The organism is Paenibacillus sp. 2TAB19, from assembly GCF_052115185.1.
In the GTDB taxonomy this organism is placed as follows: domain Bacteria; phylum Bacillota; class Bacilli; order Paenibacillales; family Paenibacillaceae; genus Pristimantibacillus.
This window is the reverse complement of record NZ_JBFRGE010000045.1, coordinates 1-51380: the sequence shown is the minus strand read 5'-3', so window position 1 is coordinate 51380 and position 51380 is coordinate 1. Positions and strand designations below refer to the sequence as shown.

General features: G+C 49.9%; 52 protein-coding genes and 1 other annotated feature. Of the genes, 13 read left to right on the top strand and 39 right to left on the bottom strand.

Translation table 11 applies throughout. From position 1 onward, the window contains the following. Both AB4Z33_RS19705 and AB4Z33_RS19700 read left to right on the top strand, forming a co-directional pair. Positions 1-1033: ABC transporter ATP-binding protein (locus AB4Z33_RS19705; protein ID WP_442051538.1), on the top strand; the 1033-nt coding region annotated here is incomplete at its 5' end. Beyond that, positions 1017-1655, top strand: a complete 639-nt coding sequence (locus AB4Z33_RS19700) for a metallophosphoesterase (protein ID WP_442051537.1) — start codon at positions 1017-1019, stop codon at positions 1653-1655. The genes AB4Z33_RS19705 and AB4Z33_RS19700, both read left to right, overlap by 17 nt. Positions 1656-1733: 78 nt before the next feature. Here AB4Z33_RS19700 and AB4Z33_RS19695 read toward each other — a convergent pair whose 3' ends face one another. From AB4Z33_RS19695 to AB4Z33_RS19650, 10 genes are all read right to left on the bottom strand, one after another. Next, positions 1734-2861, bottom strand: coding sequence for a Ger(x)C family spore germination protein (locus AB4Z33_RS19695; protein ID WP_442051536.1), 1128 nt, complete (start codon positions 2859-2861; stop codon positions 1734-1736). Continuing rightward, complete coding sequence (locus tag AB4Z33_RS19690) at positions 2858-3934, bottom strand: GerAB/ArcD/ProY family transporter (RefSeq protein WP_442051535.1); 1077 nt, start codon at positions 3932-3934, stop codon at positions 2858-2860. Before AB4Z33_RS19690 ends, AB4Z33_RS19695 begins: the two co-directional genes overlap by 4 nt. Before the next feature lie 14 nt (positions 3935-3948). After that, complete coding sequence (locus AB4Z33_RS19685; protein WP_442051534.1) at positions 3949-5388, bottom strand: spore germination protein; 1440 nt, start codon at positions 5386-5388, stop codon at positions 3949-3951. 128 nt (positions 5389-5516) lie between these two features. After that, entirely contained in the window at positions 5517-7472 is a 1956-nt protein-coding gene (locus AB4Z33_RS19680; RefSeq protein WP_442051533.1) for an FtsX-like permease family protein, read from the bottom strand. Then, the gene (locus AB4Z33_RS19675; protein ID WP_442051532.1) at positions 7447-8223 is read right to left on the bottom strand and encodes an ABC transporter ATP-binding protein; all 777 of its coding nucleotides are present in this window, start codon (positions 8221-8223) and stop codon (positions 7447-7449) included. Before AB4Z33_RS19675 ends, AB4Z33_RS19680 begins: the two co-directional genes overlap by 26 nt. Before the next feature lie 137 nt (positions 8224-8360). Beyond that, complete coding sequence (locus AB4Z33_RS19670; protein ID WP_442051531.1) at positions 8361-9452, bottom strand: sensor histidine kinase; 1092 nt, start codon at positions 9450-9452, stop codon at positions 8361-8363. Continuing rightward, on the bottom strand, positions 9449-10195 hold the full coding sequence (locus AB4Z33_RS19665) for a response regulator transcription factor (protein ID WP_442051530.1): 747 nt from the start codon (positions 10193-10195) through the stop codon (positions 9449-9451). Before AB4Z33_RS19665 ends, AB4Z33_RS19670 begins: the two co-directional genes overlap by 4 nt. 66 nt (positions 10196-10261) lie before the next feature. After that, entirely contained in the window at positions 10262-10477 is a 216-nt protein-coding gene (locus tag AB4Z33_RS19660; protein WP_442051529.1) for a hypothetical protein, read from the bottom strand. 202 nt (positions 10478-10679) lie between these two features. Then, positions 10680-11066 carry a hypothetical protein gene (locus AB4Z33_RS19655; RefSeq protein WP_442051528.1) on the bottom strand — a complete coding sequence of 129 codons (387 nt, stop codon included), beginning with the start codon at positions 11064-11066 and terminating at the stop codon, positions 10680-10682. A gap of 139 nt (positions 11067-11205) precedes the next feature. After that, positions 11206-11568: a HesB/IscA family protein gene (locus AB4Z33_RS19650; RefSeq protein ID WP_442051527.1), complete on the bottom strand. Its 363-nt coding sequence runs from the start codon at positions 11566-11568 to the stop codon at positions 11206-11208. 219 nt (positions 11569-11787) lie between these two features. Between AB4Z33_RS19650 and mqnE the strand changes: the two genes are divergently transcribed. Together mqnE and AB4Z33_RS19640 are read left to right on the top strand one after the other, a co-directional pair. Beyond that, entirely contained in the window at positions 11788-12891 is a 1104-nt protein-coding gene (gene mqnE / locus AB4Z33_RS19645) for an aminofutalosine synthase MqnE (protein ID WP_442051526.1), read from the top strand. Positions 12892-12953: 62 nt separating this feature from the next. Then, entirely contained in the window at positions 12954-14024 is a 1071-nt protein-coding gene (locus tag AB4Z33_RS19640) for an NAD(P)/FAD-dependent oxidoreductase (RefSeq protein WP_442051525.1), read from the top strand. Positions 14025-14036: 12 nt separating this feature from the next. Here the strand turns inward: AB4Z33_RS19640 and AB4Z33_RS19635 are convergent, their stop codons facing one another. Continuing rightward, positions 14037-14297 carry a YuzB family protein gene (locus AB4Z33_RS19635; protein WP_442051541.1) on the bottom strand — a complete coding sequence of 87 codons (261 nt, stop codon included), beginning with the start codon at positions 14295-14297 and terminating at the stop codon, positions 14037-14039. 97 nt (positions 14298-14394) lie between these two features. Here AB4Z33_RS19635 and AB4Z33_RS19630 point away from each other — a divergent pair, with 97 nt between their 5' ends. Next, positions 14395-14640, top strand: a complete 246-nt coding sequence (locus AB4Z33_RS19630) for a NifU family protein (RefSeq protein ID WP_442051524.1) — start codon at positions 14395-14397, stop codon at positions 14638-14640. A gap of 400 nt (positions 14641-15040) precedes the next feature. On the opposite strand, the gene AB4Z33_RS19625 is transcribed toward AB4Z33_RS19630, so the two are convergent. From AB4Z33_RS19625 to AB4Z33_RS19545, 17 genes are all read right to left on the bottom strand, one after another. After that, positions 15041-15817 (bottom strand): SDR family oxidoreductase, encoded by a 777-nt coding sequence (locus AB4Z33_RS19625; RefSeq protein WP_442051540.1) that lies wholly within the window; start codon positions 15815-15817, stop codon positions 15041-15043. A gap of 34 nt (positions 15818-15851) precedes the next feature. Further along, entirely contained in the window at positions 15852-16556 is a 705-nt protein-coding gene (locus tag AB4Z33_RS19620; protein WP_442051523.1) for a Cthe_2314 family HEPN domain-containing protein, read from the bottom strand. A 40-nt stretch (positions 16557-16596) separates the two neighbouring features. Next, positions 16597-17532, bottom strand: coding sequence for a COX15/CtaA family protein (locus AB4Z33_RS19615; protein ID WP_442051522.1), 936 nt, complete (start codon positions 17530-17532; stop codon positions 16597-16599). Between the two features lie 158 nt (positions 17533-17690). After that, positions 17691-18038 (bottom strand): thioredoxin family protein, encoded by a 348-nt coding sequence (locus AB4Z33_RS19610; RefSeq protein WP_442051521.1) that lies wholly within the window; start codon positions 18036-18038, stop codon positions 17691-17693. 58 nt (positions 18039-18096) lie between these two features. Continuing rightward, positions 18097-19698 (bottom strand): copper amine oxidase N-terminal domain-containing protein, encoded by a 1602-nt coding sequence (locus AB4Z33_RS19605; protein WP_442051520.1) that lies wholly within the window; start codon positions 19696-19698, stop codon positions 18097-18099. A 165-nt stretch (positions 19699-19863) separates the two neighbouring features. After that, the gene (locus AB4Z33_RS19600; RefSeq protein WP_442051519.1) at positions 19864-21504 is read right to left on the bottom strand and encodes a putative polysaccharide biosynthesis protein; all 1641 of its coding nucleotides are present in this window, start codon (positions 21502-21504) and stop codon (positions 19864-19866) included. A gap of 62 nt (positions 21505-21566) precedes the next feature. Beyond that, entirely contained in the window at positions 21567-22049 is a 483-nt protein-coding gene (locus AB4Z33_RS19595; RefSeq protein ID WP_442051518.1) for a DUF456 domain-containing protein, read from the bottom strand. A 6-nt stretch (positions 22050-22055) separates the two neighbouring features. Continuing rightward, positions 22056-22808, bottom strand: coding sequence for a Cof-type HAD-IIB family hydrolase (locus tag AB4Z33_RS19590; RefSeq protein WP_442051517.1), 753 nt, complete (start codon positions 22806-22808; stop codon positions 22056-22058). 186 nt (positions 22809-22994) lie between these two features. After that, positions 22995-24494, bottom strand: coding sequence for an ABC transporter substrate-binding protein (locus AB4Z33_RS19585; protein WP_442051516.1), 1500 nt, complete (start codon positions 24492-24494; stop codon positions 22995-22997). Positions 24495-24667: 173 nt separating this feature from the next. Next, complete coding sequence (locus AB4Z33_RS19580) at positions 24668-25540, bottom strand: metal ABC transporter permease (protein WP_442051515.1); 873 nt, start codon at positions 25538-25540, stop codon at positions 24668-24670. Next, entirely contained in the window at positions 25537-26478 is a 942-nt protein-coding gene (locus AB4Z33_RS19575) for a metal ABC transporter permease (RefSeq protein WP_442051514.1), read from the bottom strand. Before AB4Z33_RS19575 ends, AB4Z33_RS19580 begins: the two co-directional genes overlap by 4 nt. Before the next feature lie 3 nt (positions 26479-26481). After that, positions 26482-27276: a metal ABC transporter ATP-binding protein gene (locus tag AB4Z33_RS19570; protein ID WP_442051513.1), complete on the bottom strand. Its 795-nt coding sequence runs from the start codon at positions 27274-27276 to the stop codon at positions 26482-26484. A gap of 55 nt (positions 27277-27331) precedes the next feature. After that, positions 27332-28300 carry a metal ABC transporter solute-binding protein, Zn/Mn family gene (locus AB4Z33_RS19565; RefSeq protein WP_442051512.1) on the bottom strand — a complete coding sequence of 323 codons (969 nt, stop codon included), beginning with the start codon at positions 28298-28300 and terminating at the stop codon, positions 27332-27334. A gap of 643 nt (positions 28301-28943) precedes the next feature. Then, positions 28944-31058, bottom strand: a complete 2115-nt coding sequence (locus AB4Z33_RS19560; RefSeq protein ID WP_442051511.1) for a peptidoglycan D,D-transpeptidase FtsI family protein — start codon at positions 31056-31058, stop codon at positions 28944-28946. Positions 31059-31172: 114 nt separating this feature from the next. Beyond that, on the bottom strand, positions 31173-33263 hold the full coding sequence (locus AB4Z33_RS19555) for a peptidoglycan D,D-transpeptidase FtsI family protein (protein WP_442051510.1): 2091 nt from the start codon (positions 33261-33263) through the stop codon (positions 31173-31175). 33 nt (positions 33264-33296) lie between these two features. Beyond that, positions 33297-34466, bottom strand: coding sequence for a transglutaminase domain-containing protein (locus tag AB4Z33_RS19550; RefSeq protein WP_442051509.1), 1170 nt, complete (start codon positions 34464-34466; stop codon positions 33297-33299). A 69-nt stretch (positions 34467-34535) separates the two neighbouring features. After that, positions 34536-34985, bottom strand: coding sequence for a hypothetical protein (locus AB4Z33_RS19545; RefSeq protein WP_337098117.1), 450 nt, complete (start codon positions 34983-34985; stop codon positions 34536-34538). 160 nt (positions 34986-35145) lie between these two features. Here AB4Z33_RS19545 and AB4Z33_RS19540 point away from each other — a divergent pair, with 160 nt between their 5' ends. After that, positions 35146-36324 carry an MFS transporter gene (locus tag AB4Z33_RS19540; RefSeq protein WP_442051508.1) on the top strand — a complete coding sequence of 393 codons (1179 nt, stop codon included), beginning with the start codon at positions 35146-35148 and terminating at the stop codon, positions 36322-36324. Positions 36325-36709: 385 nt separating this feature from the next. Next, positions 36710-37081: a toprim domain-containing protein gene (locus AB4Z33_RS19535; protein WP_442051539.1), complete on the top strand. Its 372-nt coding sequence runs from the start codon at positions 36710-36712 to the stop codon at positions 37079-37081. Between the two features lie 23 nt (positions 37082-37104). Here the strand turns inward: AB4Z33_RS19535 and AB4Z33_RS19530 are convergent, their stop codons facing one another. Then, the gene (locus AB4Z33_RS19530) at positions 37105-37707 is read right to left on the bottom strand and encodes an SCO family protein (RefSeq protein WP_442051507.1); all 603 of its coding nucleotides are present in this window, start codon (positions 37705-37707) and stop codon (positions 37105-37107) included. 39 nt (positions 37708-37746) lie between these two features. Further along, entirely contained in the window at positions 37747-38613 is an 867-nt protein-coding gene (gene cyoE, locus AB4Z33_RS19525) for a heme o synthase (RefSeq protein ID WP_442051506.1), read from the bottom strand. Positions 38614-38886: 273 nt separating this feature from the next. Here cyoE and AB4Z33_RS19520 point away from each other — a divergent pair, with 273 nt between their 5' ends. Both AB4Z33_RS19520 and gerQ read left to right on the top strand, forming a co-directional pair. After that, positions 38887-39309 (top strand): cell wall hydrolase, encoded by a 423-nt coding sequence (locus AB4Z33_RS19520; RefSeq protein WP_442051505.1) that lies wholly within the window; start codon positions 38887-38889, stop codon positions 39307-39309. Between the two features lie 130 nt (positions 39310-39439). Continuing rightward, positions 39440-40039, top strand: coding sequence for a spore coat protein GerQ (gene gerQ / locus AB4Z33_RS19515; RefSeq protein ID WP_442051504.1), 600 nt, complete (start codon positions 39440-39442; stop codon positions 40037-40039). Here the strand turns inward: gerQ and AB4Z33_RS19510 are convergent. Beyond that, positions 40036-40332, bottom strand: a complete 297-nt coding sequence (locus AB4Z33_RS19510; protein ID WP_442051503.1) for a hypothetical protein — start codon at positions 40330-40332, stop codon at positions 40036-40038. The genes gerQ and AB4Z33_RS19510 overlap by 4 nt on opposite strands. A gap of 83 nt (positions 40333-40415) precedes the next feature. Here AB4Z33_RS19510 and AB4Z33_RS19505 point away from each other — a divergent pair, with 83 nt between their 5' ends. Next, positions 40416-41402, top strand: coding sequence for a metal-dependent hydrolase (locus AB4Z33_RS19505; protein ID WP_442051502.1), 987 nt, complete (start codon positions 40416-40418; stop codon positions 41400-41402). 333 nt (positions 41403-41735) lie between these two features. Here the strand turns inward: AB4Z33_RS19505 and AB4Z33_RS19500 are convergent, their stop codons facing one another. Then, the gene (locus tag AB4Z33_RS19500; RefSeq protein WP_442051501.1) at positions 41736-41951 is read right to left on the bottom strand and encodes a small, acid-soluble spore protein, alpha/beta type; all 216 of its coding nucleotides are present in this window, start codon (positions 41949-41951) and stop codon (positions 41736-41738) included. Between the two features lie 128 nt (positions 41952-42079). Here AB4Z33_RS19500 and AB4Z33_RS19495 point away from each other — a divergent pair, with 128 nt between their 5' ends. Next, positions 42080-42259: a DUF5325 family protein gene (locus AB4Z33_RS19495; RefSeq protein WP_442051500.1), complete on the top strand. Its 180-nt coding sequence runs from the start codon at positions 42080-42082 to the stop codon at positions 42257-42259. Positions 42260-42304: 45 nt separating this feature from the next. On the opposite strand, the gene trpS is transcribed toward AB4Z33_RS19495, so the two are convergent. Then, on the bottom strand, positions 42305-43294 hold the full coding sequence (gene trpS / locus AB4Z33_RS19490; RefSeq protein ID WP_442051499.1) for a tryptophan--tRNA ligase: 990 nt from the start codon (positions 43292-43294) through the stop codon (positions 42305-42307). Positions 43295-43368: 74 nt separating this feature from the next. Further along, positions 43369-43628 (bottom strand) — a binding site (T-box leader). A gap of 179 nt (positions 43629-43807) precedes the next feature. Between trpS and AB4Z33_RS19485 the strand changes: the two genes are divergently transcribed. Both AB4Z33_RS19485 and AB4Z33_RS19480 read left to right on the top strand, forming a co-directional pair. After that, positions 43808-44872, top strand: a complete 1065-nt coding sequence (locus tag AB4Z33_RS19485) for a permease (RefSeq protein WP_442051498.1) — start codon at positions 43808-43810, stop codon at positions 44870-44872. Continuing rightward, positions 44869-45756 (top strand): TIGR03943 family putative permease subunit, encoded by an 888-nt coding sequence (locus tag AB4Z33_RS19480; RefSeq protein WP_442051497.1) that lies wholly within the window; start codon positions 44869-44871, stop codon positions 45754-45756. Before AB4Z33_RS19485 ends, AB4Z33_RS19480 begins: the two co-directional genes overlap by 4 nt. Here the strand turns inward: AB4Z33_RS19480 and AB4Z33_RS19475 are convergent. From AB4Z33_RS19475 to AB4Z33_RS19450, 6 genes are all read right to left on the bottom strand, one after another. Then, on the bottom strand, positions 45753-46478 hold the full coding sequence (locus tag AB4Z33_RS19475; RefSeq protein ID WP_442051496.1) for an ABC transporter permease: 726 nt from the start codon (positions 46476-46478) through the stop codon (positions 45753-45755). The genes AB4Z33_RS19480 and AB4Z33_RS19475 overlap by 4 nt on opposite strands. Then, positions 46478-47194 (bottom strand): ABC transporter permease, encoded by a 717-nt coding sequence (locus AB4Z33_RS19470; RefSeq protein ID WP_442051495.1) that lies wholly within the window; start codon positions 47192-47194, stop codon positions 46478-46480. The genes AB4Z33_RS19475 and AB4Z33_RS19470 overlap by 1 nt, the downstream gene beginning before the upstream one ends. Next, on the bottom strand, positions 47191-48114 hold the full coding sequence (locus AB4Z33_RS19465) for an ABC transporter ATP-binding protein (RefSeq protein WP_442051494.1): 924 nt from the start codon (positions 48112-48114) through the stop codon (positions 47191-47193). The genes AB4Z33_RS19470 and AB4Z33_RS19465 overlap by 4 nt, the downstream gene beginning before the upstream one ends. 92 nt (positions 48115-48206) lie before the next feature. Continuing rightward, positions 48207-49565 carry a histidine kinase dimerization/phospho-acceptor domain-containing protein gene (locus AB4Z33_RS19460; protein ID WP_442051493.1) on the bottom strand — a complete coding sequence of 453 codons (1359 nt, stop codon included), beginning with the start codon at positions 49563-49565 and terminating at the stop codon, positions 48207-48209. A 59-nt stretch (positions 49566-49624) separates the two neighbouring features. Then, positions 49625-50296 carry a response regulator transcription factor gene (locus AB4Z33_RS19455; RefSeq protein ID WP_442051492.1) on the bottom strand — a complete coding sequence of 224 codons (672 nt, stop codon included), beginning with the start codon at positions 50294-50296 and terminating at the stop codon, positions 49625-49627. A 129-nt stretch (positions 50297-50425) separates the two neighbouring features. Continuing rightward, positions 50426-50830 carry an O-methyltransferase gene (locus AB4Z33_RS19450; protein WP_337098136.1) on the bottom strand — a complete coding sequence of 135 codons (405 nt, stop codon included), beginning with the start codon at positions 50828-50830 and terminating at the stop codon, positions 50426-50428. Between the last annotated feature and the right edge of the window lie 550 nt (positions 50831-51380).

The window sequence follows — 51380 nt, the reverse complement described above, 5'->3', positions numbered from 1 at the left end:
TGATTTCACCTTGGCGCATATCGGTGAAATCATTAGCGTGCTCGGCCCTTCAGGATGCGGCAAGTCGACTCTGCTTCAGCTTGTCGCCGGGCTGGCCAGTCCCGATGAAGGCCACATTAAGTTGGACGGCCGCGTTATTGCGTCTAACAAAAGCATGCTCCCGCCTGAGAATCGCGGGGTAAATATGGTATTCCAGGATTATGCGCTTTGGCCGCATATGAACGTCACCGAAAACATCGTTTATGGCCTTCGGAGACAGCGTATGGATCGCCGCGACATCGATCAGCGGTTGACGGAATTACTGGAGATGCTCCATCTGGAGGGGCTGGAGCATCGGCTGCCCCCGCAGTTGTCCGGCGGTCAGCAGCAGCGTGTTGCGATCGCGAGGGCTTTAGCTACCAGACCGAACCTAATGCTGCTCGATGAACCGCTCTCCAATCTCGATATGAGGCTGCGCGTCGAGATGCGTACCGAGATGGCCTACTTGTTCCGCAAGCTCGGCATCAGCGTCTTCCATGTCACGCATGACCCGGATGAAGCGTTCGCTATGGCTGACCGGCTGCTCATCTTGCGAGCGGGCGGAATCGACCAATTCGGGACGCCGCAGCAATGCTACAGCAAGCCTGCCAGCCGGTGGGCTGCTTCGCTGCTCGGCGCCATTAACGGCCTGCGCGGGACGTTCGTCCATACGCCTCAGGGGGCTGCGATACGGATGGGCGATCGTTTGCTGCATGGCATAACACCTAACGCTGACGAACATTTTATCGAAGGAAGCGAAGCCATTCTGATGTTCCGGCCGGAAGAAGCGACGATCCTTCAAGACGTAAATGTCGAAATCAGCAACGCCTTGCAAGCGGTCGTGCTTCATTGCACTTTCGAGGGCATACGCTGGCGGTCGGTCGTTCAGACCCGGGAGGGGCAGAAGCAGAAGCTGTACGTCTTGCATGAGGAGCCGTTGTCTCCCGGTGACCGCATTGCGGTCAACCTAAGACCAAGCTCCGCTTTCATATACAACTTTGAGGAAGAAAGGTAGACGATCGATTTTGCCCAAAAGCAGACTGCTTGCCATATCCGATATTCACGGACATCAAGACGCTMTTAATCAGTTATTGCAACAAGCAGACTATGACTCTAGCAGTGATCGGCTCATTTTGCTGGGAGATTATATTAACGCAGACGATGAATCCTCCTACGGAACGCTTGATCAAGTCCGTCATCTAGTCTCTCATGGAGCAATCGCGTTGCTCGGCAATCAAGAACTGAGGCTTGCCAAACCACGTAACGGGGAGTTGCGATTCCCTAAGCAATGGTCTTGGCTAAGCTCGCTGCCCCTATATACCATTCAAGATCACTTTTTACTTRTGCACGCAGGAATCCGTCCCGGCATTCCGCTCGAACGGCAGAGCGTCCGCGATCTGACGGAAATTCGCGACGACTTCATCCGATCCAAGTCCGAACGGTTCGGCGAAGAGGGACGTTATACGATCGTGTTCGGACATACGCCAACCCATCGCCTGGGGACCCCGCCAGGGAAACTCTGGTATGGCGACAACCGAATCGGCATCGATACGGGCGCCAAGCATGGCCACCGGCTAACGCTCGTCAATCTGCATGAAGGCATCAGCTACGGCTGCTCTACGGCGCCAGCTTTATAAGCATTGTTGTTAGCAAATGAAAACGAGCCGGAAGCTCTCTTGTTTCCCATAGGAGCAGCTCCGGCTCACGCCTTGTCCTTACATGAATTTTCCGTAATTTTTGATTACAACCTCCGTGCTGCAGCTAACCTCTATCCTCGGGTACACCTCGTCCCAATTCAAGCTTTTCCATTCCGCATAGCTCATGCTGTTCCTGACATGCTTCCCGATGCCTAAGCTGTCGGCTTTATGCTGCTGCATGTTGGCAATCAACTTCTTCGCCTGCAGCGTTACATACTCCGCTACCAGCTTCTCCAGCTTATGGCGGTCTTGATCTTCGCCAATCTTAAGAGCGCCGACGTATTCCAGTACGGAGCCCTTGACGACCATTCGGATTTGAACGCGGGGTACGCCGTCTCCCCCATGAGTGACCTTGATTTTCCGGCTGCTGACCATCGAGCTGAACAACAACCGTTCATTTCCCAATCCGGCTTTTTTCAGATCGATGCTCATCTCGCCGCGTCTGAAGTTCTGGCGCAAAATCGCGAATATTAGCGCGTCGTCAGCGTCGATTCGGCTTACATAGCGATCTCCCTGGAACAGGGCAATGCCGTCCAAGGCAATGTTCTTGCCCTTCTGCTTCAATATGGGCGCAACCGAATCAACGCCGTCGTCATAGAAGTCTCTTGTAAAATCGTACAAGGTGACCGTCGGAATCATCATGACGGAAGCTTCCTTATCCAGCATGCGGTCCATATACTGACCCGGCCTCGGATGCTCCGGATATCGTTTAATGAGCAGCTCATAGACGCTTCCGTTAACGATCGTGATCTTCACGCGCTGAGATATGGCCGGATCGCGCAAGAGCGTATCGATATGCTCCCGAAGCCCTTTCTGGGCAAGCGTGACTCCGAACAGCGTATTGCGGGTTTGTCCGCTGACGAGCGAAAGCTCGGTTTGTCTCGAAAATTCGATTCTCGCTTCCTTGCTCGACGCCACGACGGCCGACATCGTCTCCCGTTTGATTTTTCCTTCCGGATCGGCTTTCGGAACGGCAATCGTCACTCGCAGCTTATCCTTCTCCCCTTCGTTCTCCGCCGGAACGAGATCATATCCCGTGGAATGGATGAAACCCATCTTCTCCAGTATTCTCTCGTCTCCGCAGCCCGTGAGCAGCAGAAGCGCCGTAAACGGCAGAAGCCACGCAAGCTTGCGCAGGAGGGTCATTGCCTTGCTCTCTTGTTCACGAGCAGAATGGCGATCAGCATGAGAGGAAGGCCGAACGCAACACCCGTCTCCGTATATCCCAAATATTGAAGCCACTCTCCTATCTCGGGAATTGTATCCGGTATCCAAGCAACGAAGAACACCGCAATAATGATTATGAAAGTGATCAGATTATCCTTTACTTTCGGCACCATCCGTTTCACCATTTCCTGCGATGCCCACACGTACATAGCTATCGTCGCGACCGTCGTGAACAAGAAGAACGCGAACAGCAGGTTGTCAACGCGTTCAATGAACGGCAGATTAACATACGACAGTAGGTCAAGCATCGGATAGACCATCAGCTTCAACTGATCAAAGCTGTAAAATCCGAAGCATATGAAGCAAATGAGCGTATAAGTAAATGCGGTCATTAAATTGCCGTATTGCACCGCCCTCATAAATTTTTTGCTTTTTTCAACGTAAGGAAACAATAGGATGCAAAGCTCGTATCCAATGAAAGAAGTGAATACGCTCATCCCCCCTTGTACAAAATGCGTCTCTCCGGTAAAGAAAAATGGGGTCAATCTTGCCCATTCGAAGTCTCTTACATAAAATAATAAAATCAAATACATCCATGATGTCACCCAATAGAAGGTCGTAAGCGCCTTGGAGATGTTATAGATGCCTTTGATGACGAGAAAATAAACGAGAATATCGACCAGCAGCTTGACCAGCATGACATGTGTTGTGCTTAACGACACCATTTCGAAGATAGATACGTAGTTTTTGGCGACTATGCAGCCCGTGGTTGCCCATAAGCAAGCCAAAAACGCATACAGCGGATACAACAGAAATTTGGGCAAAGACATTTCTAATATTTGAAAAATRGACTTCCCTTTGCCGAAGCGATATACGAGCGAGATGATGAAGATGTTCAGAGCGGCGACACCGGTGAAACCAAGCAAGGCAGCCCACCCGTTGTACCCGAAATTTTCCGCAAGCATACGAGGCAAGCTTAGGACGACAACACCCGTCTGAGTCATATAGGTAAGGATCATGACGTGAAAAGGATAAAGCTTCTCCTTGGCCAACTCCCGTTCTCCCCCTACTGCTTCATTTTGTTTCTGCGCATATTCGGCGATCTAGATATGGTAGGCCTCTCCTTCAGCCATGCGAAAGGCGCTCTCATGAATACATCCTGCCAATCCTTGATTTTCATAGGCGCAACAGGGGACAAATAGGAGGCCTTCAAGCTCGTTAACCCCGACAAGTGGATAACGATCATGATAAGTCCCATCATGAGTCCAAGATTTCCGAGCAGCCCCGCCAAAATAATCAGTCCGAATCGGATAAGACGAATCGATGCGCTCATCACATAACTCGGAATAACGAAGGAGGCAATGGCCGAAGAAGCTACGGCGATGATCAATATATTGCTTGTAAGTCCCGCTTGAACGGCCGCTTGGCCAATAACGATACCGCCGACGATGCCGATCGTTTGACCGATCTTGGTGGGCAGTCTTGCTCCCGCTTCCCTTAGCAGCTCGATAGTCGATTCAAGCAACAGCGCTTCGTATATTGGAGGAAAAGGCACCCTTGAACGCGATTCCGTTAACGTTAGCAGCAAATCCTCCGGAATCATCTCATAATGAAACGTCGTTACGGATACATACATCGCCGTGAACGTCACCGTTATAATAAAAGCCACAAACCTTAACAGCCTGGTCGCCGTCCCTAACATCCATCGCTGATAGTAATCGTCTGGCGAAGAGAAAAACTCGAAGAAAGAAGCAGGCGCCGAAATAACGGAAGGGCTGCCATCGACGATTACAATGATCCGGCCGGATATAAGCTTCGATACTGCCGCATCGACCCTCTCGGTCGTTGGAATAAGCGGGAATATCGAGTTGGGAAAATCTTCGATATATTGAACGAGCATATTGCCGTCCAATACCGCATCGATCTCGATCTTCGAAATCCGCGAATGCAGCTCGTTAACATACTCCATATTAGCCAAATCCTTAATATAGAGAACATATACGCTCGTTTTTGTAACCTCGCCAACCTCTAGCCTCATCGTTTTCAGATGCGAGCTTTTGACCCTTCTCCTAACCAAAGCTAAGTTGGTCTCCGCGACTTCGTTGAACGAATCATGCGGACCGGTAATGATCGCTTCCGTCTCCGATTGTTCAATCGAACGGGAGTCAGGCTTAGAGACGTCGACCACATAACTGCTGTTCTCAAAGAAGATGGCTACCGCTCCATCTAATATAGCCTTAATGAAAGGTTTGTTTTCATTGATCTCAACATATTGGGAGTGGTTGAGAAGCCGTCTAGCCTCATCGCTGCTCGCATTCGAGAAGGGCACGGTAACATCTCTCGTGAAGTGATCRCTCCCGACCAAATGCTCGAAGAATAACATCTCCATCCCAATTTCGGGAAATGTATAATGCACGAAGTCCACACAATCATTAAACTCTTCCAACGTATGCTGAAGCGTAGGCTTCATGTTGTCCTTATCGTTCTCGGATTTCGATAAAACCATAAGTCGTCAACTCCCGCCCGTATAGCTATTAACTACCTTAATTTGAGCTTCAGGCAGGATATTTATACCAAAGCAAAAAAAACGCACGGAGCAGGATTGCTGCTCCGTACGGTTTTGCAAATGGTATATTAAGCCGTTGCTCCTCGCAGCATGCTCTTCATGTAGTTGCCGCAAGCAAATAGGAAGTAAATCGTTTGCATCGCAATGTAGATGCCGATAACAACGAAAGAATAGATCCAATTGGACGATTCCATTAAGTTGTCGAGCGACTTCATCGCGAATAAAGTATGGACGATGCCGACGACGCATGGGACAAAGAAAACGATGCCGATCTGCGTCACTACGATTTTGCGTATTTCTGCTCTTGTCATTCCGATTCGGGACAACGACTTGAACTGCGCCTGATCCTCCTGCATCTCCGTGAACAGCTTGAAGTAGATCATGCTGCCCGATGCGATAAAGAAGAGCAGCGCAATGAACATGCCGATGAATAAGGTAAGGGAGATCTCTTCCGTAGATGACGCATAACGGATCGAACGATCGAAGTCCGTCTGCGGAAGCAGTTCCTCCGGCACAAGCTGCTGCAGCTTCGCGGCTGTTTCGCCCGCCTTCTTCCAATTGCTAAGTTCGAACGCATAAGTGACAAGAAGCTTGTCATCCGGTACGCCGGACAGCAATTGGGCGAACGACAAATCATCCATGACTACTGTGACATAATTTAGGTTGGTCGTGTTCATGACCGTATTATTGATCGCTTCAGCCATTTCGAAGTTATGCTGAACATCGTTCACCTTGCCGGTCACCGTTCCGCTGCCGAATGGATTGACGTTGTAGATTGGAACGGATAATTTCACCGTCCCTTCTTTTAACGTTTGAATCGGCTCCCCGACGCTTTCGGCCAACTTATTGTAATCGCTAAGGCTAATGATTTGAGCGCCGCCCCAGCTCGAATCATAAGTTCGTTCAACCTCACCGGACTTCACGACCGGATCGATCAGCTTCACCCCTGTGAACTTCGCTTCGCGGGTTACCTTGAATCCATCCTCATGGAGGATATCCTCCATCTTCTTCGGTTCGATAACTTCATGACTGTTCAAGCCTTCTTCGATATAAACGATCGAGTACGGCGACCGCTCCACCATTTGTTTCGTCGTACCGATTTGCAAAATATAAACGGCGCCCAACGCCGTCATAATAACCGCGCTTAACAACGACACCGTGAACAAGATGCGGGCATTATCTTTTATTTTATAGCCTAGCTGCGCAAAGACGATCACATTCGTTCGTTTGTAATAAACACCGTGGCGCTTCTGAATGAATCGTAGAAACAGGACGCTAAGCTGCGTGAACAGAAAATACGTGCCGACGACAACCGAGACAAGAACGATAAGCGGACTCGTCAGTCCCGCGGAGGTCTCCGGGTTCATCGAGAGTGCGACGCCATAAGCCGTAACTAGACAAGCGATTGTCAGTGCGACCAGCCATTTGGAATAGGCAAGCTGTCCCTTCGGCTTACGCGCCGCGTTAAGCAAATCGATAATTTCATTTCGTCCGATCCGAAGCGCCGTCCACAATGAAATGACCATAAATAAGAGGAAGAAGCCTCCTCCCGTCATCCATACGGCCTTCAGCGGCACCGCGAATGGGATCGTCTCGTCCATGTCGAGAAGGACGCCGAGCGCCATAAAGAACAGCTTGCTGAACAGCATGCCTAGTCCGATGCCTACGGCAATTGCCAGTACCGCGATCGCTGCATTTTCGTAGATAACGAGGCGTCTAAGCTGCGCCTTCGTCATGCCGAACAAGGAGAATAATCCGAATTCCTGTTTCCTCGTCTTCAGGAAAGCAGAATTGGAGTAAAGAACGAACAGGAACGAAAAGATAACGATCAAGTATTCACAGAACACCATGCCTCGGCGCACCTTCGCAGCCGCCATAATATTTCCGTTAACGACGTCCGGATGAGCTAGAAACGCTGCATAGATGTAGAAGATCAGAACGGAAAATACGCTGCTAAGGAAAAACGCGCTGTAGGATCGCCAGTTGCCTCTAATATTGCTAAGCGCGAGCGAACGGAACGTCATCGAAGTTACCTCCCAGCACGCTAAGCGCATCTAATATTTGTTGGAAGAACGCTTGGCGATTCGCTCCCCGTCTAATCTCGGAGAAGAACTTGCCGTCCTTGATGAACACGATGCGCTGGCAGTAGCTTGCCGAGAACGGATCATGCGTCACCATCAGAATAGTAGCTTTGTAACGCTCGTTCATATCCTTCAGCGAATCCATGACATCCTTCGCCGCTTTGGAGTCGAGGTTGCCCGTCAGCTCGTCGGCTAATACGAGTGAAGGTTGATGGATGATGGCACGCGCAATCGCGGCACGCTGCTTCTGGCCGCCAGACACCTCGTAGGTCCGCTTCTCCAATATCGATGCAATCTGTAGAAACTCCGCAATCGGAGCCAGCTTTTGTTCGATAATCTTAGGAGTCATTCCTTCAAGTACGAGCGGTAAAATAATATTTTCCTTAATCGATAATGTATCGAGCAGGTTGAAGTCTTGGAAGACGAAGCCAAGCTCGCGGCGGCGGAACAGCGCCAGCTTCTTCTCGTTAAGCCTGCTCGGATTGACTCCATTAATCTCGATCTGCCCGGAAGTTGGACGATCGATCGTAGCCAGCAGATTCAGCAGCGTTGTCTTGCCGCTGCCCGAAGGGCCCATGACGCCGACGAATTCTCCGGCTTCAACCTGCAGCTCAATATCCTCCAGCGCTTTGTATGCCACATTTCCTTTGCTGCTGTATATTTTGCCTAGCCCTTGTGCTTTTAGTACGCTCATGCTTTGTTCCTCCCAGAAACATTATTTTCATTTGTATAACCCAAGTATAGCTGCTGGGAGTGCCCTGACCCATCGATTTACCTTTCATCTAATCGATCTTACCTTACAAAAATGTCATGTTTATCGGCCATTAACGATCACTTATGATCCTGGGCGATCTTATGTATACCTTGCGAAACGAAGCTGACCATGAACGTTGTCCCTTTGCCTGCCTCAGACGATACCGACAGCGTATGCCCTAATCGGGAGCACACCTGCTTCGTCAAGTATAAACCCATGCCCGTCGATTCACCCGTCGTCCTGCCGTTCTCCCCTGTAAAGAAAGGCTCGTAAATACGGGAAATGTCATGCGCCGGAATGCCGATACCTTCGTCTTGGATCGATAGCATCGTCGCATTGACTCCCTTCGGTTCAATCCGAAGAAGCAGCGATTTCGATCCCGGCTTATTTTTGCTGTACTTGATAGCATTGCTTATGAACTGATTCAATACAAAGGTCATCCATTTGGGATCTGTCTCTACCCAGGCCTCGCCATCCAGACGCGGGAAGATGGAATAACGAATGCATAGCCGTTTATGGGCATTCAGCACGGAACGAGCAAGCTCATGAAGCGCCGTCCGCTCGATCCGCAGATCGAATTCGAATTTATCGATGCGCGCGGAATAAAGCATCATCTCCAGCCCGCTCGTAATACGTTCCGTTTCCTCCTGCACACTTGCAGCGAATTGCCGCTGATCCTCCGGTGTGTGCTGAGATTGTATTAGCGCTTCTTGTGACAGCAGGTCAATGACCGATACCGGCGTCTTCATATGATGCACCCATTGCAGCGCAAAATGATTATGCAGCTCCTGCTGGCGGCGATACTTGCCCAGCTCGTCCAAGTAAGCCCGGTGCTGCTCCTCCAATAATTTGGCGGCCAGCCTCTGCTCCTTCGTAACGGCCTCCTGGACAATAGCGGTAGTAAATAGACCATCCGAGCGTTCAATCGCGATTAATAATTGCTTGTAATAGGGGCGCATTCGCAAATAATCGAATACGAGCCATAACGTTAAGAAAAATAAAGCCAGTACGACAAAATAAATAACGGTGTTCAATTCGATCATCTTCAGCTTCGAATAACGTTCCCGTTCCAGCAGCAGCATAAAAACGGATAAAAAAATAATGAATAAATTCACGAGAATATAGAAGAGCCTGTCCTTCAAAAAAACAACCAGCGTCACCCGGTTCATGACGTTACTCCTTCTGTTTCTTCCGGCAACACAAGCTTATAGCCTTGACCGCGGATCGTTTCGATCGCTCTAGGCAGTGACAGCTCCTCCAGCTTCTTGCGAAGACGGGTGACGTTGACCGTTAACGTATTATCATCGACGAATTGAACATCGTCCCATAATGTCTCGAGCAGTTGCTCGCGGGAAGCGATTAGACCGAAATGCCTCATTAAGCACTCGGCAAGCAGCTGCTCGTTCTTGGTTAACTCCACTCGATTCCCGTTCCATTCCAGCTCATTCCTGCTCAGGTGTAATCGCAGACCGTGCACTTCAAGCTCCGCACCGCCGCCTGATGCAGCCGTACCTGCTGTAGAACTGCTCATTCCCGCTGCCGCATATTCACCGTATGCGCGCCGCAGCACGCCTCTCACCTTCGCCATGAGCAAGTCGAGATGAATCGGCTTCGTTATGTAATCGTCCCCGCCGTTCTCAATCGCCATCACCTGATCCATCTCGCCCGCGCGGGCGGAGATGAATACGATTGGCATGCTGGATCTTGCCCTTATTTGGCGACACCAATAGAAGCCATCGAAGTAAGGCAAGTTAATGTCCAGCAATACCAGATGGGGATCGAAAGCGACAAGCTCCGGCAGCAAATCGCGGAATTGCGAAGCGCTGGCGGCTTCAAAGCCGTATTTCTCCATGTTGTTTTTCAAAATCGCGGCTATCTTCGCATCGTCCTCAACGATGAATATTCGGTACATAAATAATCCTCCTGCATCATAATAACTATTACACTTACGATAGCAGGATACATAAAGCCAAGCAAACTATTCCATCCAGCTCGTCTGCGGCTTGAAGACCGCCTCAATTCCTCTGACCGGCGCCGGAAACGGCAATCGATATTCAAAGTTATAGGCGAGCACCGTCACAAGCGACAGCATAAGCACGAACACAACGACCGCCTTCTTCTTCCTTCTTACATAAAGTCTTGGCGCTTCGAACAGCAGCAGGACAACAACCGCGATACATACGAACAACAGCATTAGGGATTCCTCCTAATCTAACGAATTCTGTAGGATGGGTTGCCACCGCATCCGTTCATCCATCAGCATCCATCTATTGGAATATCGTTAGATTGTCCACATTCCCTTGATCTATGCTATTACGCCAAAAAAGCCCTGCACTTACCGCACTTAGCGCGCAGTTTGCAAAGCTTCTCCATGTTGAGTCTGTAGTTAGGCTATTCTATACGGCGTAAACAATGGCTCCAGCGCTTGATGTTTCTTCATCGGCTTCCTGTTGCGTGTTGCCGCTATGCTCCGCTTTATCGGTCTCTAACATGTATACCGTCTCGCTGACGAACATAACGATAATCGCACCGATAACAAGCAGCATCTTAACCGACGTCGATCGGCTGCCGACCCTTTTCACCGTGTAATCAGGGTCGAAGCTCCACTTGCTGTTATCTTTGCCCGCAGTACGGGCCGTTATGCCGCAAGCGCAAGTGACTGGGGATTGGAATTGATAGCCTTCGGCTACGGAAGTGTATTGGCTCTTCTGAACCGTATGTTTCTTACCGCATGACGTACAGCCTACTTCGATAAAATGCCCATAATCCTTAATAAATTTCATTTGCGGTATCCCCCACGATGTCTGAATGTCTACGATTATTACATTAACTTGTCCAATTTATGTTTGTTCAAAACAAAAATCCTCCGGCGCGTGCATCGGTAACGATACACAGCTCCGGAAGATTATTACAGAGCGTCTATTAACATTCTCCTGCAGCTGCTGGCTTGCCTGCGTCGGCTGCCGTCCGGAATGAGCTTCCGCAACCGCAAGTTGCGCTCGCGTTCGGATTCTCAATCGTGAAGCCTCCGCCCATTGCAGACTCCTTGAAGTCAATAACGAGTCCGTGCAAATACTTGACGCTGTCGCCGTCAACAACAACTTTGAGCCCTTTAAGCTCTAGTTCGTTGTCGCCGTCATGGTGTTCATCATCGAAGCCCATGCCGTACGAGAAACCGCTGCAGCCGCCTTCTTTGACTCCGATACGTAGGAACATATCCGGTGTTCCTTCCGCATCGAGCATTTCTTTTATTTTGTCAGATGCCGTGTCACTAATCGTGATCATGCTACATCCCTCCATTTGCTTGTCTGTGCTTGCTTGGCACTTCACTTACTTATCCATAGTATACTCCTATTCATTCCGTTGCTCAAGAGCAACCCGCACAGCTAACATCATTTTGGGATTGCCCGTACTACGTATGAGGTTTATAATAGTTACAGCTTCTTCACCGGAAAATCATGTACCTTTTTTCACAAACCACCTCAAAGATATGGAGGCTATGCAATGAATATCGTAATTCCGTCAGAAAATACGCAAATGCAAAGCATCATCGAAAAAGTGCGTCATGGCCAAAGACTATCGCTGGAGGATGGCGTTTTCTTATATCAATCGGATGATTTGCTCACCATTGGCCAATTAGCGAACGAAGTTGCAATGCGCAAAAACGGCAAGAAAGTGTATTTTATCGAAAACATGAGCCTTTATTTCACGAATGTGTGCGAAGCGCACTGCGCCTTCTGCAACTTCCGCAAGGACGAGGGCCAAGAAGGGTCTTATACGTTGTCCGGTCAGCAAATGATCGAATACGTGGAGCAGCATTTCCATCCCGGTGTCCGCGAATTCCATATTGTTGGGGGACATAATCCGCATGTGCCGTTCCAATATTATGTAGACTCGCTTGCCGCGCTTAAGCAGCGTTTCCCTGAAGTAACGCTCAAAGCCTACACCGCTGCGGAGATCGACTTTTTCTCGCGTATAAGCGGTCTTACCTACAAAGAAGTGCTGCAAGAGCTCATGAAGGTAGGTCTTGAATCGCTTACGGGCGGCGGCGCAGAAATTTTGTCCGATCAATATCGCAAAAAAATGCGCGTAGACAAAGCCGACGTTTCTCAGTACCTGGATGTGCACCGGACTGCTCATCAGCTTGGCTTACGTACGCATACAACGATGCTTTACGGTTCGATCGAGACGAAGGAAGAAAGAATTCGCCATATGATGCACRTACGCGAGCTTCAAGATGAGACGAACGGCTTCCTCGTATTCATACCGCTGTCCATGCAGCCGATTAACCCGCGTGCCGGCATTCGCCGCCGCAACTCGGCTTTCGAGGATTTGAAGACGATCGCGATCAGCCGACTCATGCTGGACAATATTCAGCATATCAAAGCGTATTTCATCAATATCGGCGTGCAGCTTACGCAGGTTGCGCTGACGATGGGCGCATCCGATGCGCATGGCACGATCGTGAAGGAAAAGATCAGTCATGCGGCAGGCGCTCTTACGCCTGAGGGCATTACGCGCGAGGATCTTATCTGGCTCATTAAAGGTGCCGGCCGGATTCCTGTTGAGCGGGACACGTTCTATAACGAAATCAAGGTGTACGAGTAAGGAAATAGACATAAAAGGGCATACTGTATAATCATCATCTAGAAGTGTGGAGATGGAATCATATGAGAAAAATAGTTATTTTGGGTGGAGGCTATGGCGGACTCGCCATAGCTAATGAATTATTAGAGAAACAAGTACCTCATGACGTATCGATCGTATTGGTCGACCGCATGCCATTCCAAGGACTCAAAACCGAATATTATGCATTGGCGGCAGGAACGGTATCCGATCTGGAGCTGCGGGTTAAGTTCCCTGTAGACCCGCGTATATCGTATGCTTACGGAGAAGTGAGTGATGTCGATATGGAGCAGCGTCTTGTGTATATAGACGGACATGATCCCATCGCTTACGAATGGCTTGTGATCGGACTTGGCTGCACCGACAAGTATCATGGAATCGAAGGCGCAGAACAATATTCAACGAGTATTCAGACATTCTCGGCAGCTAGAAGAACATATGCTCAGCTGAATGACGTTAAACCTTATGGACAAGTGACTATTGTAGGCGGCGGACTTAGCGGCGTTGAAGTAGCCGCGGAGCTGCGCGAGAGCCGTCCTGATCTCAACATCCGTATTTTGGACCGCGGACCGAAAGTATTGTCTGCTTTTCCTAGCAAACTTCAATCTTTCGTAGCCGAATGGTTTACGGAGCATCAGGTGGAGATGAGAGGAAATATCGCAATTACGAAGCTTGAATCTGGGGCGTTGTATGATTCCAATACATCGAGCCTTATTTATACCGATGTAACCGTATGGACGGCAGGCATTCAGCCCGTTCCGCTCGTACAGCGAATGAATCTTCCTAAGGACAAGACGGGTCGTCTTCTTATTAACGAGCACCATCAGCTTCCGGACTATAATGACGTATTCGTCGTCGGCGACTGCGCATCGTTGCCACTCTCGCCTAGCGGCCAAGCAGCCGGCGCGCAAGGCAAGCAGATCGCCGAAGTGCTTCAAGCGATCTGGCATGACAAGTCGCTGCCGCATCTCGGCAAGCTCAAGCTGAAAGGCGTGCTTGGCTCGCTCGGCAAGAAAAGCGGCTTCGGCCTCATGGGAGGTACAGCGATTATGGGCCGGGTACCGCGGCTCGTTAAGAGCGGTGTGCTCTGGCGCTCTAAGCGTCATCTAGGTTAATTGCAGCGCCGCTTACAGGTCGTCTAACAGCTTGTCGAGCGCCTCGCGATCGGCTTGCTGTTGCTCCAGCGACTTCAGGATATTGTCATAGAGCTCGTCTACCGTTTCAGCAGATACGATTGTTCCGTCAACCAGTGCGAATGGGTTATTGTAGCATTCACCGCAATTGCCTAAGCAACCGTACTCGATGACCTCGAATGTATCGTCTTCCTGAAATTTTGCCATAATACGATCAGTTCCATGATGCATGTTGCTGGCACAAAATTCAATCATTGGTTTAAACATAATAATCACCTAACTTTACTCAGTTGCTAACCATTTTCAATTGGTTCACTTTGTACTATAATAGGGGAGAAAGGAGATGATTGCAATGAGTGAACAAGTACAAGACACAATGTACGATGAGGTTCTTGACGTATTAGATAAGCTTCGTCCGTTTTTGCAACGGGACGGCGGCGACGTAGAATTGGTCGATGTCGAAGACGGTATCATTAAGCTTCGCCTTATGGGCGCTTGCGGCAGCTGCCCGAGCTCCACGATCACGTTGAAGGCGGGTATCGAACGCGCACTGCTTGAAGAAGTTGAAGGTGTCGTTGAGGTTGTTCAAGTATTCTAGGAATACTTGATCACGTGATACACCCTTGAATGTCGAAGAGTCTTATCCCGCAAGCATGGCCGAGTGTACGCTCGCCGCTTGGTGATAAGACTCTTTTTTTTATTAATTACGGCCCTGCGCCGCGCTGTGTCGTGCTCCGTTCGTTATATTATAACGAATAGAGCGCACCACCGGGTACATGGCTCATTAGTTGCATTTCATCGAACTAATTCGACCGATTCGCCGCCAACACACCAAACTCGCCCGTTTAGATGCTCCAAATCGAACTAAATAGGTCTTCCGCTTCGTACAAGACAAATTAGTTGCCCAGAATGACACTATAGCGTATTAACCAGCTTTTTGGAGCGTACCGCATCATGCCGAGCATTGCTCACTACTGGGTACATGGCTCATTACGCCCTCAGAACATTCCCTTTATATTGGCGCGGATAGGATCGAAGCCTCCCGTTACGTCAATAACATTACCGGTGAGGAAATTCGATTTTGGCTCGCATAGGAACAAAATGACGCGCGCGACATCCTCGCCTGTGCCAGGCCTGCCCATCGGCGATTCCGAATCATGTTCATGTTCAACCTCTTCGATCGACCGTTCCTTGTTCGCGCCGCGAATGTCGCCAGGGCCGATTAGATTGACCGTTATGCCGAATGGCGCTTCCTYGACGGCAAGCGACTTCGTGAATGAAACTAGCCCTGTCTTCGCTGCCGCGTACACCGCTCGGTGCGGCCATGCTCTTGCTTCTCCCGCATGACCGAAGCCGAAATGAATAATTCGTCCCCATCTGCGGCTGCGCATGCCTGGCAGCAAACGATGGTCAAGCAGCATTACGCCAAGCAGGTTGCCATGGAGCAGCCGTATAATCGTAGCTTCGTCGTAATCGCTGAATAAGCGCCGTTCACGCACGAACGGACCGGCGTTGTTGACTAGAATGTCAACGCCGCCGGCCCATCGCTCCGCCTCGCTAGCCAGCTTCTCGACGCCCTCAGCCGACGATATATCGGCTTGCACCGTAATCGCCCTTACGCCAAGCTGCTCGATCTGGCTCTTCACTTGCTCGGCCTCTAGCTCGCTCTCATAATAATTAAGCACGACATTGCAGCCCTGCTCGGCAAGCTGGATCGCCGTTCTCTTGCCTAGGCCCTTCGCGCTGCCTGTCACTAATGCCGTTCTGCCCTTCAGCTCCACGAGTAATCCCCTCTCCCGCTTATGCTTGCTAATTTCTCATCAGCTTACAGCCGTATTGGAACGACAGGCGCATCGATTCCATTGCCAGCGTAACGCCGTCGGACAAGTCGATCGCTTGCTGTTCGATATTCTCCAGCTTCGCTTCTTCCCCGTACATCCGGTGACTTTGGATCAGATCGTCGTGCATCTCCGAATTCATGTAATGAATCTCCGTATTTCTGCGCTTGCGCAGCCGATTCGTCGCTTCCTTGTATTTCTCCTTCACGTCGTTAAGCTTCCACGTCAGTTCAGGATGGGCTTTGCGCTCGCGCATATTGCGAAGCACTGTGAAATACGAGAAATGGGCCTTCAACTTCTCCGTGCGCATATCGAGCAATTCATTCAACAGAGTACCGAGCTTATCCAACAGGGAGAACACCCGTATAAACCCGTTTTTGTCGTAATAGACATACCGGGAATAGTTCATGCGTTCCTCCGGTGACATCTGCTGCACGGAAACGATACGAATTTTTTGCTTATAATGGCTCGCTGCATAAGAACTCTGCTCCAGCTCGTCGAGCGCAGAGCGGAGTCCAAGCGTCCATATCTCATATTTGCGCAGCCTATGGTCGGCATCTTGGCCGGCAGCAATACGCTTCGACACAAGTGATCCGAATTCCTCCATGAGCCGAAGCGTTTCCTCCAGACAGCCCGTCGCTTCCCTTGGAGGCTCGTCAAACAGAAATCGAAGCATATCGGCAGCCTCCTTATTAGCTATTTAGCATTTGTAATGGTTAGCTCGGACGCTCGTCCCTGAATCGCCATGAACGGAAGACGAGATCGAGCAGAAGTCCGAACAAGCCGGTAATAATCAAGTTATGCAATAAGCTTGTGAAAATAAACCAATCCTCATTGCTCACCGTAGCCGTAAGCAAAGCTCCGCTGAATATTTGCGTAATGACAAGAATGAGCGACCATCCGGCAGCTTTCGTAAGACCGGCTTCCGGCTTGCTTACTTTGCGGATGAATACGTACAATCCTGCAATCACGAATCCGAGGACAAGCGCTGCCACCCGGTGGATGAATACGGCGCCCGTAGCGCCTTCGATCTCCGGTACAATCTCGCCGTTGCACAACGGCCAGCCTAGACAGCCGCCTGCCGCTTCGGTATGACGGATGAAAGCGCCTAGATAGACGACAACATAGCAGTATACCGCCGTAGCAAGCGCGATGGGAAAGATGGATGCCGGTACTTTCACAATGCCGGTCTGCCCCCGCTTCGCCCGATACGTCCATACGACAAGCAGCAGCGTTGCAGCGAATGCGATGAGCGATATGCCGAAGTGAATCGCCATGACCGGCGGCGATTGCGGCCACTTCACGGCTGCCGCCCCCATTAACGCTTGAACGATCGTGAAGAGAAGCGCCCCGCCTGCATACAATAGCGGCTCTTTGTAAGCCCCGCTTTGCTTGTCCTTGCGATGCATGCGCAGTACCGCCACATACGTTGCAAGCACCAAGATGCCTTCGAAGCCTGTAACAAGACGATGCGAATATTCGATTAATGATTCCAGCGTGTATGAAGGTACGAATTTGCCATTGCACAATGGCCAGTCATCACCGCAGCCGCGGCCTGAGTCTGTATTCGTGACGAGCGCGCCGGCGAGCAGTACGAGAAGCATTCCGATGCACGTAGCGATAGCTAATGTGCGAAAACGGCCGGTTACCATAATAAAATCACCTTTTTTCAGGAATTAATCACCTTTCAATTATATCGATAACAAATGTCAAAAGCCATGTTGAAAATGTGACACTTACGCATATTCGCCTTACAAAAAAGGAAAGTCCGCGTCGCGGGGCGAACAGCTCCCTTAACGCGGACTTTCTATTATTTGCTTTCTAGCGCGCCGCTAACCGCGATCGCACGATCGACGAACTCTTCGATTTCCTCGCGCGTCTTGCGCAGCTTGCTTACGAACCGCACCAGTTCCTGGCCTTGCCTGAAGGCGATAAAGCTCGGAATTCCCAAAATATGAAGCTCGGAGCATAAATCGGGCAAATCGTCGCGATCCAGCTCAATGAACGTAACTTGCCCCTCATACTTACTCTCCACATCAGGCATAAAAGGATTAATAAAATGGCAATCCCCGCACCAAGTCGTCTTGAATACGGCAATCGTAAGTCCATCGCTCGCTACGGCGGCGCGAAACGCCTCTTCCGTCGTTAACTTCTCCATACTGCCACCTCCGCTTCTTGTGTCCTAATCCAATTAACATTTGTCCCTGTCCGGCAGGTTATACTTCGCGGGCAATCGTCAACGATTTCTCCCCGTAAAAATCTTGCCACGCAAGCTTCGCATTCAGCGCATTGCTTAAGCTTCGAGCCGGAACATAGGCCGTTCCGTCAACACTTGTTACCGGGAATGACCAAGTTGCGCCGACACCGTTAACAAGCACCTTATCGCTTCCGGTCTTTAGCTCAATCGTCGTTTCTGTTGCCTCGTCGTACAGCGTAATCGCTTTTGTCTTCGGATCGTATTGAATTTCGCTGCCTAATGCTTCAGCCGTAGGACGCAGCGGTACAAGCGTAATTCCGCCTTTTACAACGATAGGAGGATTATAATAGCTGTCGACGTAGAAGCTTACGGATTGACGGTTCAAGTGCAATTTGTTTCTCAGTATATCATATACTGCCGAATCCTCCTTGAACAACTTCAAGAGCTGATAGTCACTCAGTTCCAACAGTTGATTCTCGTCAATATACGTTGCCGGAACGACTGCCGGTTCCGCCAACACATCGCCATTAACATTCCAAAGCTCGCTAACCGAAGTTAAAGTGAAACCTTTGACAGGAATGAAAGACAACTCCTCATCTTCTTCAACTGGCAGCGTGTACGATAGCTCGAGACCCTGTTTGCGAATATCCAGCTTGCTGTCAACATAGACGTCGGCTTTCACATTCAAGTTGTCGCCCAGCAAGGTATCGATCAATTCTGGGTCTTCACTTTCCATCGCTTTCAACTCATCCTGCAAATCTTTAAGCATAATAACTGCTTCATCTATTGCTTGTTGAATAAGCTCATCCGTTGTTGGTGCATCAAGCTGTCCGCTCTCCTCGAACGGATTAACGGTGCCGAGCGCTTCCCACACATCCGGATTGCTCGAGAGTACCTCTACGATTCCTTTGATCATTTTTTCCAGACCTGCTTGATCGGCAACAAGCGCATCTACATATTTTTTCACCCATGCCCAAATGGCTTTGCCATCCATCTCGGCATGTACTTGCATGAGTGCGACGGATTCACCGTTAATGGTCTCCGTAACAGGCTTCACATCAATTTTCTCCGGATTAGGCAGGTTGTCGATCGCGTATCCCCCAACCGTATCGATAATCGCATGGCCTAGCGCCGCCAACGATTCTTCTCCGTCTGCACTCGCATTCGCTGCAGTGTCTACGCCAGCAAACTCTGCCGCAAGACTTTCACCCGTCATATCGAGCACGAAAGGCTGCTTGGCGCCTTCAATCTCCACAATCGCATTGGACTCGTTCATTTTCATCGCGAAACCAATCGAAGTTGAATCTCCCAGCGTTAGCTTCCCGTCAAAAGATGCACGCATGCTGTCTTCCATTTTGACATGATCGAGTTGAAGCTCCACTTTAGATAAAAGTTTATAAATAGCAATCTCTTCGTCCAATAAATCATTGAGCGCTTCATCATCAAGTTGCATCTTGAAAGTTAGCGTCTGCTTGCTCTCGCTCGATGTTACTTTAAGCGTATTCTTCAATACCGTGTTCAGGTCGACGCCGCCAATCGCCTGACAACCTGATACGAACACTAATACAAGCGTGAGCAATAGGAGCATCAGCTTGCTTGGCCGTCCCATTTTCTTAATCAATGTAAATACTCTCCTTCATCACTCGTCTATTAAACTTAATCATTATACTAGAGTGTCTATTATATGTAAATGTATGGAAACTAGAACATTTGCATTCTCTATGAGAAAAATCCCTCGCAGTCAGTAGGACCGTGAGGGATTTTGTTTGTTTAAGAAGTCCCATTTTTATAGCGCCTTGCGATAGAACGGCTTCAGTACCTTCGTAAGCAGCTTGCGAAGCGGTCCAGGGAAGGAACGGATATCCTCAGGCGTAATGACGCGAAGCGCAGCCAGCAGGGCGAGATACAGCGCGCCGACGACAGCGGCCGTCACGATGCCGGCTACCATATAGCTCAGCTTGTCCGCCCAGCCGTCCGTCCAAGCGAGGATGCCGTTCTCTGCTCCCCATCCAGCAAGCGCAGATACGGCAACCGCGATGATGTATTTAACCCACCGGCGTCCGAGCACGTTAAGCTTAACAATTCGGTTAATGGTACGAACGTTCATTAGCGTGATGATGATGAAGCAGATTGAAGAAGCGATAATGAGTCCGTATACGCCGAGGAATGGGGCAAGCGCAATGCTGAATACCACTTTAAGCGCCAATCCGAAGAACGTATGATACATCGGTGTCTTCGGTCTGCCAAGTCCGTACAGGATCGAGTTTGTCGTCATCATCGTAATTTGGAATATCGTACCTACCGTAAGCAAAGCTACCGTACTGCTTCCGCTTGGGCTCTGAAACAGAAATCCCGTCACGGAGAATGACGCCACCGTAAGAAGCATAGCAATCGGTACCCCGGTGAAGCAGACAATCCGCATAACAAGCGAAGATTGGCGCTGTACTTCATTCATATTGCCAACCGAGAAGGCGGAGGATATAACCGGAATAATCGATGCTCCAAGCGCAATCGCCAGAATTGGAGGGATGCCGGCAAGCGACATCGCCTTAATCGTATAATCGGCGAATACATGCGTAGCCGTCTCCAGATCATAGAATCTCTCCGTCAGACGGATGAACAGCGTGGAATCGAACGTGTATAGAAACTGTACGGTCATCGCCGTTACGACTGCCGGTATAGACATACTGAATATTTCCTTGTAAATCGAGCGGAAACGCAGCTCCGAACCGCTTCCTTGCTGCGACCGAAGATTCGCGCCGCCCTTCCGAGCTTGTTCGGCCAAGTCCTGACGTCTAAGCTTCCGGCCAAAATAGACCATGACTACGAATGCGCCGATGCTGCCGAACACGCTGCCGAAGGTTACGGCCGCCGCTCCCCAAGCATCTCCCCAGCCCCAAGCTAAGACGATCAGGGCGATTCCGATCCCGCCTATGACGCGAAGAATTTGTTCAATAATCTGCGAAATGCCGCCTGCGGCCATGAACTGTCTGCCTTGGAAATATCCGCGCATCATCGCTATGATCGGGAACAGCAGCAAAGCAGGTGCGATCGCTCTTACCGCCAAGTCTGCTATCGGCTTCTTAACGATGTCGGTATACACGGGTGCAAGGATGAACATCGCCGTCGCCAGCAATAAGCCCGTCACGGCCCCGAACAGAAGCGCAGCCTTATATATTCGTCTTGCTTCCTCCGGACGACCCAGCGCATAACGCTGCGAGACCATCTTGCTTATCGCGCTCGGGATGCCGCCCGTTGCGACAACTAGCAGCAGCAAATACACTTGATTGGCAACGGCGAAAGCCAATTGCCCGTCTTTGCCCAGCATGTAATCGAGCGGCACACGTTGAAACAGTCCGAGAAACCGGGCTGTGAGCGCAGCCGCCGCCAGTATGAGCGTACCTTTAATTAACGAGTCTTTTTTCAATACTTGAGAGGCTATGTCTTTCACTCCTGTCTTACACGTTAGCTTTATTGCTTAATGAAAAATTAAAGGACGAGCCACAATACGAACAATATGATCATGATCGCTTGAAGAATGACTTTCACAACTACGCTGGTAAACAATCCGACCATGGAGCCCCAGCCGGCTTTGAGCGCTTTTTTGAACTCCGTGCCAATAATAAGCTCACCGATAACGGCGCCTGCAAACGGACCGATAATAAGACCGAAGGCCGGAATAACGAAAGGTCCGATAATGATACCGATTGTACTGCCGATTACCGATGCCCGATTTCCGCCGAACCGCTTGACGCCCCAAGCACTGACCGCATAATCGGCTATGAAGAGGACGACCAATATGATCGTTTGGATAATCCAGAAGAAGACATCAAAGTCACCGAACGAGAAGAAGAAGCCATACACGAAAAATGCGGCGTAAATCGCGAGCACGCCCGGCAAGATTGGATATACCGTTCCTGCCATCCCGATAACGAATAATAAAACGACAAGAATCCAACCTAATATTTCCATACTCGATCATCCCTTCAGAACGTAACGTCTAATCACTTCCGCGACCCCATGCTCATCGTTCGTAAACGTAACGGCATCGGCGGCATCCTTGACCGCTTGCTGGGCATTGCCCATCGCTACGCCTAATCCCGCTTCGCGGATAGCCGCAATATCGTTCAGACTGTCGCCTACCGCGACAACCGAAGACATATCAATGTGAAGCAGCTCACATAACTCGCGGAGCGCGCTTGCCTTGGACACGCCTTGCGGATTCATCTCCAGATTCCAAGGTGAGGAGTTCGTAATCTCAAGCGCTCCCCAGCTCTGAACCTCAGCCAAAATTTCGTTTCTTGCTTGATCATCCTCCGTGTAATAACCGAATTTGAGCCAATGATAGGAATCGTAATCGGTTGCCGGATTAATCCACTTTTCCTTGTTGTAGACCGTGTCCGTCGTATAAGCCCAGAACCATGGCTCGCCATGCTTTAGTGCTAGCTCGTGCATGCGTTTCACGTACACGGAGCTCAGATGAGTCCGCTTATACAGCACATGCGGCTTATGCCATATCTCGCTCCCGTTAACGGTAATCATCGGTGTATCGAGCCCCAGCTGCTCCGCATAAGGCAATGCGCTTTGGAAGCCTCGACCTGTCGAGAAGCTGACAATTACGCCCGCATCAAGCGCCTTCTGTATCCACTCCGCGTTCTCCGCACTGATCTCGCTTTGTTCGTTCAACAGCGTTCCGTCCATATCCAGTGCGACCAATTTGTAATTCGACATACGTAAATCCTCCCGGCAGCCTAGAAAAAAACCGCATCTATATTTTTTGTACTCTAGTTGACTCAATTATTTTAGCACATTTGGCGCATATTCCAAATGAAAGTATTCACTGGCCTCGCTTTTGTATATACACAAAAGAGCTTGTACAAGCAGTCTTAACCGCTTGTACAAGCTCTCCTTATGTTGCTACTCTTCCACGCTGACGTCCGTCGCTTGCGAGGCTTCGGCGTCAGGGGTCGCATCTGCTGCGCTGCCCGCTGCCGCCGAATCAGCAGGCTTAGCGGCCTTCGCTGCCTTCTCCTCCTCGACTAATCGATCAAGCAACTGCTGCCCCTCAAGCTGTACTTTGGCAAGCGCGTCCTCGATCGATACGCCTCCGTCCTTCACCTGCCCGAGCTGCTGCTCCATGACGCCGTTTATTTGCATCCAGAACTGCTGCGGAAGCTTGCTGTAATCGGACATTGAATTGCTTCTAACCGGCTTCAGCTTGTAAAATGCATCCAGGCTATGTCCCGCTTCGTCCTTGATGTAGGTCGACCGAATCGGCAGTCCATTGTTATAGCCTGACTTCGACTTAACTCTGGCATACTCTTCGCTCGTTATATACGATATAAATTGCCATGCGGCATCCTTGTTAGGCGACTCGGACATGATCGCGAATAGATTGTATGTGCCCATATTGCTGCTCTGATCCGGGGCTTGAATGCTAACGGGCGTCGTCACGACATCCCAGTTCTGCACCATCTTATCCTTAACCGTATTGTACTCGCTCGCTTGCTTAATCTGCTCTAAATAATACGCATCGCCGATCATCATCGCAGTACGGCCGGCAATGAAAGGGTCTCGCAGCAAATAATCTTCATACGTCGTTCCGTTCTCCATCTGCTGCTCCATGCTTTCGTAATAAAGCGCATTCGATGCGAGAGCCGATTGGGCGAGGCTTAGCGCTTGCTTCCAGCCCTCTGAATCCATCGTCATCTGCTGCTTTGACGCATTCACGATTCTTAATCCTTCGGTATTGCCGATCATATTGCCGAGCTCGGACAAAGTGCCGGAATAGCCCGCTTTCATCCCGTAAATGCGCTCCTTCGGCTCGCCCTCGGTAGGGAACTGCTTCGCCAAATGGAGCACTTCTTCCCAGCCCATCTGATCCGTTGGCGGAGCTATCTGATACTTATCGAATAAATCCTTATTATAGTAAAGCACCTGGCTGTAGAACGAAGGAGTCAATGCGTATAGCTGGCCTCCGCCCATTTCCTTCAAGTAATCGATCAGCCCGGGGATGATCGTCTCCGTATCGTACTTTTCCTGCTTCATTACCGTTTCCAGCTCGTATAGCTTTCCTTGCTCGACCAGCTTCTTCAGTTGATCTTCCTGCACCAATACAACATCCGGCTTTTCCTCGTCGATGAACTTTTGCATAGCCTCATTGTAGTCAAAGTTCGGATCGCCATTGCCATTGTTCATATTCTGGGTCGATACGATCTGCAGATCGATATTCGGGTACAAAGCAGCGAAAAGCATTCCGAAATCCTGATAGAAGGCTTGTTCGTTATAGTACATAACCTTCAACGACTGCGGCTTGTCCGATTCGTTATTTCCAGCGCCGAAGCTGCAGCCTGCCCCTGTCAGCAACGCACCGATCAGCCCCGCCGTCGCCGTATACTTCCATATCGATTTCACCATGTCTACTCTATCCCCCATCTCTTTCCAATGAAATATATTCCAAATATTCTAAACGTTAATAGATGGGAGAAAGTTTCATAATAGATCGAAATTTGTAAATAAAAAGCACCTGGTCCTCGGCATTTGCCGATGTTCCAGGTGCTCTAACTCTAATTAGAAACGGTTACCTCCGTTTAAGCCGCCAGCTTGCGAAGTCTCAGCTTCTTCACGACGATGCCTTGCGAAGGTGAGAAGAGCAGCGCTATTGCGAACAATACGCCGGCCGCGCATACGATACAGCCGGCGATCGATGCATCCATTATTTTAGCCGAGAAGTATCCAACTACTGTGCTTGCAATGCCTACTCCGATGCTTAAACCGATCATCATGCCTAGACGCTCCGTTAGCAAGTATGCCGTAGAAGCCGGGATGATGAGCAGTCCGACGACGAGAATCGCGCCGACGCTCTCGAACGAGCTTACCGTTGCCATCGATACGAGGCCCATGAGCAAATAATGGAAGATCGCAACCGGTATGCCGATAGCGGCGGCAAGTGCCGGATCGAACGCGCATAGCTTGAACTGCTTATAGAACAGGCTGATTACGGTCACGATTACGATCAATGTGAAGCCTAACAACCAGACTGCCCGAGGTCCCATATTGACACCGCCAAGCTCCCAGATGTTCCAATGCACATAAGCAATCTCCCCGTACAAGATTGCATCCTGATCCAAATGCACTTGGCGCGCGAACAAGCTGACGAGTACAACCCCGACTGCGAACAAAGCGGTGAACACAACTCCGATTGAAGCATCCGACTGGATACCGCTTTGCTGGAACATTTGGATGAGGAAGGTCGTTAGCAGACCAAATACGAGCGCCGCGAACATCATGAGCAACGAATCTCTCGAGCCGCTCAGCAGGAAGGCGATAACGATACCCGGCATAACGGAGTGGCTTATTGCATCTCCGATCATAGCCATTTTTCGAAGAACTAGGAAGACACCTAATATTGCGCAGCAGCTTGCGACGAGCGAACCCGTCAATAGTATCCAAAAGTCGCTCATACCGCTGCCTCCTTCTTCGTGCTGTCATGAATCGTAATCTCGCGTTCCTGCGCGAACCGTTCTTTCGCCCGTTGGCGCATCAACCGCTTCGCCACCAGGCCCCGCTGCGGTCCGAACAGGATCGATAGCACGAATACGACCGTAGCCGCGAGTACCGTTACCGGTCCAGTCGGCAAGTTCGATACCGATGCGCTGAAAAGTGTGCCGATCGCTCCGCTTGCCGCGCCGAATATACCGGATAGGATGACCATTAAGCTAAGCTTATTCGTCCAATATCTGGCCGATACGGCCGGCGTAATGAGCAGAGCCGCTACGAGCACGACTCCGACCGCTTGAATGCCCGCTACAACGGCAACTACCATCAGCAGCATAAGAAGCTGTTCCAGCGCGGCTACCGGGTAACCGAGACCTCGTGCAAAGCCTGGATCGAATGAAATAAGCTTAAATTGCTTGAACAGCAATGCGCAGACAGACAGCAGTACGACGCAGACGATGGACATCGTAATGACATCGGAGCCGATCATCGATGCCGCCTGGCCGAACAGAAATTTATCAAGACCGGCTTGGTTGCCATAATTGCCATGCTGAATAACAGTTAGAAGCACGATTCCGAGGCCGAAGAATGAGGACAAAACAATGCCCATCGCAGCGTCCTGTTTCAGCTTCGTATGACGCGTAATATAGCCGATACCGAATGTGGCCACTACGCCTGCTAGACCTGCCCCAATGAGAAATAAACCAATCGACTTAATACCCGTCAGCATGAACGCGATACAAATACCGGGCAAAGCCGCATGCGCAAGCGTATCGCCCATTAGGCTCTGCTTCCGCAAATAGGAGAAGCTGCCGATAACACCGCTGCTTAGACCAAGGAGCGTACAGCCGAGAAAGATCCATTGCATGTTCGGGTCTGTAATCATCGACCAAATGTTAGCCATCTGCTACACGCCCTTTCCGTTAGATGCAGTCGGCAATGGAAAGCTGCGGTCAAGAAAGGCCAGTCTGCCACCGTAAGTACGCTGCAGCTGATCCTGCGTGAACACTTGATCGGTAGGTCCGTAAGCTTGCAGCTCCACATTAAGCAGCAGCACCGAATCGAAATAATCTTGAACGGTTGCAAGATCATGATGGACGACGACAACGGTCTTGCCTTGGCGCTTCAGCTCTTGAAGCAGCGTAATAATCGCTTTCTCCGTTGCGGCGTCGACACCTGCGAACGGTTCATCCATGAAATACAGCTTCGCATCCTGCGCCAACGCTCTTGCAAGGAAGACACGCTGCTGCTGGCCGCCGGACAGTTGGCTGATCTGACGATCGGCGAAGTCGGCCATGCCGACCTTGCTCAGACATTCAAGCGCGATTGCTTTCTCCTTCGCGCCTGGTCGGCGAAGCCAGCCGAGATGCCCGTATCGCCCCATCATAACGACATCAAGCGCATTCGTAGGAAAATCCCAGTCGACCGATTCCCTTTGCGGCACGTAACCGATGAGCTTGCGCTGCTCTTTATACGGCTTGCCGTATACGAGCACCTCGCCGCCAATGCTCGGTATGAGCCCTAGCGTAGCTTTCATAAGTGTCGACTTGCCGGCGCCGTTCGGTCCGATTACGCCAATCAGCTCGCCCTCGTTAATTTCGAAGGTTACGTTCCGCAATACTGGTTTCTTCTGGTAAGCAACCGTCAGTCCGTTCACGGACAACGGGGATGGTGCTGATACGTGCGCGGTTTGCTTAGTCATGGCTTTCGTAAGGCTCATATTTATCACTCACTTTCGWTCCATTAGTTTCTTATTCTTATTTCAATGCACTTACAATCGTATCCACGTTATGCTTCACCATGCCGATATAAGTGCCGTCCTCTGTTCCCTCATCGCCCATCGCATCGGAATACAATTGGCCGCCGATCTTCACGTCATGGCCAAGCTGACGAGCGCCTTCAATGACTGATTCAATCGACTTCTTCGGCACGCTTGATTCGATGAACACGGCCTTAATCTTGTTTTCCACCAAGTAATCCCGAAGTTTGCTGACATCCTTGGAGCCGTATTCAGACATCGTATTCATGCCTTGCAAACCCGTGACAGTTAACCCGTATGCTTCGCCAAAGTAGCCGAAAGCGTCATGCGCCGTCACTAGAATTCGTTTGTCCTCCGGTATGAGTGCAATTTGTTCCTTCGCGTACGCATCAAGCTTCTCCAGCTCCTTCAAATAATCGGCAGCGCGCTGTTTGTAATCATCAGCGTTGGCAGGATCTTTCTCGACCAGCGTATCGCGAATGACCTCGGCAGCAGACATCCATAGCWTCACATTGAACCATATATGCGGGTCATGCGAACCGCTGCCCTGTGCCGGATTCGCGTGCAGCTGTTCCTCTTTCAAGTAAGAGGATACGGCAACAGTCGGCTTACGCTTCTCGAGCTGTTCGAACATCTCCGCCATCTTGCCTTCCAGATGCAGGCCGTTGTAGAAAATGATATCCGCGTCATCAAGCTTCTTCACATCGCCTTGCGACGCTTTGTATAGATGGGGATCGATACCCGAGCCCATTAAGCCGATAGCATCGACATGGTCGCCGCCGATCTGCTTGACGACATCCGTAATCATCCCAATCGTCGCCGTCACCTTCAGCTTGCCTGCGCTCTCCCCGCCTTGATTAGTAGTAGAGCCCCCGCATGCCGATACGGCAAGTGCCGTTATGGACAGAAATATAATCGTCATAATGAACCTTCTAATTGCTGAATTGGATTTGGTATGCTTGCGCATGATGTTCCCTCCCTTTCGTGTTTGGAAAATCGAATTTTGAATTTTGTGATTTTTTAATTTAAATGGTTGCGTCTTCACCTTATCGTCAACGGACAAGTTTCCCTTGCGAACATTATTTGACCTAGAGAATATTATTTAGCTTAGTGCCTCTTTTTTTATAATACACAAAAATGTTTCTCTAGTGCAACATTTATTTTTATCAAGCTCATCCTGGCTTTACTAATGAGTCAGTCCGCTCATTAGCTACGCCAATTAGCGATCGTTACATAAAAAGCAACAGTCGTCCTCTTACACCGCTTTAGCCTGCACATAATCCCATTCAAACCGTCATCCTTTAGATATGATCACAATTTATATGATTTTTCACACAAGACCAGTTAAACAAGATGTAATTGTAAAAACTTATACGATTTATCATACAAAAGTGGTTACTCCATCCACGCAGCCGATGATTTTATACGATTTTTCGATCAAAGACCTTGATTTGACCTATCCGTAAGGTTGGTTTATACGATATATCGTACAACTATTGGTTAGTTACCGTTAATCGACAGCCTCTGGAATCCATACAAAACGAAAAAACTGCCCCTTTCACATCCAATCGATGGATGGAAAGAGACAGCTTATACGCTTATTATTTATCTTATTCCGCCGCAATGCCGGCCGTACCGTCAGCAGTATTGCCAGCATCGGCACCTTCTACCGGAGTCCCGCCAGTGTTAGCGGCAGTCTTCTTCTTAGGCACGCCGTACAACCCAACCTCTTCATCGTAAGCGTCGAAGATTTGACGCGCGATCGGCGATGCGCCGTAGCCGCCGAAGCCGCCGTCAGGCACAACAACCGCAACCGCTAGCTTCGGCTTGTCGGCAGGCGCATAAGCGATGAACACCGCGTTCTCCGCGCGGCGGGTAGCGACATCCTGCTCGGAGGTACCGGTCTTCCGTCTATAGGTGTAATCGACGCCCTCGAAGCCTTCCGACTTAACTTCGGACATGCCCGCTTCGATTTCTTTCCAATATTGCTCAGGAATATCGATCGTGTTCAGGATCTCCGGCGTGAAGCCTTGAATGACGTTGCCATCCGTGTCTTTGATTTCGTTCACGAACTGCGGTTTCATCCGCTTGCCGCGATTGGCAAGCATCGCCACATATTGGACGAGCTGAAGTGTCGTATATTTGCCCTGCTGTCCGAAGGATGCATAGATAAGCGCGGACTGCGAGCTTCCGTTCTTCGATTCTTTGAAGTAATCAATAACGCCTTTCGATTCATTCGGCAAGCCGCTGCCGGTCAATACACCGAGACCGAACTGCTTCATGTAATCGTCCCAAATTTCGATGCTGCTCTTACCATCTACATTGCCGCGCATATACAGCTTGTTGCCTACCATCGCCGCCATGAACGGGTTAGACGATTTCGCAATTGCGCTTGCACCGTCGAGGCTGCCGTATACGTGATTCAAGGAGTTTTTAATAAAAGTCTCATAGCCCTCCCGTCCGAAAGAGAATACCCCCTTATCCGGATACCTGGTCGTCGTTGTGAATAAGCCCTCGTTAAGTCCAATCAATACAGACAACGGCTTCATCGTCGAGCCCAGATTCAGAATAGACGATGGATGATCGTTTCTTTCCTCCACCGTCTTGTAGTCGCCGTATACGGTCGAGATTGTGCCGTTCGACAGTCTATTGCCGATATTTTCATAATCCTCATTGCTGATTCTTCCGCCTGACCAAATATTCGGATCGTAATCCGGCATGCTCGCCATGGCGACAACCTTGCCTGTATCGACCTCCATCGCCACGGCATAGCCAGTTCTCGCATATTCAGCTCGCTCGTATAAGTTGGACGACGTCGATATCTTTTGGATATGATCGGTAATGGCTTGCTCCGTCTTCAACTGCACATTTTTATTGATCGTCAGAATCAAGTCCGAACCCTTCTGAGGGTTCGTAATTTCCATTGGACCAATAATAATCCCTTTATTATTGACCGGATACGACTTCAGACCGTTCGTCCCGCGCAATATGTCCTGATACATCATCTCAATGCCGCCGAAGCCCACGTCTTCCTCTTCCAAATACTTGAGTGTCCGGTCGGTAATCTTCATTTTCTCCCTATAAAATTCGCTATCCAGCCGCACACCGCTATACTTCTTCAAGTAGCCGACCAATTGCACGGCGATCGTACTCTTGTCGTAGTTGCGTATGCTCTCCTCCATAATTTCGATGCCTATGTAGGAGCTCTTGTTTTCCATCAAATATGCGATCTCCTCGTTCGTTAGGTTCGCCTTAATCCGCCTTGGCGTCGAAATAATATTTCGTTTGGATCCCAAATCCATCTGTCGGATAATATCGCCCACCGTCATCGCCGAAGCGGGATCACCGTATTTGCTGAACACTTTGTCCAATTCCATCGCCATCTGCTCTGCCTTAGCAATCGTATCTGCCTCCTTGGGCTCCGGCTGCAGGCTGTAATAAAGCGATTGCGTTGAAGTCGAATAAGCGATCGGATGACCGGTAGAATCGTAAATATTGCCCCGAATAGGCGGCATCGCATCGTCGCGCATCCCTTTCTTCAGTCCTTCCGCAGTGAGCGTCGGACCCTCCACGAACTGCAAGACAGCAAGCTTGACAATTAAGATGCTAAATAAAACAAAGGTAAGGAAAAAAAACAAATTAAGCCGGAATGAAAATTGACGCCTGTTCGCTATTTCCCGTTGTTGCGGATCGTCCTGCAGTTTTTTCACCTCATTATCTTCCATGTGTACCATCCATTAGGAAATAACGAATTCTAAATGAAAAAGGTTGCAATAAAAACTGCCCTTCTCGCATCCGTTCGATGGATGGAAAAGGACAGCTTCGTATATTCATAATCGTTATTCCGCCGTATTACCTGCCGTGCCGTCAGCAGCATTACCAGCATCGGCACCTTCTACCGGAGTCCCGCCAGTGTTAGCGGCAGTCTTCTTCTTAGGCACGCCGTACAGCCCAACCTCTTCATCGTAAGCATCGAAGATTTGACGCGCGATCGGCGATGCGCCGTAGCCGCCGAAGCCGCCGTCCGGTACAACAACCGCAACCGCTAGCTTCGGCTTGTCGGCAGGCGCATAGGCGATGAACACCGCGTTCTCCGCGCGGCGGCCGGCTACGTCCTGCTCGGATGTACCGGTTTTCCGTCTGTACGTGTAATCGACGCCCTCGAAGCCTTCCGACTTAACTTCGGACATGCCTGTTTCAATCTCTTTCCAATATTGCTCAGGAATATCGATCGTGTTCAAGATCTCCGGCGTGAAGCCTTGAATGACATTGCCGTCCGAATCCTTGATTTCATTCACGAACTGAGGCTTCATACGCTTGCCTCGATTAGCAAGCATAGATACATATTGGGCGAGCTGAAGCGTCGTATAACGCCCCTGTTGTCCGAAGGAAGCGAATATAAGCGCGGACTGCGAGCTTCCGCTCTGCGCCTCCTTGTAATACTCGATAATGCCCTTCGATTCATTCGGCAGTCCGCTGCCCGTAAGAACGCCCAGACCGAATTGCTTCATGTATTCGTCCCAAATCTCGACGCTGCTCTTGCCGTTCACATCTCCGCGCATGTACAGCTTGTTCCCGATCATCGCTGCCATGAATGGGTTAGAGGATTTAGCTATGGCGCCAGCGCCGTCGAGACTGCCGTATACGTGGTTCAAGGAGTTTTTGATAAAACGCTCGTACCCCTTCCGGCCAAACGAGAACACACCCGTATCCGTATACCTAGTCGTCGGAGTGAACAAACCCTCATTAAGTCCGATCAACACGGACAACGGCTTCATCGTCGAGCCAGGCGGCAAAATAGACGACGGGTGGGAGTTGCGTTCCTTCTCCGTCTTATAGTCGCCGTATACGGTCGAGATCGTACCATTCTGCAGCCTGTTGCCGATATTCTCATAATCCTCGTTGCTAATTCTTCCGCCTGACCATATATTCGGATCGTAGTCCGGCATGCTCGCCATGGCGACAACCTTGCCCGTATCGACCTCCATCGCTACCGCATAACCCGTCTTGGCATATTCGGCGCGCTCATAGGAGTTCGACGACTCCGATATTTTTTTGATATGGTCGGTAATGGCTTGCTCCGTCTTTAACTGAACAGTTTTATTGATCGTCAGGTAAAGGTCCGAACCCTTCTGCGGGTTCGTAATTTCCATCGGTCCAATAATAACCTCTTTGTTATTAACCGGGTATGACTTCAGTCCGTTCGTTCCGCGCAAAACGTCCTGATACATCAACTCGATACCGCCGAAGCCGACATCTTCCTCTTCCAAGTATTTAAGCGTCGCATCGGTAATCTTCATCTTCTCGCTATAGAACTCGCTGTCGAGCCGCACCCCGCTATATTTCTTCAAGTAGCCGACCAATTGTACGGCAATTGAGCTTTTGTCGTAGTTGCGGATACTTTCCTCCATAATGTCGATACCTTTGAAGTTGCTCTTGTTCTCCATGAAATAGGCGATTTCCTCATTCRTCAGGTTCGACTTGATCCGCCTAGGCGTAGAAATGAAATTTCGTTTAAACTCCAAATCCATCTGCCGGATAATATCATCTACCGTCATGGCCGAAGCCGGATCGCCATACTTAGTGAACACTTTGTCCAGTTCGACCGCCATCTGCTTTGCCTTCTCAACCGCATCGGCCTGCTTCAGCTCCGGCTGTACGCTGTAATACAGCGATTGYGTCGAAGTCGAATAAGCAATTGGATAGCCTGTCGAGTCGTATATATTACCCCGAATAGGCGGCATCGCAACGTTGCGCGTTCCTTTCGCGGCCCCTTCTGCGCTAAGCGTCGGACCTTCTACGAACTGCAAGATCGCAAGCTTCACGATTAAGACGCTAAATAATACGAATGTAACGAAAAAAAACATATTAAGCCGGAATGAAAAATTACGTCTGTTTACGATCTCCCGCTTTTGCGGATCGTCTTGCATGCTTTCACCTCTTAATCATAAATATGCCATTCATTATATCGCAGCAGCTTCTCTAATATGCGTCTGCTCAAAGCCTGGGGAATTGAACCAATCACCGGAAGAGGCCCATGTAGCATCAAGCGGAATCCAATTGTCGTCGCCATCGCCAATGTTCACTTCATTCCAAGCATGCGGTCCGAAGCCGCCGCTTCCATCGGCTCCAAGCCCCGTCACGACTCTCACATCGAGCCCTGCCGTACGTGCCATCACGGCATACAGCCTTGCTGTATCAATACATACGCCTTTGCGCGTTGCGAACGTGTCAGCCGGCGTCTGTTCTTTCCATATGCCCCGCTCGACGTAATTGTTAGCTTTGTCCCAATCATACTCAATGCGTGAACCAAGCCAATCATATAGAAGACGTGCCTTCGCCTCGTTGTCGTTCCCGTCCTTCGTTACGAATAGAGCGGCCTCAGCGATATCATCCGGTACGGCATAGTCGATAATCTCGTATTTGCGCTGCAGGATTTGGCGGAACTCCGCCTCCACCGCCTCAGCAAGCACTGGGCCTTGACCCTCCAGCATATCGCCTGCAACCGGAGCAAGCATCGCAGCAGCCTCTCGATACAACGGTGATTCGGCGATCTTGTCTGCGTACCAGCCATTAGGGATTAACGAAACATAGACGAATAAAGTTGCAATGAAAAGAAAAGATCTTCCGGCACCATGAACGGCACCAATAATTGCACCTGTAGCCTTGCTGGCATAACGGCGTCCAGGAAGCTCTTCCATTACGCCGCTGCTATTCCTCTCCCGTATGATGCTGCTCCATGCATAACTGAACAGCGGCTCGGCGAAGCTGGCAATCACTCTGAATATCAAGTAGATAATTAGGAAGAGCATCCCGTACCTTAGCAGCGCGAAATCTCTCAGGCCTGTCAGCAGCGTAAACCACGCTTGCTGCGCACTTCCGAGTTCATGTGCCGGCACTACAACGGTCCGGGTGAGCCACCTCGCAACTTGAGGAGAAGCCCAGCCTGCAAGTTGTCCAGCGATGACAAGTCCCGCTATCGCCACAACGCCCTCCCATACAAAAAAGAAAAGACGCTTCGCTGATCCCGACGCGCCCCTCTTTATCCCTTGCAATAATGAAACAAGCAATAGCAGGAGAGCAATGATCGCTACGGGCTCCAGCTCATCGAACCGCAACATCCAATCGAACATAATCTCTCCTTTCATGAAGCCTTACCGGTATTAGGCTAATATACATCCCCAATATTAACGGAGAATGAATTAGCCGTTGTTCTTCGCTTGATCGATAAAGGCTTGTATCGCGCTATCTACCTCGATCGTTATCTTCGGGGCGCCGCGGAAGGATACGGTCACTTCATTGTCGCCGGGTTTGCCGTTAAGCTCTAGGTTCTTGGTCTTGATTGTATACGAGCCGTCCGCGTTGCTAATGAATTCAGCATCCTTCGCATCGCCCGCCATCGCAGTCATCATTTCTTGCTTCGCGCTGTCAACGACCTTCGTGCTGATCACTTTCAGATCGTCCATCGTATAGCCGCTATAAAGAACGACGCCGATGACGATAACCGCGACAATCGCCCATTTCACGACCGTCTGCACAATTCGAACGATTAGAAGCAGCACGACAATCGCGATAACGAGCACGAACCAGTTGTCTTTGAAAAAAGATGTCCATGTGTCTACGTCATACGCTGAAAAATCTAAAAAATCCATTCGATCCCCTCCATTATACCTCGTACAAAAAGCTATTACAAAACATTATACCCTACGTCCTATATACCGTAAACGCTTCCTTCCACTTTAGCCAGACATATCCTGTCCATTAATGACGTACAAGTAGTTAGTAAAGAGAATGAGCAAGGAGGATAACGGAGTGAAAACTGCCATCTGGCTCTATTTATTTTTGTTTGTCGCGTTCTTCGATTTGCATGCGCAATACCCGATATTGACGCCGTTCGCCATCTCGCTTGGCGCAGCGCCCTCCTTCATCGGACTTATGATGGGAATGTATTCGATCACTCACCTGCCAGGCAATCTCATTGCCGGCTACGGCGTCGATCGATTCGGAAGCCGCTTATTTATTGTTTTCAGCCTCCTCGCGGCAGGCATTATACTCCTCTTTCAATCGCATGTGACTGACCCTTGGCAGCTGCTCGTGCTTCGCTCCATTAGCGGATTCGTGCTCGCTTTCCTGTCGCCTGCCTGCCTGGCGCTGCTGGCGCGCCTGTCGAACAATATTACCGAGCAAGGCAAGCTAATGGCCGGCAACGGTCTCGTCCATACGCTCGCATCGGTCGTCTCGCCGGCAGCGGGGGCGTATCTTGTCGCGAAGATCGGCTTCACGACCGCTTTCACGGTGCTTGGCTGGTTGCTGGTTATAACAGCTGTATGCGCYGTCTTCTTCATCAGTGACAAGCGTATGAATGTCGCTCCTCTGCCTGTCAAAGCAAGCTCCGAGAGCGGAAGCAAGAAGCCGAAGACTGCGCAGCAGCCGCTTGGCGAGGGTACGCCGATCCCTTGGCTCGTCTTCCTGCTGCCGATTGCGACCAGCTGCTCGCAAGGTATATTGTCGTTCGAGCTTCCGCTCATGGCGAAATCGCAGGCATCCATAATGACGACAGGACTGCTGTTCTCCGTCGTCAGTATCGGGGCGCTCATTACGCTCAGCATGCTGTTCCTGAACCGGATCTCAGCTTTCCAACGAACTTTATGGGGGGCATTCATGTTAGCCGTCGTCTACTTCTGCCTGGCGGCTGGTGTCCCTGCTCCGTTCACTATGATGCTGCTGCTGATAGGCATGGCTAAAGGCATTATTCTGCCAGCGTTATCGACGCTGTTAATCGAGTTAAGCGGCGGCGCCAGATACGGCCGCACGTTCTCCATACTGTCAATTGCCTTCTCCGTCGGCGCTTTCATCGGGCCGATGGCCGCAGGCCAGCTGCGCGATCAGCTCTCGCCTTATTTCATCGCTTTCGTCGCTCTCATGCTCGCCGTCGCTGTATTGCCGTTCTACAATTCGAGAATATTAGCTTCTCGCACCTATTTTTCATAAAACTGGGTATTCGCACACGGCAATTGTTCCCTCCGCACATAGGATACATTATGTCAAATGACTATGCCGGCATGACAGAAGCCGATAAGCGAGGCTATCATGAGGGCTGAGAGCATCATTGACCTCTACCTATGAAAGAGGGGTGAATAATAAGATGTCTGGACATGTTGAATCAACTAGCCGGGGCATTGGGCATCACGGCAACAACAACATTGCAACTATTCTGGTCTTGTTTATCTTGCTCGTAATTATAGCGTGTGCTTGCATGTGGTAATGATCCATTACCAGCAAGCGAAGAGGCGGCCCTGCAATAAGCAGGCCGCCTTTATTTTCGCACGAAAGTAACTTAATATAGGGTGGACAAGCTAAGACAGAGGTGATTATGATGGATGTTGCCATTATTGTAGAAGGTAAAAACGACAAAAGCCGTCTGAAACGGGTGCTAACCGAGGACGTTCCCATTTACTGCACCTATGGGACGCCAGGATCGGAGCAGCTTGAGAAGCTGCGTAAGCAAGCAGGCGACAAGCAAATATACATATTTACCGATAACGATGCTTCGGGCAAGCGCATTCGCGGCTTGCTGCGCGATCTGTTCCCGGATGCCGAGCATATTTATACGCGCAAGGGCTATCCCGGCGTTGAGCATACACCCGAGGATTATTTGATCGAGCAGTTAGAAAAAGCGGGCCTCGATGCGCATATTGTATATCCTGCGCCGGGTCCCGCTTTACAGTGGAATAAGGACGAGTTCTAATTACGCTGCTGCTGCTGTATCTTCTACAGCAGCTTGTTCAGCTCGCCTAATATTGTATCTGATGTAACATTCTCATCGCTGCCGTTAATCCATTTGCGGATTTGGCCGTCTTGATCGACAATCGTAATGACGTTCATATGGGCGAACGAGCCGTCTTCCACCTTGGCTACGCTCACGCCGAAGTCTCTTGCGAGCTTGATCGTCTGCTCCTCGTCATCGCCCCGCAGGAACTTCCAACCGTTCGGCTGGGCGAAGTTTCTCTCCGCGAATGCTTTGATGACCTCAGGCGTATCCCTCACCGGGTCGAACGTGATCGATATCAGTTCTGCCTTCGTTCCGAGCTTACCGGATTTTTCCAGCTTTTCTTGAACCTCCGACAACAGGAAGGTCGTCGGCGGACAAACGTCCGGACAATTCGCGAAGTAGAAGTAAACGATTCTCGCTTTGCCGTTCGTCGATTCAAGCGATACTTTGTCACCGCTGTCCACATCGGTCAATTCGAAAGCAGGCGCTGCCATCTCGATCGGCAGCGGTGCTTCCGGCTTAATCACATACGTAAACAATAAATAAATGCCCATTGCCGCGCATAACGCGAGTACTGCAAGTTTAAAACTGTGCTTTTTCAAAAAAACCATCTTCGCATCACCTTCGTCTTCTATCTTATATTAGGTCAATGTCGTATTCGCGATCATCGCGATGAACACAACCATCAAATAATTAACCGAAATAAGGAAATTCGCCTTCGCCCACTTCTCCGTATCTTGCGCTGCCGTGCCACGAAGCGTATGCACGAGCCATACAACGCCGCAAAGAATGGAAATAATCAAGAAATAAATGCCCGCATAACCGTAAGTATAGAGCAGCACGCAAGTTGGAAGAAGGAGCAGCACATACGGAATCATTTGAAGCTTCGTCCGCTTAATCCCTTTCACAACCGGAAGCAACGGGAATCCCGCCTCGCGATATTCTTCTACCCTTCTTATCGCAAGCGACCAGAAGTGAGCCGGCTGCCATAAGAATAGGAACGCGAACAGAATCCAAGCTCCGGCATCCACCTCGCCCGTTACCGCGCAATAACCGATAACCGGAGGCATGGCGCCTGATATGCCGCCAATCGACGTACTCCATGTCGAGCTCCTCTTAAGCCACATTGTATAGATGACAATATATACGAACCAGCCCAGCAATCCGAGCCAGCCTGTAAGCGGACTAACGAGCACAAACAGTACAGCTAGTCCAACTGTGCCCAAAATAATTCCGTATGCAAGCACGGTTCCCGGCTTCATTCTGCCAGTCGGCAGCGCCCGGTCCTTCGTTCTTTCCATTTTCAGATCAAGCTCACGGTCCCAATAGTTGTTAATGACGGTCGCTGAAGCTATCGTCAGCGTCGAACCGGCCAACATATAAATAAGCAGCAGGAACATCTCCATATCGAAGTCCCATTTGGAAGCTACGATAAATCCGCCTAGAGCAGCAAAGATATTAAGCCGAAGCAGCCGCGGTTTTGTTAATGCAATCAAGTCCTTCAGCACAAAGCAAAGCCTCCCGAGTATGCGACAAGACGCAACTAGCGCCTATCATTCATTGATGAATCGTTCTTAATCATACCGAAAAACACTCTCAATGACAATGTTCGACGGTTTTGTTCATGAATTCGCCACTCAAATTGTGACAAATCTTTTGTAACCAATTCGCCCAGCGCTCAATACAATGGGTATGTAGTTTGATGCCTATAAGGGCCCAGCGCGCATCAAACCGTTTGTGACAGTAGTCAGTATGCGAAGGGAAGTGAACGACCTAAGCCTATGGCCGTTATTAAAACGAATTCCGAGGAAACGAAAATGTTAGCCCGGCTTATGCGTGCGGAAGCGGAAGGCGAAGGCGAGCTTGGCATGCTTATGGTCGGCAATGTCGGCGTCAACCGAGTACGCGGCAATTGCTTGGATTTCAAAAACATTCGTTCGATCCCGCAGATGGTGTTCCAAAGTCCAGGCGGCTTCGAAGCAACCCAGAAAGGTTATTTCTATCAGGCTGCACGAGACAAAGATATTCGGTTAGCTGAGCGAATGATCAACGGGGAAAGACAGCACCCGGCGTCGAACGCGCTTTGGTTCTTCCGTCCTGCGGGCAATTGTCCGAATACGTGGTATGACCAAGGCAACAGCGGCCGCTACAAAGCACATTGCTTCTTCGTTCCGACGCGCGGCGATTGTCCAGCCGTTTATTAACGTTTATCTTGCGTAAACGGCAATCGCTACGCACGAACCGTTAACTGCGTCTTTGCGCAGCTCGGTTCTGTGCCGTAACAGTTACCGTTTCGCGCTGAAATATAAGCACACGAAAGCGAGGAAATCTCGAATGTCCAACGGTTATGGGTACAAAACAGCAGTAAGCCCGGCGAATACTGGTGCTTACGGGTACGGGTATGGCGGCTACGGCATGCAAATGCCAACGACGCTTCCGGCTCAGCAAGGTAATCAAGCTTTCCCTCTTCAAGCGATGGCTAATCAAGCGATGCCTATGCAGGCAATGGGTAACCAACCCATGCCACTCCAAGCAATGGGCAATCAAGCGATGCCGCTTCAAGCGATGAAGGCCCAGTCGACGATGCCGCCAGTAGGCGTGCCTAGCGGCGCAATCGTAACACCATCTGGCGGTAATATCGTATCCCCATTCGTAGAAGAGTCGTATGTGGAGAACATACTACGCCTGAACCGCGGCAAAATGGCTACTTTCTACATGACCTACGAGAACAATAGCCAGTGGAATGCGAAGATTTTCAAAGGCGTCATTGAAGCGGCTGGACGCGATCATATTATTATTAGCGATCCAACGACGGGTATGCGCTACTTGCTGCTGACGCTTAACCTGGACTATGTGACATTCGATGAGCCAATCGCTTACGAATATCCGTTCCAAGGCGGCGTAGTCAGCTCGGCGACTCCGCTCGGACGCTAAGACTGTACAGAGGAGAAGGCCGGCTTGAACGTCCATATATGGAACTTGCCGGCGCCGCCCTCGATCCAACCTGTGATTTGAGACCAAGAAGAACGCTCGCTGCAGCGTTCTTCTTTGATTTGCTCGGCTTGTTCGGCAGTATTCGCTGACCATAACTCGACGAATAGATGGTGCTGATCTGTTCCTTCATATATATGGACGCAATCATTGTCCTTTAGCAAAGCTTGCGTATAACTCAAATAGGTTTCTCGATGCTCGGGTTTAATGCGATATTCAGCGAAACAGATGTACATAATACGTCATACTCCTTTGTCGATTAGATCATAATAACGAATGAACCATAAATGACTTCGCATTACACAACAGGGGGCTTCCAATGGATACAGGTACACATCTCGTTATGGGGATCGGACTGGCAGGACTCGCTGCCGTCGATCCTGTCGTTGCCGCTAATCCATCGATTCAGACTGCCGTTCTGCTTGGTACAATTGCCGGCTCTCAGGCGCCTGATCTTGACGGTCTGCTACGATTTAAAGGCAACGCCGTCTATATTAAAAACCACCGCGGCGTATCTCACTCCTTGCCGGCCATCGCCATTTGGACCATTCTTATTACGGCCGTCCTTCAGCTGCTTTACAGAGGTTCTCTGCCTTGGCTGCACATCGGCGGCTGGGTGCTGTTAGCCGTTTGCGTCCACGTCTTCACCGATTTATTCAACACCTACGGCACCCAAGCGATGCGGCCCTTTACCGATAAGTGGATTTCGTGGAACATTATTCACATCTTCGACCCGGTCGTCTTCACGACCCATATCATTGCTATTTTACTTTGGGCTGCGGGTCTCGTAAATCCCGCACTGCTGTTCCCGTTGCTGTATTTGTTCACCGCTGTCTATTTTGTATGGCGCACATTCGTTCAGCGCGGCAAGATCGCGTTACTTCCCAAACTGGACAAGGAGCATAAGAAAGGCGACTCCTACATTGCGATTCCGACCATATCGTTATCGATTTGGAACGTAGTCAAGGAGGCTCATGATGGCAGCTTTGTAATTGGTACGCTGCACGGCGGCAAGCTGAGATGGCTCGACCGCGTCAGATGCTCAGATCACCCGGCTGTAGCCTTGTCCAAGAACGAACCTGCTATCCGTTCCTTCCTCTACTTCACCAGCTTCGCATGCGCGGATGTTCGCGAGCATAGCTGGGGCTATGAGGTACGATGGTCGGATGTTCGCTACCGGCATCGCAAGCAGTATCCATTTGTTGGCGTCCTACTCATGAATCAGAAGTACGAGACGATCGGCTCCTATGTCGGCTGGCTTAGCGACGAACGGCTTATGAAGCGTCTTCGAATGGATACGTATTAATATTGATTGTAGCCTGCCCCTTGCTGCATAATAGAAGGGGCTTTTGTTTTTGGCTTTTTGCGAAAACCGTTTAAGAAGAAACGCCTGACGGCGTCTTTTCTATAGACGCCATCGTTTCGTCGAAACGTATAGAAAAAGTAGGAGCAAACTCATATACTTTCCTATACGTCAAGCGTAAACGGCTATCGCCGTCCTTTGGCGGCGTAAGCTAACGTTTCGCGGTGAAATATAGGCATAAGGATAAGAGTAAAACTTATACTTTCCTATATTTTAAATAAAAAGGAGCTCAAGGTTTCCCTTGAACTCCATTTGATCCTTGTGTATTAAAAGCGCTTAACGGTAGCCGCCAGAAAGCTGTTGTTCAGCAATTTGGACTAGCTTTTTCGTGATGTAGCCACCAAGGGAGCCCGCTTCACGAGTTGAAATGTTACCGTAATAGCCATCTGCCGGGATTTGTACACCGAGTTCTTGTGCCGCTWCCAACTTCAGTTGATTAAGAGCTTGACTTGCTTGTGGAACGATCAGTGTATTGCTTCTGCTTCCTGCCATGAGGTATTTCTCCTTTCGTCTCCTGCGCTTGATTGTGTGGTGCAAACTTATTATGTGCACAAAAAGAGAAACTATGCTCTATCCCCCAAAAAAATATGATCAAAGTTTGTGAAGGAGAGAATAACGTCATGTCTAAGCAACTATCCTTGTTTTTCGCCGTCGTATCCGTCATATGGATGAGCGCAATGGCTATATCCATCAGTCATAGCGGCTGGCTAGTACTATTGTTCGGTCTGCTATGGCTGTTCACGACAGGTGCCGGTTTTATCGTTAAGGCGCGCATGCGCCGTAAGAAACAACAAGGCTGAACGCCATCTGGCGTCAGCCTTGTTGCTTCTTCCTATCGTTATCCGCTAGCCGCGCGGGCGAAGGAAGCCCATTAGATCCTTCGCATCTGCTAGCGTGCGGGAAGCTACTTCAGACGCACGCTCAGCACCTTGCTTCAAGATATTATGAATCTCGCCTGAATTGCGAATATCGTGATACTTGTTCTGCAACGGCTCAAGCACGGACACAACATGCTCGGCCAAATCCTTCTTGAACGGTCCATAGCCTTGCCCCTCGTAACGCGCTTCGATCTCTGCAATGCTCATGTTCGCGCAGTGCGAATAGATCCCAATCAGATTGCTGATCTCCGGCTTATTCGCCGGGTCATATTTCACTTCGCGACCGGAATCGGTTGTTGCTCGGCTAATTTTTTTGCGGATGACATCCGGAGGATCGAGCAACGCGATGAAGCTCGCCGGATTCGGATTGCTCTTGCTCATCTTCTTGCTTGCATCGTCAAGCGACATGATGCGCGCGCCTACCTTCGGAATATAAGGATCTGGAATCGTAAAGTACGAGCCGAAGCGCGTGTTGAAGCGATGCGCCAGATCTCTAGTCAATTCCAAATGCTGTTTCTGATCGTCGCCTACCGGCACAAGATCCGCGTTATACAGCAATATATCAGCAGCCATTAGCGTCGGATACACGAACAAGCCCGCTCCGACGGATTCTTTTCCTGACGACTTATCCTTGAATTGCGTCATACGCTCCAGCTCGCCCATATTGGCAAGCGTCGTGAACAACCATCCGAGCTCTGCATGCTCGCGCACATGAGATTGAACGAAGACCGTTGCCTTCGACGGGTCGATACCCGCAGCGATGAAGAGCGCCGCTACCGCTTCGGTCTGCTCTCTAAGATTAGCGGGATCCTGCGGCACGCTGATCGCATGCAAATCCACGATCATAAAGAAACATTCCTCGGAATGCTGGAGCTTCACGAAGTTTTGCAACGCTCCGATATAGTTTCCGAGTGTTAGCTGTCCGCTTGGCTGAATGCCGGATAGTACTTTTTTCAAATTCAACTCCACCTTTCTATGGCCATCATCTTTATCGATATAAGGGTTCGAAAAAACGCAAAAAAACCCTCGCCGCAAGGGACGAGAGATCGTGGTGCCACCCTAATTCGTCTGCGCCGCCCGTCACCCTAATGCAGGGGCGAATGCCGCACAAACCTTAACGCTCAGTAACGGTGAGCATCCGGATGAACATTTTCGGCAGAGCTGCAGCTACCGGTTCCGCACATCGGCTCCGGGTTCCATTCAGCTTCGAGGTTTGCACCGGTTCGCAGCTACCACCGGCTCTCTGCACGCAATTCGCCTMAAGCTTACTTGTTCCCATCATCGCATTTAAACTGATTATACTCGCGCTGACATGAATGTCAAGAAGCCATGCGCTCATACGCAAACGTTTGAAGCTGGCGGCAAGACGCCAACAAGAAATAAAGTTGTCCTATAGCCAAAATTGGGAGCATATGCTATATTAAGTCGTATAATCGTAATCATTACTATTAAAGGAGAGAGACGCACCGCATGCTTAAATGGATATTCCGTTTCGGAACGCCGCTTCTCGGTGTTGGCAGYCTGATTATGCTAACCCTGATCGTCACGAATCGCGAGCTGCCGACGGCCATCTTCACGGAAGCTAACTTCCAGTCGTTCAAAATATTGTTCATTAGCATCATATTGGAAGCTTTTCCGTTCATCCTGCTCGGCGTACTCTTCTCAGCGCTGCTGCAAGTATTCGTAACGGACGAGCTCATTCAGAAATGGACGCCAAAAAATCCGGTTGCCGGCGTGCTGTTCGGCGCATTGCTCGGCCTTCTGTTCCCATTGTGCGAATGCGGTATGATTCCCGTCGTCAGACGTCTGATCCGCAAAGGGATGCCCGCGTATATCGGTATCGTATACTTGCTCGCCGGCCCTATTGTGAACCCTATCGTATACACATCTACATACACCGCGTTCCGTACGACGCCGGAGATGGCTTTCGCCCGGATGGGACTAGCTTTCGCAGTATCTTTCATCATCGGGTTGCTGCTTTACAAGTTCATGAAGAGAAGCCCTCTTAAAGCAATGCCTCGGCAAAACCATGAGCATTCAAACACCCATGACCATGAACATCAACACGGCCATGCTCACCATCACCACCATAGCCACGAGCACGAGCATGGAATTGGCGGCAAAGGCTTCCGCTCCAGAATCTCATCCACGATGGCTCACGCATCCGACGAGTTTTTTGAGATGGGCAAATATTTAATATTCGGCGCATTGCTTACCGGAATCATCCAAACGGCTGTCGATCGCAGCACGCTTGCCGTATTCGCTGAGCAGCCCGTATTTTCATACGTGTTCATGATGGGCTTCGCTTTCATCTTATCGATATGCTCCACATCCGACGCTTTCATCGCTTCTTCCTTCAGCGGCATTTTTGATTTCGGCCCGTTGCTTGCCTTTCTCGTATTTGGTCCGATGATCGATTTGAAAAACACGCTTATGCTGCTGTCGACATTCCGCATTAGAATCGTGCTCGCTCTTATCGCATTAACAGCCTCGCTTACTTTCATAGGGGCTTGGTTAACGGAGGTATTCATATGATCCACCATTTACTGCGCGCAACTATACTAACCGGCTTTGCCTTTTTTATCGTTTATTTGTTCCAGACGGATGAGATGACGCTATATATCGCCCCCCGCATGGAACTGTACGTGAAGCTGTCGGCCATCGGCTTATATGCCGCAGCGATCTATCAAATATATGCTGCCCTTCAGAAGCGCATGGGCAAGCAGGAAGTCGACTGCGGCTGCGAGCATGACCATGAGCCTTCGCCTTCCATTGCCAAGAACACGCTCATTTACGGCTTATTTCTCCTGCCGCTCGCGCTCGGTTTTCTAGCACCGACCGGGACGCTTGGCAGCGCCCTCGCAGCTAAGAAAGGCGTCAGTTTATCGGGAAGCCCTTCGTTTGAACGGGCTGACCTGATAACTGCGCCTGTACCTGAGGTTGACCCTGCGCCAATATCGGAAGAAAAAATGCTCGATGCGCTATTCCCTTACGACGAATATACGATCGACCATGCGAATTATGGGAAGATCCTCTACTCCCTGCCTGCGATAGAAGTACCCGAGAAACAATTTATCGAGACGCTGACGACGCTTGATTTGTACCGGGAAGCTTTCTTAGGCAAGGAAGTCGTCCTTTCAGGCTTCGTTTACCGAGAAGATGAAATGGGCAAGGATCGAATCGCGGTCAGCCGCTTCGCCATGAATTGCTGCTCGGCCGATGCCTTGCCTTACGGGCTTATGATTGAATGGCCCAAAGCTAACGAGTATGCCTCAGACGAATGGGTATCCGTCAAAGGAACGCTTAAGACGACCAGCTACATGGATAATGAGATCATTACGCTTGAAGCTACGAAGATCGAGCGAATCGAAGCGCCGGCAACTCCATATGTGTATCCGGATCTGGAGTTTGCTTACTAGACCGCTTTTCGCTGGAAATAGGTCCAGCCTACCAGCCCGAATACGCAGAAACCGCCTACTATTACGATAAACAACGTTTCCATCGACATGTTAAAGGCGCCGAACCCGTAATCGTCGCGTGGCAGCATGGMCAGCATCGGCTGCGCCCACGGATAATAAGGTCCGTATTGCGATGAATTGACGATGAGAATGTTCGGCAGCGTCAATACGACATTAACCGCGAGCGGTGCAGCAAAGCTCTGGAACGCTATCGATACGAATAGCTGCAGCGCCGCGAGCGGCAGGCATGCGACCCAGCCGCCAAGCATCGATCCAAGCAGAATAGACCATGGAATATCGCCGCTGAATCCCTTCATGAAGCCGAGCAGCAGGATGAACAATAGCAATAGAAGCTGAGTTACGCCAACAAGCAGCATGACCATTCCCAGCTTGACGGCGTACACCCCCGTTCTCGATACCGGGAGCGACAGCATCTGCTTCCAGCCCCCGCCGACATGCTCATACCTGCACACGAGTGCGGCGAATATACCTACRAGCAGCGGCAGGAACAGCATGGCATGCAGCGCGGATGCTATCGACAACACCTCTACCCATGGAAATTGTACTCCCTTCTCCAAATCCACTATGCCGATAACTGCCACGAACAGCGGACTGACAGCTGCAAGCAGCCATACAACCGATCGTCTAAGCTTCATCCATTCCGACCGAATCATGCCGATCATCACCTCACATCCTTTCTAACGAACTGATACATGCCGAGGAGCAAGACGATGAGCCCTAGCGCCAAGCCCGCTCCTACCGAATACAGCGGCAGATTCCAAGCATTAATGAGGTACGGCCATTTCCATGGCATCCAATCGGGAAACTGGGACGCGAACATGCCCGCAATCATACCGATAATTCCGACGGTTAACGGCAATGCCTGGTTGTGTATAATAACCGATAGCCCTACTTGGAGAGCAACGAAAGGCATGATCGCAAGGAACGGGTAATATACGGTCGTCATCAGATCGACAATCGGCATTCCCTCTACGCCAAAACCGAGCAAAATGCCCAGAGCAACGGTGAACGGAACAAGCAGTGTGCTAGAGCATAACAGCAATATGGCCGTTACCGCGAATTTACCGAAGAAAATCCTCGCTTTGCCTACTGGAAGCGCCATTGTCTRCTTCCATGCATTCATCTGATGATCAATACCTGCCGTCATGGAGGCAAGAATCGTTAGTCCAATGAACAACGTAGGCAGCATGAGCATAGATACATTATGAATTAATCCGCCCCATAGATCTTCAGCATATATTTGGGTCAAATAATCGTAGCGGAGTCCGAAGTTGACCGCTTGCAGCGCAATTACACCGAACGGCCCTAATAAGACAAGCAGCCAGACGAGCTTCCTCTTCAGCTTGAGGAATTCGACAGACATAATGCGCAGCATCATAAGCTCCCCTCCACTCCTGTCATATCGAGGAAAATGCTCTCCAGCGATACTTTCTCTTCTTCCACGCGGAATACTTGGTGATGCCCGCCAACGAGTCTTGCTACGATTGCGGCTATTGCCGCATTATCCGTCTCCGCGACCGTAAGCTTGCCCTCGTCCAGCGAAGCACTAACCCCGCTTGCGCTTAGCAGCTCCCATGCGGCTTCCGGATCATTTACACCAAGACGGATATGTCCCTGCGCACGCTCGCGCAGCTTCTCAATCCGATCCTCGTAGATCAAGCTGCCCTTTGCAATAATGCCTACTCTTGTCGCCATCTGCTCAATCTCAGACAACAAGTGACTGGAAATTAGAATCGTAACCCCATGCGACTTCGGCAAGCTCTTAATCAACTCGCGAATTTCCAAGATGCCTGCTGGATCAAGACCGTTCGTCGGCTCATCGAGCACCAGCAGCTCAGGATTTCCTAGCAACGCCGTCGCAATACCAAGCCGTTGCTTCATTCCAAGCGAGTACCCTTTGACAGGGCGCTTCGCATCCTTCGTCAGCCGGACGATCGACAGCACCTCGTCAATCCGTGACTTAGGCGCATTTAGAAGTCGTCTTACCGCCTCCAAGTTCTCAATCGCATTCAGATGCCCGTAATACGACGGATATTCAACGAGCGATCCGACTTTGCGCAGGATTTCTAGACGATCCTTGCTTATGTCTTTGCCGAAAATGCGGACCTGTCCTCTAGTAGGCTTCGCCAATCCGAGCAACATGCGGATCGTCGTTGTTTTCCCTGCACCGTTCGGGCCGAGAAAGCCGTATATATCGCCGCGTTCAATTCTCAGATTAACGTCCTTAACGACGGGCTTTCCGCCTAATTTTTTCGTAAGCCCTCGTGTTTCCAATATCATTTCTTTATTCGTTGTCATTGCCTATCACCTCTGTAATCATCTTAAAGGCGTTAGGTTAAGACAACAGGAGCGGCAAGGTTAAGTTTTGTTTAAAAAAACAAGAAAAACCGTCAAGGAGAGTCCTCCTGACGGTTCGATACAGAACCAGCAATATGAATTATCGTTCCCTCGCTGCTGCTTGCGATCTCGCTGAACAGTCCCATCTCCTCCAGCATCAAGGAAGCGATCGCAAGACCGATGCCTGCGCCTCTCTCCTCAGACGTCTCATTCATTCCCGGACCATGATCCGCTATTGTCAAAATTCCGCCTTGCTCCTCGCTTAATCGAAGCGCAACATAACGCCCCGACTGCGCATGACGCAGCACGTTCTGAAAGTAGTTGTCGAGCACTCGCTCCATCCATTCGGGATCGATGTGCCAATACACAGGTACATCCGGCAGGTTGATATCGATGTCAAAGCCTTGCTGCTCGAACGCAGGATACCAGCCAGCAATCGATGCTCTCGCCATCCGGACTATATCAATCCGCTCCGGACGGTACGGATATTTACCTGACTCCAGCAGTGTGAAAGAAAGCAGATTCTCGATCAATTGGCTTACATATTCGATCTTCCGATCAATTAATTGCAGCGATTGCCGACCTACCTCGGACAGTGTCTCCTGCTTTAGGCCGAACGCATGCGCTCTTATCGCAGTAAGCGGCGTCCTTAGATCATGAGAAAGCCTTGCGATCAGCTCTCGCCTAAGTCCCTCCTCATTCGCCTCGCGCTCGCGGCTCGCCTCGAGCTTGCTCACCATCTCATTAAAGGCTACTTCCAACTGGCCGATTTCATCCGGCTTGTTCGTGGCGACAGGAGCCGGTATGCCGTTGTTCGCAGGAAGCGACATGGCCGCTTGCAGACGAACGAGCCTCTTGCGAATGCCGTTGAAAAAAAGGACTGAAATAAATAAAAAAACCGCTAGCACGATCGTTAAAACGATAAGGTACATCGGTAATATCGACTTGGAAGCACTGCCCGCGCCAGATTGCATGAGCACCCTAGGCACTTTGAATACTATAAATCCTTCCGAGCGTGTATCCCCGATAAAAGCTACAATCGTGAAATCCTCTCTGCCTACGCTATCTTTCATGAATTGAACGGTGTACGAAGCGCTCCACTGCGCAGGCAATCGTAATTGCTCGTTCACTGGGAGCTGTAGCTTCGTACGACCGCTGCCATCCACCCAAAATAAAGTCGATTCTGGATACTCCGCTTTCTTACGAATAAGCGCTGCATCAACTTGCTCTGGTGATTGTCCGCTCAGTCTTGCCGCTTCGTCATGCCACATCGTCTCCAATTGGTTTCCGTCGCGGTATAGTCTCGACTCCATCGTATCCGCAATCTTGCCTCCCCCTTGTAAGAAGACGATCACCGACACGACGGGCAGCGATATTGGAAGCAGCATCACCGCGCACAACACAATTAACATGTAACGCGAAAGCAGTGAACGCTTCAAGCCCATCTTCCGCGAATCGTTGCTCAGCCTGTTCATCGCTTCACCCGATAGCCGATCCCACGAATCGTCTCTATAATAAGCGGATTGCTTGGATCGAGCTCGATTTTCTCGCGAAGATACCGGATGTGAACCATAATCGTCTTGTCGCCATCTATATACGGATCTCCCCATACTGCCTCATATATTTGTTCCTTTGTAACAATGCGGTTCAAGTTGTCGAGAAAATAAAATAAAATTTGGAGCTGCTTCGGAGTCAGCGGTATTTCGTCCCCGGTTCGTCCATCGTACACGGCCTGCAGTTGCGGCTTAATAACCAAATGACCAATCGCCAGCTCAAGCTCGATCGGTTGACCGTATCTGCGCAGCAGTACATCCAGTCTTGCCGCAAGCTCATCGGGATGGAACGGCTTCGTCAAATAATCATCCGCGAAGCGAAGACCCTGCAGCTTATCGTCTACTGCTGTTCTTGCGGATAACATAAGGATCGGCACCTGCGGTGCTTCCTTCTTCAGCCGTTGCCCGATCGTGAAGCCGTCAAGGCCGGGCAGCATGACGTCCAGCACAACAATGTCGGCACTGCCAACACGATCCACAGCAGTATCGCCTGTAATCAGCCAATCTACCGAATATCCGCGCCGCTCCAAATCCTCCTTGACCCAAGCTCCGATTTCCTTGTCGTCTTCTATATAAAGCACCTGTTTCATTAACGGATATAACCTCGATTCCGAGCATGATTGTATTTATCATAGTCCAAGGCTTCCCCTAAAGTGAAGTTAAATTTCGTTTAAAAAATAAGGGGCCGCCTGCGTGTGAGCAGACAGCCGAATTCGCCATTATTGCCATTCTCGCAGATCATGCTGCTTAGGAACGAAGCGGGTATTCCAATTGGCCATATTGTAATTAGACTCGTAGAGGATACTTGCAGACCAGGAACCGGCGCTAGGCCGAACAGAAAAGTCATACATGATCTCGCCATGCGTCCAATCTCTGCGAAACTTAAGCGCCTCAATCGCCATTTTACGAAATTCTTGCACCTGTAATAACGTGAGTCCTTGCCCTTGGCTTTCGAACTTGCCGTTCCTGCTTTCGATCGGGTGATGCCTGAGACCAAACTTGCCAACTGCATTATTACGAATATGAATCATTACCGTTCCTGCTGCAGCGTTCGTGAGCTCCCCCTCTAGTTTACGAAATACAAAATCGATTTGACGGGCGAGTGGCATAGAATCCAATTCCATACAAACATTCCTCCTTATTAATTATTGTAAAATTTTATATGTATAGTTCTCAAGGCATATTATATATGCGCATTGTCCCTATTACAAGATAAAATTTGATAAAATATTACTATTTATGATTCAATTCGACTATTGATCGCAGATCTAAAAGAAGTATTCATTTTCTGATTTAAACAAAAAGTATTTTTTCCCATTAAAGGCATTTTAAAGATAGTTCGATTATCCTGATTTAGATCATATGTAATTATTGATTACACTTGTCTAATTCTCTTTAAATGGTATCATTTTCTAATTTTTCATTCACCGAAAATAGGTTTAGTATTTTCCGAACAACATTTTGCGCTTATTACAATGGGTAAAAAGGATTCATTTCGTAATCGACAATTATAGACCTTATTCGATAGCGGTGCTATAATATGGATAATCTAWTAAAAGGAGCGCTTACATTATGAGCCAATGGTACTATTCGTTATCCGTACGAAATAAACTTTTGATTACGGTTTACTTCAATTTATTGATCTTTGCTATTGCAATGCTGCTTATATTGCAG

Excerpts from the sequence above, each read along its gene's own strand:
- AB4Z33_RS19550 (WP_442051509.1), bottom strand. The coding sequence starts at position 34,466 with ATGTTCGATTGGATGTTGCGGTTCGATGAGCTGGAGCCCGTAGCGATC.
- AB4Z33_RS19595 (WP_442051518.1), bottom strand. The coding sequence starts at position 22,049 with ATGGAAATATTAGGTTGGATTCTTGTCGTTTTATTATTCGTTATCGGG.
- AB4Z33_RS19610 (WP_442051521.1), bottom strand. The coding sequence starts at position 18,038 with ATGGAGAAGTTAACGACGGAAGAGGCGTTTCGCGCCGCCGTAGCGAGC.
- AB4Z33_RS19650 (WP_442051527.1), bottom strand. The coding sequence starts at position 11,568 with ATGATCACGATTAGTGACACGGCATCTGACAAAATAAAAGAAATGCTC.
- AB4Z33_RS19655 (WP_442051528.1), bottom strand. The coding sequence starts at position 11,066 with ATGAAATTTATTAAGGATTATGGGCATTTTATCGAAGTAGGCTGTACG.
- AB4Z33_RS19675 (WP_442051532.1), bottom strand. The coding sequence starts at position 8,223 with ATGAGCGTACTAAAAGCACAAGGGCTAGGCAAAATATACAGCAGCAAA.
- AB4Z33_RS19455 (WP_442051492.1), bottom strand. The coding sequence starts at position 50,296 with ATGAAACAGGTGCTTTATATAGAAGACGACAAGGAAATCGGAGCTTGG.
- AB4Z33_RS19505 (WP_442051502.1), top strand. The coding sequence starts at position 40,416 with ATGGATACAGGTACACATCTCGTTATGGGGATCGGACTGGCAGGACTC.
- AB4Z33_RS19450 (WP_337098136.1), bottom strand. The coding sequence starts at position 50,830 with ATGGAATTGGATTCTATGCCACTCGCCCGTCAAATCGATTTTGTATTT.
- AB4Z33_RS19580 (WP_442051515.1), bottom strand. The coding sequence starts at position 25,540 with ATGAGCGACTTTTGGATACTATTGACGGGTTCGCTCGTCGCAAGCTGC.
- AB4Z33_RS19495 (WP_442051500.1), top strand. The coding sequence starts at position 42,080 with ATGTCTAAGCAACTATCCTTGTTTTTCGCCGTCGTATCCGTCATATGG.
- AB4Z33_RS19640 (WP_442051525.1), top strand. The coding sequence starts at position 12,954 with ATGAGAAAAATAGTTATTTTGGGTGGAGGCTATGGCGGACTCGCCATA.
- AB4Z33_RS19535 (WP_442051539.1), top strand. The coding sequence starts at position 36,710 with ATGGATGTTGCCATTATTGTAGAAGGTAAAAACGACAAAAGCCGTCTG.
- AB4Z33_RS19520 (WP_442051505.1), top strand. The coding sequence starts at position 38,887 with ATGGCCGTTATTAAAACGAATTCCGAGGAAACGAAAATGTTAGCCCGG.
- AB4Z33_RS19480 (WP_442051497.1), top strand. The coding sequence starts at position 44,869 with ATGATCCACCATTTACTGCGCGCAACTATACTAACCGGCTTTGCCTTT.
- AB4Z33_RS19695 (WP_442051536.1), bottom strand. The coding sequence starts at position 2,861 with ATGACCCTCCTGCGCAAGCTTGCGTGGCTTCTGCCGTTTACGGCGCTT.
- gerQ (WP_442051504.1), top strand. The coding sequence starts at position 39,440 with ATGTCCAACGGTTATGGGTACAAAACAGCAGTAAGCCCGGCGAATACT.
- AB4Z33_RS19665 (WP_442051530.1), bottom strand. The coding sequence starts at position 10,195 with ATGTACCGAATATTCATCGTTGAGGACGATGCGAAGATAGCCGCGATT.
- AB4Z33_RS19660 (WP_442051529.1), bottom strand. The coding sequence starts at position 10,477 with ATGCTGTTGTTCGTATGTATCGCGGTTGTTGTCCTGCTGCTGTTCGAA.
- AB4Z33_RS19670 (WP_442051531.1), bottom strand. The coding sequence starts at position 9,452 with ATGAACCGGGTGACGCTGGTTGTTTTTTTGAAGGACAGGCTCTTCTAT.
- AB4Z33_RS19510 (WP_442051503.1), bottom strand. The coding sequence starts at position 40,332 with ATGTACATCTGTTTCGCTGAATATCGCATTAAACCCGAGCATCGAGAA.
- AB4Z33_RS19575 (WP_442051514.1), bottom strand. The coding sequence starts at position 26,478 with ATGGCTAACATTTGGTCGATGATTACAGACCCGAACATGCAATGGATC.
- AB4Z33_RS19590 (WP_442051517.1), bottom strand. The coding sequence starts at position 22,808 with ATGTCGAATTACAAATTGGTCGCACTGGATATGGACGGAACGCTGTTG.
- AB4Z33_RS19560 (WP_442051511.1), bottom strand. The coding sequence starts at position 31,058 with ATGGAAGATAATGAGGTGAAAAAACTGCAGGACGATCCGCAACAACGG.
- AB4Z33_RS19620 (WP_442051523.1), bottom strand. The coding sequence starts at position 16,556 with ATGCTTCGATTTCTGTTTGACGAGCCTCCAAGGGAAGCGACGGGCTGT.
- AB4Z33_RS19635 (WP_442051541.1), bottom strand. The coding sequence starts at position 14,297 with ATGATTGAATTTTGTGCCAGCAACATGCATCATGGAACTGATCGTATT.
- AB4Z33_RS19570 (WP_442051513.1), bottom strand. The coding sequence starts at position 27,276 with ATGACTAAGCAAACCGCGCACGTATCAGCACCATCCCCGTTGTCCGTG.
- AB4Z33_RS19545 (WP_337098117.1), bottom strand. The coding sequence starts at position 34,985 with ATGGATTTTTTAGATTTTTCAGCGTATGACGTAGACACATGGACATCT.
- AB4Z33_RS19630 (WP_442051524.1), top strand. The coding sequence starts at position 14,395 with ATGAGTGAACAAGTACAAGACACAATGTACGATGAGGTTCTTGACGTA.
- AB4Z33_RS19585 (WP_442051516.1), bottom strand. The coding sequence starts at position 24,494 with ATGGTGAAATCGATATGGAAGTATACGGCGACGGCGGGGCTGATCGGT.
- AB4Z33_RS19460 (WP_442051493.1), bottom strand. The coding sequence starts at position 49,565 with ATGTTAATTGTGTTGTGCGCGGTGATGCTGCTTCCAATATCGCTGCCC.
- AB4Z33_RS19465 (WP_442051494.1), bottom strand. The coding sequence starts at position 48,114 with ATGACAACGAATAAAGAAATGATATTGGAAACACGAGGGCTTACGAAA.
- AB4Z33_RS19615 (WP_442051522.1), bottom strand. The coding sequence starts at position 17,532 with ATGGTAACCGGCCGTTTTCGCACATTAGCTATCGCTACGTGCATCGGA.
- AB4Z33_RS19680 (WP_442051533.1), bottom strand. The coding sequence starts at position 7,472 with ATGACGTTCCGTTCGCTCGCGCTTAGCAATATTAGAGGCAACTGGCGA.